The organism is Paenibacillus sp. FSL K6-0276 (assembly GCF_037977235.1).
In the GTDB taxonomy this organism is placed as follows: Bacteria; Bacillota; Bacilli; order Paenibacillales; family Paenibacillaceae; genus Paenibacillus_AQ.
This window is the reverse complement of record NZ_CP150276.1, coordinates 2,247,964-2,305,634: the sequence shown is the minus strand read 5'-3', so window position 1 is coordinate 2,305,634 and position 57,671 is coordinate 2,247,964. Positions and strand designations below refer to the sequence as shown.

Below are 57,671 nucleotides of genomic sequence, written 5' to 3'. Positions count from 1 at the left end.
ATTGATTCAACGTTGGCTCATGACCAACTGTGCTTTGCGGTCCATCAATAGCGATATATTCCTTACCTGGATTTGCAGTCATGAAGATTTGCAGGTTACCACTTTGTTGAGGCGTTCCGTCGAGCAGCATTGTTGCATATTTACCTGATTTCACTTTTTCTTCAAAGGCAGTACCATCATCTGCAAAACTGTCATCACTGATATCACCATTTCTGTAGACTTCATTTAATGTTTTCAACCAAGCCAAATAGTCCTCATCCAGATTACGGTTGTAGAACTCGCCATTTTCAGTTTCCATCGGTACTCCGATGAAGTCCTGTAGTACATCTCCCAAAGAACCAGTACCTTTACCAATGGAGTTAAAACCAAAAGGAATCATTTCTGGGAACTCCTTTTTAATTTGTTGCATAGCACTCTTGAATTCTTCTGGAGTACCAATGGTTGGTTTTCCAATCGCTTCGTAAACATCCTTACGGATGACAAATGCCGTTTTAGCAGGAATGTTACCGCTATCATAATCGTTTTGAGTATTTGAATAGTTAGGATAGCCATAAGTCTTACCGTCTGCTAATTGGAACCAGTTCATCGTATCTTTTGCAGCCACTTTATTGAAATAAGGATCATATTTATCGGCTAGATCGTTCAGTGGCAGCGCCCATGTAGAGGCTTTTTGTACCACAGGAGAGTTAGAATCAAGTACTGTCAACAAGTCCGGCATTTCACCACCGGCAAAAATCGTATTCAGCTTAGTGTCATCGCCTTTAATGAATTTAATGTTGATATTTAGATCCTCTTTAATTTTTTTAGTAACGAGATCTTTACCGAAATCAGTATTCCACCAGTCTGCATTCACGTACCAAGTGAGATCCGTAGTTTCCTCTTTTTTATCCAGCTTCCATGCCGGTGTTTCCGGATCTATCGTATAACGGCCTTCAATGGAACTTAATTCTTTACTGGAGCTATCAGAATTTCCTTTTGATCCACAACCCGTAAATACTAATACAACAGCCATAAGTGCAGTACAAAGTTTGAGTCCTTTTTTCCCAAATGCTTTATTCATCTTTTATTTCCCCCTAAAAAGTTTTGTAAGTACTGGAAGTGTAGATCTGATTGGGTAGCTACACTTCCGAATAACTGTTACGTATACTAGCGTTTTCTACAAGAAACCACCTATTTTCCTATTCTTTAACCGCCCCCATCATCATTCCTGAAATAAAGTACCTCTGTAATATTGGATACATCACAACAATCGGCAGAGTTGTAATGACAATTGTTGCTAGTTGAACCCCTTTAGTTGTAGTTTCGATAATGGCAGATCCACCGACATTTTGCATGGCTTGCGTTTGCGACTGAACGATAATTTCATAGAGCTTCATCTGCAACGGATAGAGTGCTTGATCGGTAATGTATAATTTAGTGGTCATAAAGTCATTCCATTGCCCAACCCCGTTAAACAACGCGATCGTAGCCATAGCCGGCATGGAAAGAGGGATAAAAATCTTCAGGAATATACGCCAGTCACCTGCACCATCGATTTTGGCTGACTCTTCAAGTGAATCCGGCACGTTTCTGAAGAAGTTCATTAGAATAACTACGTCATAATAACTGAACAAGGCCGGGATAATATAAACCCAAAAGCTGTTCAATAGACCGAGTGACTTAATCAATAAATACGTTGGAATCATACCACCCGAGAAGAACATGGTGATCACACCCATGGCAACGTACAGCTTGCGGCCACGTATGTATTTTTTACTCAAGCCATAACCGATCATCGCGCAAAAGAATACGTGGGTAATGACACCGATGAACGTTTTGGCAATGGAGACTAGGAAGGCTAGTCCAATCGTCTCATCATTAAATACAGCACGATAATTCTCTAAGGAGAAGTCCTTAGACCAAAAAATGAATCCGCCTTCCGCGAGCGCCTTGCCTGAACTTAAGGAGGATATGACCACATTCCATAATGGAACAACGATAATTACAGTACAAATACAGAGTAAGATAATATTTATGGTGTTAAAGATTCGACTGTCGAGATCTTCTTTAGCTACCGTACGATTCACAGAAATGCCTCCTTCTACAGAACTGATTGATTATCATTTAATTTATTGGATACTTTGTTGGCACTAATCAGTAGGATCACAGAAACAATGGAGACACCTAAACCAACAGCAGTAGCATAAGAGAAGTCACCTTGCGTCATACCCATACGATACACATAAGAATTAATTACTTCTGCTTTGACACGATTCTGAGAATTCATCAAGACCAAGGTTTGATCCAGATTCGATCCTAATAAACCACTTACAGTCAGAATCAAATTCAAGCTGATAATAGGCTTCATGTTAGGTAGGGTAATATTCCAAATTTGTCTCATACGACTTGCCCCATCTATTTTGGCAGCTTCATAATAAGTAGGATCAATTTTGGACATGATGGCTAAGTATAAAATCGTTCCCCAACCTGCCTCTTTCCAAATATCAGATAACGTTGCAATCCACCAATACTTGTTCGCATCAAGCAAGATATTTACCGGTTTCGAAATTATTCCCAAATTGAGCAGAATTTCATTAAACATACCGGAGGAAGAGAACCAAGCAATCAACATCCCACCTAGCACGATCCAGGACAAAAAGTGTGGTAAATAAGAGATTGTCTGTACTATTTTCTTAAAGCGTCCACCGCTTAATTCATAAATCATGACAGATAGAATAATTGGAATGACAAAACCTATAGCTAATTTCAGAAAGCTGATCCCCAAGGTATTGACTACAGCATCCCAAAAATATTTGTCAGATAAAATAATCCTGAAATTATCAAGCCCAACCCATGGTGCAGAATCGAGCGTGTCAATTACGGTGTAACTCTTAAAAGCAATCGTTAATCCGTAAATAGGTATGAAACAAAAGATAATCATAAAAATGATTCCCGGGATGATCATGGATTGGATCTCCCATTGTCTCTTATAATCAATCACAAATTCTTTGAACCTCTGTCCCATAGGTTTCTTACTGTTCATTGGATTCTTCCCGTTCACTGGCACTACGGCTAATTTATCCATGTTTTTCTTCTCCCCTCCAAATCATGATGCCCAAAACAATAAAAACGTTTTTATTTCTTTTTAAAAAAAACCTCCTAAAAGCAATAAAATTATAGAAAATGATCGGATACTATCTTGTTGCCCTTCTTAAAAGCGTTAGTACCGATCAATCTTCACTTGAGTAGAACCACGTACAATTAGTTCGCCTGGCAATTTCATCATTTCGCCCTGTTCCTTCTTCTGAATCATGCGAACCAGGTGATTTATGGATAGAATACCTTGTCTGGCAATTTGATTTCTTACCGTCGTTAATGGCGGTGAGAAATACTGCGCGATATCAATATCGTCAAACCCCATAACACTTATATCTAACGGGACTTCATATCCATGCGATTTCAAAGCTTGAATACATCCAATGGCGCTCAAATCATTCCCTGCTAAAAAAGCATCGGGCATTTTATCAGGACTCAAGTGAAATAAGGACTTTATAGCGTTATAGGTGCTCTCTTCCTCAAAATACCCTTGTATAATATACTCTTCTTTCGTCGGAAGCTGATATTGACGCAAGGCGGCCAAGTATCCTTCTTTCCGCTGAACACTGTCATACATCTCATCTACACCAGATATGTAAGCAATTTTCTTGTGTCCCAGACTGATTAAATATTTAGTTGCTTCGTAACCAGATTCAAACGAATTAAAGATCACGCTGCCCATCGTATCATTCTTAAGTGGTCGATCCAGAAACACAGCCTTGATCTTGTCTTTCACCATTGCAGCAATTTCTTCTTCATCAATTCTCATCTCTTCGTAGATAATGACACCATCCACACGTCGGCCTAAAATATTGCTCATAATTACTTGTTTATCCTTTGTAACAAATACATTTAGCCCATAACCTAACCGATCACATTCACGAGACATGGACTCCACCAGCTTATAGAAGTAAGGACCCGATACACTCGTTGTGAAAAAACCCAGCATTTTAGTTTTTCCGTTCCTTAGGAGCTTGCCATTTAGGTTTGGAACATAATTTAATTGCTTCGCAATCTTAAGAACATGTGATTTCGTCTCCGGATTTAATACATCTACGTCATTTAGCGCGTTGGAAACCGTAGAAATGGAGACTCCAGCCTCTCTGGCAACGTCTTTGATGGTTACCTTTTCCATAATGATTCAATCTTCCTTTACGAATAAAAACGTTTTTATAAATATAAATTAACATAAAAACGTTTTCATTACAATAGTTTTATTAATTTTATTTTATCTGTGGTAATAACGCATCATTCATAATAGACTCTGAACACCATGTCTTGCTCATAATTCCCAAATCCACGTCCAAATAACGTTAATCCACCTCTTCTACGTCCGCTATCCTCTGCGCTTAAACGTAATGTCCACTGGTCCTGCTCTACAAGTACATCATCCAGCGTCACCTTTGATAATTGCTGCCCATCCATAAATGTTCCACCTGCATTAATCCGCAGAACCTTCAGCAAACCGTATTGGTTAACATCTGAATTCCACCAAGCGGGGGTTAATCGTCCTCTAGTCAGGCCGAAATCTCCGGGACTTGTCCATTTTCCTAAATTCTGTCCATTCATGGAAAAAGCAATATCCGACGGCCATTTTTCATTTACATGTGGAGCCTCAGAACCAATCTCCATGGAAATTTCTATCTCCTGCACCACCTGATCCTTAAACAGATAATTAGGGACCTTATACTCAATATACCCTTTGGCAAACCATAGAATACCGGCATTCACTCGTTCTGGGTCCAGGAAATAACGCGGATCGTCATAATATCCGATTAATTTGTCAGTAGTTGCAATTCCGCATGTAGGTGACGCTTGAACATCGGTATACTGTCCTACAGGAACCGAAACCTCAACAACCTTTCTGGCAATTCCCCGAGAACCTGATAATTTAATCTGCAGGTAATTCGCAGACAGTGAACAGTACTTATAAGTCCCTCCATCCACACGTCTCATTTTAGAGCTGATCAGACCTGCTTTTTGCAGCTTGGCAACATGGGTACTAACTATCGCACTACTGAGATAGAGCTCAGCTGCCAGCTCTTTAATATGCATCTCTTTTCGATCCAGTAGTTCGATAATCCTCAGCCGGACTTCGCTTGCCAGTGCTTCGTACACCCGAAGCGATTCAGTATTTGTGGTTAAGTACATTTTATTGTCTCCTATGCCTTTGAATTAGTTTTTTAACGAATCCTAAATTATTCGATTGCTTATAATGTCTTAATATAAGTATTATTTAACCATAGAAAGCGAATTATCAGTTAGCAATAACATTAATTCTACTTAAGGGAGATATGTATCCATGACGATTAAATCCACAATGATTATTGACAAGGATTTCAAGCTATCAGAAGTAGACCCCCGGATCTACGGCTCATTCATCGAGCATCTAGGCAGAGCAGTGTACGGTGGTATTTATGATCCTGGTCACCCTACTGCAGACCACAATGGTTTTCGGGGAGATGCCATTGAAGCTATCCGAGCACTTAATGTTCCTATCATTCGTTATCCTGGAGGTAATTTTGTATCCGGTTACAACTGGGAAGACGGCGTTGGGCCCAAGCACGAACGTAAGCAATCCCTTGAATTAGCTTGGTGGACAACAGAAACGAATCAAGTGGGTACTAATGAATTTGCAGATTGGGCTAAGCTCGTTGGATCTGAAGTCATGATGGCGGTGAACCTCGGTACACGCGGCATCGACGCGGCTAGAAACCTAGTAGAGTACTGCAACCACCCTTCTGGCTCCTACTTCAGTGATCTGCGAATCTCACATGGATATAAAGAGCCTCATGCCTTTAAGACCTGGTGTCTTGGTAATGAAATGGACGGTCCATGGCAGATTGGCGCTAAAACAGCGGTCGAATATGGCCGACTAGCGAACGAAACGGCGAAAGCTATGCGCTGGGTGGATCCAACACTTGAGCTTGTGGCATGCGGCAGTTCAGGCAGCGGCATGGACACTTTTGCAGAGTGGGAAGCTACCGTGCTAGATCTTTCTTATGAGAATGTAGACTACCTCTCACTCCATACTTACTACAATAATAACGAAGATGACACCCCTAATTTCCTAGCCCGCTCACTGGATATGGATCACTTCATCAACAGCGTAGCTGCTACCTGTGATTATATTCAAGCTAAGAAAAAGAGCAAGAAGAAAATTAATCTTTCACTGGATGAATGGAATGTTTGGAAATCGCAAGGAAGCAGTCGTGCCGAAAAGCGTTGGCAGATCGCTCCGCCAGAGTTCGAAGATGTCTACACCCTTGAAGATGCACTGGTCGTGGGCTGCTGTCTCATTACATTACTAAAACATGCGGACCGTGTAAAGATGGCCTGCATCGCACAGCTTATTAATGTTATTGCCCCTATTATGACCGAAAACGGCGGCCCGCTATGGCTTCAGACCACTTACTATCCATATCTGCATGCATCTCTTTATGGCCGAGGAACCGTACTTCACCCGCTGATCTCTAGCCCTAAATACGATTCCAAAGATTTCAGTGATGTGCCTTACTTGGAAGCGATTAGTGTATACAACGAGGAGCAGAATGAAGTAACTGTCTTTGCTGTGAATCGTCATTTGTCCGAAGGACTTGAGCTAGACGTGGACCTACGCAGTTTCAGGTCGGTGAGCATCATTGAGCATATAGTACTGGGACATGAGAATATCAAAGCAGCCAACACCAAGTCCAATCCACATACAGTGATGCCAAACCATCAAGGCAACGCTGCTGTTGAAGATGGGCATGTGAAAGCCCTTCTTGCGAAAGCATCCTGGAATGTGATCCGTCTGCGGGTGAACGGCTAGACAACCGTCACATTGCATCACAGAAACACCCCACACGAGTCTTTTAATGTGCAAAAGATTCATGTGGGGCGTTCCTAAATAGATTATTCTTTGTGCAAATCATCATCTTTTAATAATCTGTTAGCTGCTACACCAGCTACTATGCCTGTTACCCCGAAAACACCAGTTACTGTTCCTAACCCTATTACAATAGAAGCACCTATTTTAACTCCTTTAGATGTTTCACTTTTAATGATGACATCCTCGGTATACCCATTTTCCTGATTTATTCTTTCAATTCCCTTACAGTTTACAATCGTCACCGGCTTGATTTGAATCATTTTATTGAATAAACCAAAATAATGGGCATATTCCTTAATAATTTTCCCGCTCTCCCGCTGGGTAACACAGTTCTGGAAATTACAATCCTCTATATAAACTTTAGGACCTGGGATTTTCTCATAATAAGTCCCTTGAACCAAGAAGCCATCTTGGATCTGAACACCGTTAAACAAACATTTAACTATTCGATTATCAGGGGAATCCTTCCCACCAGTGAAAGTAAAACATGACGTTGGAAGTAATCCTTGCTCATCGTGAACTAAGTTGAAAAACTCACAGTATTCAACTGTTATCCCGCCTCCGTTAAGAATACTATTAGAACATCCGATAAATTGGCAATTGCTTAGTGTATACAAAGATCCTACGACGATTCTTTCACAAGCTTCGAATATACTGTTCTCAATCAGCGTTTTCTCATGTCCATATCCTAAATTAACAACATCTTCACAATCTTTAAAGATACTTTCATGGATTTCAGCACAATTCTCAATGCAACGCTTCAGATTGTTAAAACTGCAGTTTCTGTAAATCCCCCCACTAATGTTAAATATCGTGATTCCAAGGTCTTCCCATCCGCTTTTCTCCGCTACATTTACGACACACTCCTGAATTAGAAAGGAACCTCTTAATTCAATAATGTTCGCCGAGTAAAACGATTTATTATTTTCGACTTGCTCATCTGAGATTTTAGTGAAGTAGAAACTGCATTCCGTAATCTCACCTTCTATCTTGTTCCATGAGCCCTTCATAAAATCAATGCCAGGATTCATTAAACGACATTGATTCATCAGGATCGATGAATCAACTTCTCCTTCAATGAAATAACTGCAATCTTGCAGCTCGCATTGAAAGAGGGAAATCGCATTATTCCCCTTACCTTGAATAAAGGGTCTTTTATCGATTCTTTTGCAAATAATTGTACTCTGGCTAAACTTTAGGTTAGCCCCTTTCGCCAAAGTGATTTCATCAGAGGCTTCCGTTTCATTATAATAAATTACACAATTCTCAAATTCCAAGTTACCTTTACAATTAACATAGGCACTGATATGTACAATTTTGTTCTGCAAACAGCGGGTTTCACCTTGAGGAATGTGCAGGATGCTTGAAATATGTAATTCTTCCATTTCAGATTTTTCATTTGATTTATTTTCATACTCATTCTCTAAATCATCTTCAAATTCAATATAAAAAGATTCCTCAAGTTCGAACTGCTCAAAGTCTGCATACTTATCAATCAATCCTTGTGCTCCTCGTAGGTTATAGGTTGATTGAATCTTGCTGTTGATTTCCTTTATCGTCCTAGTTCCAAAATCAAATTCCTCTATAAAACTGTCCATACGATCCATATAATCAAAATTAAAATCATTTAGGAATCCATACTCTATACAACAGAAAAGCAGTTTCTTTTTAGTCCCTATATGAGTGACTGTTTCAAGTGCTTGTCTGGTATTCAATTGCTGAGCTTCCGTATCCATTATCTGCAGTAGCACATGGGCATATCTTCTCTGTTCCTCCGAGGTTTCTCCAAAAAAGGGCAGCATATCAAAGAACAATCCACCCATAATCATCCGTTCTTTTTCCGACAAATCCCGAATATCTGTCTCTTTACTGATGCCTAGAATACAATAGTTCTCCAACTGCTTGATTCTAAGCGTTAACGAAATGTCATTTTTAGATAATCTTTCAATTTTCTCAAAGCTCTCTGCAACCCAATCAGAAATCTTACGATCACGTGCCGACAACCGAACTAGAATCTCCACCAGAATCTGTTGAGCTTGCGCCAAACTGCTTATTTGTTGAGCCATTCTTTTCTCGTTTTTCCGGGACAATGTTGCCATGTCAAACACTCTAGTAAACCATTTTTCCTGTTTAATGGATTCAAATTGTTCTTGTGTCGCAGCTGTTAGTCGATTTGAAGCCTCATTTAAATCCTCGAAACTGCACTCATTAGTATCATAATAGGAATAATCAATATTAAGCTCCTCTGTCATAACCATCTCTTAGCTCTTCCCCTTCATCAAGTCATCGAATACATCGAAATTACGCTCTGTTACCGCCGATTTTACTCTAATTTTAAGTGCAGAAGACTGAATTTTTTCATTGTCACTTTTTAGCTTTCTAAGACAGCTTTCCAGATTTAAGGTCATGCCATAAACGTAACCGGAAGCATCCAATATTTCTTCATAAGCGCCTTTACCAAAAATCTCATCAAGAACATTAGTTGTCACTTTACTCAGATAGATTCCTACAGCCATCCCAGCAACAAACCCCAGTATACCCGCCGGAAGAAATATCGTAACTGCCGCCATCGCTGATCCAAGCAGTGCCCCTTTCAGAGTCTCTTCTCCAACCGCTTGAAAAGCTTCAGCTTCAGTGATTTCCCCATTTCTATATTTCAAGTAATTCGTAATTCCTGATAGCGTCAGGCTTATAGCCGCACCGATAACAGCACCTTGAACCGCTTTTTTGGAAATCTCCTGTACGGTCACCTGCGCTGAAGCCTGACCTTTTAACATTTTATCCTGAAGTCTTTGTGTGGATTGCTTGATTCTCTCTGGATTATTAAGCTCGCTGACACTTAGTTGTTCTTTGGCCTGCTTTAACGTATTGGCAAAATCCATATCCCCATTCTGGATCGCTTTCATCATATTTCGGTCTATGGCCTTCTTTAGTACTTCGTCCGTACCTCCAATTCCAGCTACTGTATCGTTAGGATTCAGCGTTCCATCCTTAAGTGCTTTCAGTACATCACTAACATTGGTTCCTAATCCTTTACTAGATTGAGCAGCCTTAACGCTCGTTCTGCATACTTCCTGACCATTGAACCGATTGATGGTGACTCCGTCAATTCCTGCTGCATTTGTAACTTCCTCACCCAAAAGCTTGGACTTCTCTGCCAAACTGTTAAGCTGTACTTGCTTCCAGCGTAGCCAGTCCACCTCTTGTCCTGTTCCGTTAAGTTTTTTAATCAAAGTGTCTCTTTGGCCATTGCTGGCATTCTCTATGTAACTTCTTGCGTTTCTAGCATTTTCAAAAGCACCAGATTTGCAATAAGCATCCACTTTTAATTGCCGGAATACTTGAACATCCCGCATATATTGCTGTGTACCCTCATAACCCAATTGGCTGCCTGAAATTTTGTTTATTCCTTTGGCAACCGTGTCCAACGTCTGAGATGAAATCAAGTGATATTGGGCTGCAACAGTAGAGAAGTTTGCGGCTTCAGTAAGCAATTCCGGGTGTTCTCTGAGTTATTTTTGATAAAACGGACAAATATCCTCTGATGAATGAATCTCTTTACATCTTTTACAATAGTTAAGCAATCTACATTCTCCTCAACTTATCATTAATGGTCGCATCGCACAGCCATCAACTGGATTGTATTATCCATGCTATCACCATGTAGTTCCTTTCACCTATATTTTACCACAATGGTTAGACATATTTTGTAACTTATAGAAAAATGATTATCATCCACGTATCCTCATGCGCACAGCAAAAAGCGCCCTGATTCCTAACGAACCGAGGCGCTTTTTTTAAATGTCAGAAATCTTATTTCAGTTTAATGAATTCTAAAAATCGTTACAGATTGCTTCGGAAACTCATACATAAAACTACTGCCCACCGTCGTAAAGCTTGTTTGTTTAGGGGAGACAAGTTCCTTATTCTCAAAGTTGTTTTCATCCTCAAGTTGGTGTCCCGACATTTCATACACTTCGACCGACAAGCCCTCTTTTGCCAACCCTTCTAATACGATCTCACCAGAAACGCTGTTATCTTGTACATATACTGTCTTAAGAATGATATCCCCTGTGGAATCCTCCACACTCGCTGTGTAAACAACACAAAGGCCGATATCGTATGAGAATCCATACAACATCGGCCTTTATCACACGGGTTCATTAATACATACTCATTTATTTGGCAGTCATTTGCCCAGCTAAGAACTCGACAAAATCAGTTGATTTATTCTTTCCGTCGCCTTCTCCAAACACCCCGATTATCATCTTCCGAGAATGAATAGGAAGGTCTGTAGCAAACTTCGTATCTGTGATATCTACGCCAGTGATCCATTCTTCACCATTCTCCGTATTTTTTATACGTTTCAAACGAATATCATCTAAAGGAAGTCCCGCTGATTTAACAAACGGCTCCAGATTCTTAAGTCCCTGCTGCTGTCCGATCCAATCAAAAGTAGCATCATCCAAAATAAGAATGTCCGGACGCTCCGCTGCCAGCATCGCCATCGCGCGCTGTAGATAAGTCATGTCTAAGGTTCCTCCACCCGTCCCACCTGTTGAGGGAAGGTACACGACATCCGTATTAACCCGCTTCCAAGTTGGATAGCGATTGATAATCTCTTGTTTAAGCTCTTCATTCTTACCTGACGGATCCTGGGATTCATAATTGCCTAAGAACATGATATGTACATCCACTGGCGGGAGTGAAGCTTCATATTTTTTGGCTTGATATTGATTATAGAGAGCGTTACCTCCAAAGATTAGCACCAACAGCACGATTATAGATATAAAAGTATGGACTTTGTACAACCTAAAAAAATTCTCCGATTTACGCGCTATGCCGGAAAATGCTCCCCATTTCTCCAACCGTTTGTCCTCTGCCTCCTGAATTTCCTGCTGATCCAAGCCGTCTAGGATTGTTTTGTAAGCAAGAAATTCTTCTTCATAGGCTGTAGCCTCACCTTCCGAGGAATTAGATCGACGGCGTTTCAAGTGCAAATCAAACTTTTTATTCAGTTCCTCCCGGGTAATGTCTACAGGCAAGTCCAAACGTTCATAGGCCTCTTTTAACTTCTCATTCAAATTGATGTCTCCTTCCTGATGATTAACTTGATATCTGATCGTGAAAAAAACAACATATGAACTCAATTAAACTATATCATGGAGTGCTAGACGCTAACAAGTAAGCGTTTATCATAGGGCTTAGAGGTATTCTCCATCTTTCTAGTCCAAACCATGCAACTGTTTAAATTGCTCAGGACTCATTCCAGTCAACCGCTTAAACACTAAACAAAAGTAGCTGGCATTTTCGAAACCCACTAACTGAGCAATTTCATACATTTTTTTATCTCGTTCATTAAACATTAGTTGTTTACTCAAGTTTATACGTTGCTTATTGATATAGGTTACAGGTCGATCATGAATTGTTTTTTGAAAAAGCCTACATAAATACTGTGGCGACACCGCAATAACCTCCGCAAGTTCTTTTAATGGGAGGGCCCTATGTAGATTACTTTCGATATGACACAGCACCGGTTTAATTCGCTCCAATTCAAGAGCCTCATTTAGAGGAGAGACTAGGTTGCTTTTTAAATCCAGAAGCAGCGCGTATAATCGTTTGGATCGTTCCAGGTTAGTTTCCAGTTCATTGCTATCTGACTTGTTGAGCATTTCCTTTAAAGGATTCAGCCACTTATCCTCTTTCAATCTTGCAGGTCCTGATTCACGGATTCCTGCGTAGAGCAGCATTTGGCTGGCCTCTCTACCATTGAATGAAACCCATGACAGCTTCCACTTACTGCTGATTGGCGCATACGAATGTATAATATTCGGGAACAAAAAGAAGACATCCCCTGAGCCGACAATATATCGCTTCTCATTTATAACAAGTTCACCTTTGCCTTCGTGAATCTGATGCATTTGATAATCCGGAAATCCGGTAGGACGTATTGTTTCTGCCTGATGCTCCCAAAATCCAATCGTTGTAGCATAAAGCGGCAGCATGATCGTATCTTCCGTTTGGCAAAAGATTATTTTGCTCTCCATTTGATCACTCGTTTCATATTTTGTTATATAGGATGAAAAATCTTTTATATATCTTAACATTACTCCAATTTATAATATGAATATAATAACATCACTATTATAAAGGAGATCTACTCATGCGAGCAAAATTTGTCTATCATCCTCCTGCAAACGGCTATCCGGAATGGAATAATAATCCTGAGATCTTTGAACAGAATCGATTGGATGCTCACGCCTCCATGATCTCTTACAGCAATTTATCGCAAGCCCTAAATGGAGATAAAGAATCCTCGCCCAATTACAAGACACTTAACGGTAATTGGAAGTTCTCCTTCTCCGAAACTCCAGATCTACGGGTCGTGGATTTCTATAAAGCTGATTTCGATTGCAGCACCTGGGCTACGATTCCTGTACCTTCTCACTGGCAATTCCATGGCTATGATTATCCGCAATATACTAATGTACGATACCCTTGGGCGGAATCCGAACCCGATCTCAAACCACCCTTTGCTCCTACAAAATATAATCCAGTAGGCTCTTACATAAGAACCTTTACTGTACCTGAGTCTTGGAACGGACAGCCTGTGTACCTTAGCTTTCAGGGTGTTGAATCCGCTTTCTATGTATGGGTTAATGGAGAACGGGTCGGTTACTGTGAAGACACTTTTACACCTTCGGAATTCGATATTACCCCTTATTTAATTGCTGGTGACAATAAACTAGCTGTCGAGGTCTATCGTTGGTGCGATGCCAGTTGGCTGGAAGATCAAGATTTCTGGCGCCTTAGCGGTATTTTCCGGGAAGTCTATCTCTACACAGCGCCTTCCGTTCATATCGCTGATTTCTTCGCCCGAACAGAGTTGGATGAAGATTTCGTACATGCGGATTTAACAGTAGACATCAAAGTGGAGAATTACTTTAATCAGAAGCTAAACCCTTATACACTCCAAATGCAGCTTTACAATAAAGAGAATCAGCCTGTCTGGGAGACACCTATATCTACGGCTACTTCCTTTGATCAAGAGGACGTTCAGCATTTCAATCTTTCTGCGCATGTTGAACAACCCTATAAATGGAGCGCTGAGACACCTTATCTTTATACTTTGGTCCTCTCCATAAATGACGACAAAGGCGTTACGCAGGAGACAGTCAGCTGTAAGGTCGGATTCCGCTCATTTGAGATCAAAGATGGACTTATGAAGATCAACGGCAAAAGAATCGTGCTTAAAGGCGTTAACCGGCACGAGTTCTCATGCGACACAGGACGTGCGCTATCTAAAGCCGACATGATCCGAGATATTAAACTAATGAAATCACACAATATCAATGCTGTTCGGACCTCCCATTACCCGAATCAATCTGTCTGGTACGAGCTTTGCGATAAATACGGACTTTATGTAATCGATGAAACCAATCTGGAGACACACGGCACTTGGCAGTATGGACAACAAGGATTGCATGAGGGGAATATACCTGGAAGCAAACCGGAATGGCGGGCCAATGTGATCGACCGTTGCAATTCCATGATGCAAAGAGACAAAAACCATCCTTCTGTTATCATCTGGTCACTCGGGAATGAGTCTTACGGTGGCGATAATTTCATCGCCATGCATGACTATCTCAGAGAAGTCGACCCAACACGACCCGTTCATTATGAAGGTATCTTTCACTGCAGAGAGTCAGAAGCAGCGAGTGATATAGAGTCGACCATGTATGCTAAACCGCACGAGGTTGAAAAATATGCGCTGAGTCATCCACAGAAGCCTTATATCATCTGCGAATACAGTCATGCTATGGGTAATTCCTGCGGTGGACTACACCTATATACCGATATGTTTGACAAGTACGATATTTTTCAAGGTGCATTTATTTGGGATTGGGTGGATCAGGCTATTCGAACCAAAACGTCCGAGGGTGTTGAATATCTAGCTTACGGCGGTGACTTTGGTGAGTCGCCACATGATGGAAACTTTAGCGGAGACGGATTACTTTTTGCCGACCGCTCGGTTACTCCAAAGCTATTTGAGGTCAAAAAATGCTATCAAAATATTAAAGTAACCGCCTTAAATATCCGTGAAGGCCTCTTTCAGATTCGCAATAACTTTTTATTTACAGACATAGAAAAGTACGAACTTAAATGGGAGGTTACTTTAGACGGAGTAACAGCACAAGAAGGCTTGCTACAAATCTCTGCTGCACCCGGGACGAGTGTAGAATGTACTGTTCCATACGAATTAAATTCACTTAGCGGTGGTAAAGAAGCCGTCCTGAATTTATCCTTTATTCAGCGTTCCGCGACTTCATGGGCAGATACTAACCACGAAATCGCTTGGGAACAATTCATTCTCTCACCTAGAATCGTGACAAACACTCTTAAGGCAACCGAAGGAACACTGCATGTACAGGAACATGAGGACGCATTGACTGTACAGGGTGGTAACTTCACTATGTGCTTTAATACAACAACCGGAGATCTAAGGTCTTACTGTGCTTCCGGTAAAGAACGTCTACTTGAGCCCGTAACACCTAACTTCTGGAGAGCAGTTACGGACAACGATCTTGGCAATGGATTGCCAAATCGCTGTGCAGTATGGAAGCAAGCTTCTAATGACCGGAGTCTGATTAGCATGACACATAGATCCGAAGGAAATCTCTGTTTCGTTTCCACAACCTACCTTCTGCCTACGAATCCGGATTCTACACTTCTGGTTCATTATGAGATTCGCCCTGACGGGTCTTTAGAAATCACGCAGGAACTGAATCCAGGTGGTAGCGATTTGCCGGAAATTCCTGAGTTTGGAATGATGTTCGTCCTTGATGGAAGTCTAGATACCCTATCATGGTACGGCCGCGGACCACATGAGAATTATTGGGACAGACAAACCGGAGCACCGCTTGGACGCTATACTGGCAAAGTCAGTGACCAGTTCATCCCTTATCTCAGACCGCAGGAGTGCGGCAATAAAACTGATGTCAGATTTGCTTCTATTACGGACGGCAACGATGGATCAGGACTCAATTTTGAAAGTTCACTCCCTATGGAGATTAATGCCCTGCCATGGAAGCCTGAGGAACTGGAAGCGAGTGATCATGTATATAAATTGCCTGCCTCAGATAAAAGCGTACTGAGAGTCAACTACAAGCAGATGGGTGTTGGCGGTGATGATAGTTGGGGCGCACGGACACATGAAGAGTTCACGCTGTTAGCTAATCGTCCCTATTCCTTCCGTTTCACCTTATCTTCGCTCTAATGTTGGATAGCAAATAAAATATAATATTTTCAAAAAAGGCCGTCCTGTTTGGTAGAAACCAATCAGAGACGGCCTTTCTTCCTATGATTTCGAGTTGGATTAGGATAAACAGAGCTTTCTCAGCATTTCCATCCTTCTCCTATCTCTTTTTCTGCATGCCAGATAGCAAGGTTGTACAAATCGAATAGCCTTATTGTGTTTTGTCCATTGAGTAAAATAAGACTTTAATTTATGATAGTTTTCGTCGAGAATGATTATCATTATTGGTGATCGCTACATATTTTAGGGAGGCAATATTATATGAATAAGGTAAGACAACCCTTCGCCGTGTTATGTGTACTCTTTCTGATGACCACATTACTACTCGCGTGCGGAAACTCAGAAGAACAATCAGCCAAGAACAAAGCGTCTAACACAGCCGGAAATAATACTTCTGCTACCGCTGCACCTTCTCCAGAAACATCCGACAAGGGGACTAATGAAGCTGCTGCGACTACTCGCTCCTATACGGATTACATAGGCCATACCGTAGAAATTCCCGTTAACCCTAAGCGCGTGATTTATTCAGGAGAAACCTATGGCGATCTGCTCGCACTTGGTGTGCAAGCGGTAGGATATCCACTTTCCATGGGTGAGGGTCAGGTTTTTGAAGATCAGCTTCAAGGCGTCGAAGATGTAGGGTTCCCTATCAATCTGGAAAAGACGCTGGAACTTCAGCCTGATTTGATTATCTATGCAGGAACAGATGAAGCTGATTTCGAGCAGCTGTCCAAAATCGCACCAACGATAATATTCGATACCTTTGCCCCGCTAAAGGAACGGATGCTTGATATTGGCGGAATTCTTGGGAAAACGACCGAAGCAGAGGCATGGCTCGCCAAATATAAAACGAGTGAAGATGCCATGTGGGAACAGTTGAAGTCAGCAGGCATTAAAGAAGGAGAAACGGCTTCGGTCTTCACTTATTATCCTGGAGACAGACTGTTTGTAATGGCGACAACCGGACTTTCGCAAGTCCTTTATGGGGAGAAAGGCTTCAAGCCAACCCCAGCTATTCAGAAGGTACTTGATGAAGGTATGGGATTCCAGGAAGTATCCATGGAAGTGCTTAAAGAATATGCCGGAGATCGGATTTTCATCCTGACTCCTGTGGCCGATGAAGCCAAGCAATCCACAGCTACTCTATTAAAGAGCCCGATCTGGAAAGGTCTTCCTGCCGTCAAGAACGGATATGTCTATACACAAGACATTATGAAGACCTCAAGTGATGCAACAACAAGAGAATGGCTGCTCGGTGAAATCCCTCAGCTTTTGAATATGAAGTAATCTTCACTTTAATGAGGCGTTTGGCACTTAGCTGATAGAAAACTGCAAGAAGCATGTCAACAGCTGTTGATATGCTTCTTTATTTTATATACAATGAATTAATTGATAATCATTCTCACCAAATGAACGGAGGCTTCCTCTTGCTGCAAACATTACCCGTCGCTGCCCCGCTCCGCTCGTTGCTGTTTCAGCTGACTGATGCGGAACTAAATGTTCAACCGGCATGCTCTTGCTCTGAGACTCATACAACTCACTTTTATAGTCTTCTAATATTCACTGGCGGTAGCGGACAGCTGATCCTTAGCGATCAAACAATAACACTGACTACAGATACTTGTTATTTGCTAACTCCCGGAACTTCCTATAGCACGGACAATCAGGAGATGACACTATATTATTATCTCATCACTTTTACAGCAATTAATACAGCCGAGTTTCCCGAATATTGTTCTGAGGAACTCCTTCCGGGCAGGCAGGAACTAATTGTCCACCCGTTCACTAGGGTAATCCGCCTTGCGGAAGAACTACTTATGAACAAAAATAATGCCGATGATGTGCAGTTTTTTAAGCGGCAATTGAAATTCCAAGAATTACTGCTCTTGCTCTTTGAGCATAATTATCCATCCGAACAGTTGCCAAGTCCCGCGGATTCCGTGGAAAAGACCATCCAATATATGCAAGAAAACTATACGGAAAGCATCACCGTGAAGCAACTGGCTGAGCTCGCGGGTGTAACACTCTGGCAGTATACTCCGATCTTTCAAAAGCTTACCGGCCAAAGACCACTCGATTACCTGACCGAATTGCGCATTAATCATTCGAAGCGATTCCTGCTGGAGTCCACTGAACCGCTACGGGAGATTGCTCGGCTGGTTGGCTTCTCCGATGAATATTATTTCAGTCGCCGCTTTCGCCAAAAGACCGGAATCACACCCGGACAATATGCACATCAACAAGGTCGGAAGCGTAGCGTCAATGATTGGACTGGCCATGAGGTAGACATTCCAGAGCGGCCAAGACGCATTGTCTACCATGGAGAGACGCTTGGCGACCTTCTAGCATTAGGCGTAAAGCCCGTCGGAGGAGACGAATCCTTCGCGCGGAACAGTGTCTACAAACATCGGCTTAAGAAGCTCGCTAACGTTGGCTTTCCTCTGGACCCGCAGCTTACCGCTTCGTTAAGCCCCGACCTGATTATTATAGCTAACGCGGATGAAAGGGCCTACAGAGTAGTCTCGGGCATCGCCCCGACCCTTACCTTCGATTCATTCGCACCGCTTGAACACCGTATGCGGACACTAGGAAGCTGGTTGGGTAAACAGCACGAAGCCGAGGCATGGCTGGATTCATTCACATCAAAAAACGCTGCCATGTGGCAGCATCTTTACACGGATACTCTTCAACGCGGAGAAACAGCCTCTGCTTTGATTTATGACCATGGAAATCATCTATTTGCTATGGGAATGTCTGGATTGTCCACTGCTCTTTATGCCCCTTGCGGCCTACAAGCCACTGAAGAGATCCAAGCCATTCTCGATGAAGGATTAGGGTTCGCAGAGGTTGATCCAGCACGACTGCATGCCTATACTGGAGACCATATCTTCATGCTCATCCCGGAACGCAAGGACTCTCGAAAAGCTATGGAACAGCTCCTTCAGAGTTCCATTTGGAGTCGTCTACCCGCAGTACGTCAGGACCAAGTCTATCTGCTCGACGGAAGCAAATGGAACTCCGGAGATGCGCTAACTCGTGAGAAGCTGCTTACGCTGCTGCCTAAACTGCTCGGAGGAAATAGCGTTAGTGGCGGAAGCTGAACTTAGGATTTTTTTGACTTTTTAAAACTTCATAGGGTATACTTTATCTACGCTTAATTTCCAACTTTTACAGTTGAAAAGCGGGGGAACCAGTTAATTGGGGCGAATCATTGAGCATTAGAATGTAGGGTACCATCTTACCCGAGTCCGTCAGCTAACCTCGTCAGCAGTGGATGGGTCTGCTTTTTCATGTTATTTACATAACCAGAGACCCTTGCTAAGGGTCTCTTTTTGTGTTTTTTTTGACCCTGCTGGCAGTAGATTGGCCTTTGACACCTAAGGCTCCCTCGTTTCTCACACAATGAGACAAAGGAGAGATGTATGTGCAAAAGGTAAAGTACTTCACGGATATTAACAAAATTGCTATGTTGTCTGAGCCGGAAAAAGAGCATCTAAAAGAAATTACGGACAAATTTGTTTTTCGTGTGAATGACTATTATTTGTCTTTGATCAACTGGGACGATCCAGATGATCCGATTCGCAAGCTCGTTATCCCTAACGAAGGTGAACTGCTGGAATATGGGCGCTGGGATGCTTCCGATGAGGACACGAATTATGTTGTACCGGGTTGTCAGCACAAGTATAGAACAACAGCACTACTGATTGTATCCGAGGTCTGTGGAGCCTATTGCCGCTACTGTTTCCGTAAGCGTCTGTTCCGAAATGACGTGAAAGAGGCCATGTCTGATGTCTCTCCGGGCTTGGAGTATATTGCAAACCACCCTGAGATTAACAACGTACTTCTTACGGGCGGTGACAGTTTAATTCTCTCCACACCTAAGCTAAGATCCATTATTGAAAGTCTAAGAAGCATTGAACATGTCAAGATTATTAGATTAGGTTCCAAAATTCCCGTGTTCAACCCGATGCGGATCTCTGAAGACGAAGAACTGTTGGAATTGATTCGTACTTTCTCTACTGAAGACAAGCGAATCTATGTTATGGCGCATATCAATCATCCTCGTGAAATCACACCTGAAGCCAAAAAAGCATTTAAAGCACTTCATAACGCTGGAGCAATCGTCGTTAATCAGACACCCGTCCTCAAAGGCATTAACGATGATCCCGTGATATTAGGCGAACTACTAGACCGACTTTCATAGGCAGGCGTTACACCCTACTACTTCTTCGTGAACCGGCCAGTTGCCGGAAACCGAGAATTTGTATTACCTCTTGAGCAAGTTTATCAAATTGTTGAAGAAGCCAAGGCCAGAACCTCAGGACTCGGCAAAAGAGTACGCTTATCTATGAGCCATACCTCCGGAAAGATAGAAATTCTCGCGATTGATAATGGGAAAGCCTATCTCAAATACCATCAATCCAGAGATCAGGAATACGGAAAATTTATGATTCTAGATTGTCCCAAGGATGCGGAATGGTTCGATGACCTGCCTGGTAATCAGGAATATTGGATCCCACCTGTGAAAAAGAACGACGCTATTATTTCTGTTAATAAGTTATCATGCCAGCCTGCGGATCTGATCTATAAATAAATCAATCGGCTCTTTTAATAAAAATCCTGACCATAATATTCATTAGAGCCAAATGAAATATAAGTCCCACCACAAAGTATGCAATTACACTAAAACCACTATCCGCCTCTATAACAAAAAATAATTCAGCAGGCCAATACGTAGGAATCCACGCACCTATAAGTTGCCATGGTCCTGGAACAAAATAAGCTACGATTGGCCCTGCTATAAACAAGCCGCCTATCTTGGATAATGCTAATCCTTCTACCTTAATGCGTAGAAATGACAATTTGATAGTTCACCCGCCGTCCAACGTCAATGCTGTTCAAAAAAGCAACCAAGTTATAAATATAACGCCGCGACCATTCCGGGTGGAAGGAGGCATCGGGCTCATCCAAAAGCAGCAGTAGCGTATCGATTTCATTACTTTCGATTGCAATCTCTATCGCTGTATGAAGATTAGCGAAGCCATTGATAAACTCCAGTTCCCCGGCGCTTAAATTTTTAAATTGTACTCGAAACATAAAGTAGGCACCATGAAGCCTTTTACGCTCTTTATCAATACATTTTAACCACTCATATACGTCCGAGTTGAAGCCTTCATTAACAGCCGCATTTATTTTTTTGGTTGAAATGAATTGCTGATCCTCCAGCTGGTTCAAAGCCGCAATAAAACGCCGAATAGCGGTTAGATCAAAGTAAGCCCAGTCCGGGTCACCATTTCCGGTTCTAACGCGCTCAAAGCAACTTATAACATCATACAAATAATTAACTCTTGCTTCATAGTGATCAGAGCTGAATTCCATATTTTCAATTTCAGCGGCACAGCTCACTAGCACTTCATCGGTAAGCAGTTTTTTGCACAAATTCATCCATATATCAATAACAAGCATTTCTAAATATCTGATTACAAATAATTTCCTGACAGTCCATTCCTCTCCTGTTTTCAGGAAATTGAAATAATATGCTTTTGACTTGTCCTGATACAAATTAAGATCAAAGGCCGCAAGCTTTTCATCACTGAAAATAAAGGGTTCAAATAGATTATCTTGCAATTCGAGCAAGCAGACCGGATCCAATGCCGCAAAATCCGGTTCTAAAGCCTGACTTTCCCTGCTCATAAAGCTATATAAATTAGAATAGGAAGGATCGTTTAAATACCCTCTCTTAAATCCTACATAATGATCATGCCCGTCCATAACGGCATTACCCGTGAACCAGTCCCTCTGCTTTTCGTTTATCATATATAGACTATGGAAAACTGAATCCAGTGTTAACCTTTGTCCCTCTCTCATTACCTCCTGCAGTTGAATGTATTCATGATAACGAACTTGCTGCTCAGCAAAATTATACCTAATGCTAAAACTATATTCATTACTTATTCCTTGTGGGAGATTGTCCAGGTTTGAAATCAAATCTGGCCCAAAACCTTCGATCACAAAAATATCGTTTTCAATATGGTAAAGTGCGAACCACTCCATATTCAATCTCTGATCCCTGTATGTTGGATTTCTGAACAAGTTTATTTTCCTCGTTTTCGTGGAACCAAGCAGATCCATCAGCGTCGTTTTGCCTGTACCGTAACGTCCGCCGCCAATGAAGATCCCCGCTACATAAGTCATTAATTAAGAGGATAACCCCAGAATGATTATCGTAAATCATTTTTTAAATGAAAGCGTTGACATTGAGTCATTTTTTCTTTATTATTAGTTTCGAGAGCAGGGATGTGAAAGGTGATGAACATGTCAAAAGAGTCTTACAACAAGGTAACGGTAAAATCGCTAGCGGAAAAACTCGATTTGTCAGTAGCTACGATTGATCGGGCATTGAACCAGAGGGGGAATGTGAAAAAGGCTACCTATGACAGAATTATGCAGGCAGTCGAGGAGCTGAACTATTCACCTAACAAATCAGCAAGCTATCTATCTCGAAACCAAATGATTTCTATTGCAGTTATTTTTCAAACCTATCCTATTTATTTCTGGGAACAAATTGAGATTGGCGTAAATAACGCTCTTCAAGAGCTGTCCCATTTCGGTCTTCAAGTGGATATCATCCGTACAATGAATTCCAGCATTGAGGAACAAATCGAAACGATCAATGAAGTTGTCGATAGCGGAAAATACGACGGTATTGCCATCTCATCCGATGGTTCTTTCGAGATCGCAGAACTTATTGACAGAGCGGTAAATAGAGGCATCGCCACCTGCACATTCAATACTGACTCTCCTATTAGTAAACGCTTATTTTACGTTGGCTGCGATTATCGCGACGCCGGTAAATTGGCCGCTGAATTATTGTGCAAATTTATCGGACGTAAAGGCAAAATAGCCTTCATCCTGGAGACGGAGAACATGTTCCAGTTTCAGCAAAAGGTGCTTGGATTCCGCGAAGTTATCGCACAATATGGTAACGTTCAAATGGTCGGCCCTTTAAAACTGGATCGGAATAATATTGAGCTCTCTCTGGAGAACTTAATGAAAGACCAGCTTTCTGATGTAGATGGCATTTATCTAGCCACAGGCCAGCTTGCGACTATGGCTCAGTACATTGAAAAATCGGGGCTGGATGTATCCTTAATTGGTCATGACATGACTCCCGAGGTACATGATTATTTGCAGAAAGATGTTATTACGGCGACGATTTGCCAAGATCCGCATAATCAAGGATATACCGCCGTTAAAATGTTGTTTGATTATTTGACTCGTCCAACTGGCTTTATTCCATCCTTAAACTTAAGCAAGCTTGAAGTCGCTCTTCGTGAAAACGCTAATTTTTTTCTATAATTTTTCTATATTATTTTTTTACACCAAAATGATTAACGTACATCATTTCTAAATCATTCCAGTCATATTCAAACTCATTTTAACCCATATTAACTATCAAAGGGGTCGTAAAAATGAAGAAAAAAACATCCATTATTCTAATTGCTATGATGGTCGTAAGTCTCATGCTTACCGCATGTGGAGGCACTCAAAACAGCACCAAGAGCAACACAGGTAAAAATGAAGCAAAAAAACAAGTCACATTCTGGTATTATTTTGGCGGAAATGAAGAAACTGCGCTTAAAGAAGCCATTCAAAAATACAACAGCTCGCAGGATCAATATGAAGTCCTCGGACAATACGTGCCATTTGGTGATATGAAGAAAAGATTATCCGTCGGTCTCATGAGTGAAGAGCTGCCGGATATTGTAACCATCGATAATCCTGACCACGCTTCTTTCGCCGCTGCTGGAATATTCGAAGATATTACAGAACGCATGAATGAATGGGGTCAAAGTGATCAATACTTGGAAGGCCCTCTGGAATCCGCTAAATATAATGGTAAACTCTACGGTCTTCCATTCACAAGCAACACGCTTGCCCTCTTCTACAATACCGATATGTTTAAAGAAGCTGGAATCACTGAACCGCCAACAACCTGGAACGAGCTTCGTGAAACAGCTAAGAAGTTAACTACTTCTGATCGTTATGGCCTCGGTTTTGCGGCTGTTAAATCAGAAGAAGGTGCTTTTGACTTCCTCCCTTGGCTTTTGTCAACCGGCGCAAACTATGACAGTGTGGATTCTCCTGAAGCTGCTCGCGCATTCTCTTTCTTAACTGATCTTATTAAAGACGGATCCGTCAGCAAAGAAGTTATCAACCTTGCTAATGGCGATACCTTGAAGCAGTTCTCCTCCGGAAAGCTGGCTATGATGGTGAACGGACCTTGGAACATTGCCGGCGTGAAAACCGATGCCCCTGACATGAACTTCGCTATTGCCAAGCTGCCGAGCGACAAACAGGAAGCTTCCGTTCTCGGCGGTGAGAATATTGCGATTATTAAAGGAAATAACGTAGATGGTGCCTGGGATTTCTTGAGATGGATGTCTGAAGCAGATCAACTCGAATCCTTCCTCGTACAAACAGGTTACTTCTCACCTCGTAAAGATGTTGCTGAGAAGTCGGATCACTGGAAAAGCGATGAGTATTTAAGCGTCTTCCTGGAGCAAATGCAATCTGCACAGCCTCGCGGTCCACATCCTAAATGGCCTGAAATTTCCTCCGTCATTCAAGAGGCATATCAAAAATCGTTCAGTTTGGCGATGGACCCAGCCGACGCTGCTGCTGAAGCCGGACAAAAAATCAAACAAATTATTGAGAAATAATGCAATAAAGCAACAAAGACTCCATTCTTCCTTCTCCATCGGCCCTTATTCGGGTGATGGAGAAGGACAATCCCTTAGAAGGGGGCAGGACTTGTGGAATTAAATAAAAGAAATCTGCTGATCAGTCTAGCCTATGTCGTTCCAGCGCTTATTTTTATGCTTGTATTGATCGGTTATCCGCTTTTCTACAATATCAAAATCAGCTTTCAGCATTTGGATTTGACTACGTTAAACGATCCTAATATCGCATTTGCAGGTCTCGATAACTACCGTAAAGTAATTAATCTTGACTCTTTTCAAATCGCCTTTAAGAATACTTTCTTCTTTACATTCTGGAGTATTTTTCTTCAATTTACGATTGGATTCGCACTTGCACTGTTCTTCAATATGAAATTCCGTCTAGCAGGGATTCTGAGAGGCTTAACACTTGTGTCTTATCTCGTTCCAATCGTAATTACATCATTACTATTTAAATTCATGTTCAATCAAAGCGTTGGGATCATTAACTATGCTCTACTCTCCATAGGTATAGTGGATCAGCCGATAGAATGGCTGACTCATACAGGCCTTGCTATGTGGAGTGTCATTATCACAAACGTTTGGGTCGGAGCGCCGTTTAACATGATGCTGCTCTCAACGGGTCTATCTTCAATTCCAGACGATATTTATGAAGCGGCGTCCATTGATGGGGCTAATAGATTCAAGCAATTCATTTATATGACCCTTCCTATGCTTCGTCCGGTTATTATGGTCGTTATTATGATGGGCTTTATATTTACATTTAAAGTATTTGACTTGATCTTCGTTATGACTGCCGGCGGTCCGGTAAATGCGACTGAAGTACTCTCGACCTTGGCCTATAAGCTGTCCTTTGATCAATTCAATTTTTCTCAAGGCGCAGCGGCTTCCAATATCCTATTTGTCATTCTGTTTATAGTCAGTCTGATTTACTTGCGCATGGTTCGCAGCGATGAGGTGATGTAAGATGCGAAGATCAAAAGAGATTGTATTAAGCATTGTTGGAATCATTATTGTAGGTGCGCTCCTGTTCCCTATTTATTGGATGATCGCCAGTTCATTTAAAGTACAAGGCGAAATTTTTCAGGTTCCGCCAACTCTCATTCCAAATGAATGGTATGTGGAAGGCTACACCTCGCAACTTAGCGGCGCTCTTGGAAGAAGCTTTATTAACAGTTTAATTGTAGCGCTCAGCTCAATGGCAATCGTCGTTGCGCTGGCTATCCCTGCATCCTACGGATTGGCAAGATATCCGGTTCCCGGTAAGAAGTGGATGATATTATTCTTCCTTGTCACGCAAATGTTGCCGGTAACCGTAGTTCTCACACCGCTGTTTATTTTATTCAAGAATCTTGCATTACTCAACAGCTTGGCAGCACCAATTCTTGCTACTGCAACGCTAGGTATTCCTTTCTCAGTACTTATCCTGCGTACCTATTTCTTGAACGCACCTAAAGAACTGGAGGACGCAGCGATGATTGACGGTTGCAATCGGTTCACCGCGTTCCTGAGAATCATGCTCCCTATTTCTTATCCGGGAGTCATTGTATCGGCCACGTTTTCCTTCTTATTCGCATGGGGCGATTTGATTTACAGCATGACCTTTATTAGTAACTCCGATATGTGGCCATTAACGGCGGGCGTATACAATTCCATGGGCAAATACGGAATTCAGTGGAACAATCTATTGTCCTTTGCTACCATCACCGTCCTCCCTGTTCTAGCCATATTCATCTTATTGCAGCGCTATATCATTAGCGGACTTACTAGTGGAGCAGTTAAATAAATATATATATAGGTGGGGAAATCATGAAGCATTATCAAACTAGCAGACTTAATGAAGCCATTGATGTTAGCATTCCGTTTCATCAATCGGATACACTCAATTTTATGGGAGACCATGTCACTAACTTTGATCCGCAAACCAACAGCGGCACGATGAAGTGGCTTCGTTCCACTCGCAAGCCTAGACTTGCGTTCAATCAATATGACTTCTTTATCGAGGAATCCAATTACTGGGAATTTCCAGTAGAATACCCGGAATCGCCGGAAATGCCTTTTGACATTTCCTTTGTCACACCAAGAACAGCTCGTATACGGATACAAACCCGAAAAAAAGTAGCTAAAGAGCAGCCATCTCTGATGATTTCTGGAGAAATTAATGACGATAAGTCCTGGGAATCTGCTAAGCAAAGTGATCAAGGCTATGTTTGGGAGAGCCAATTCGGGAAGGTTGAGCTTAGACTTAACCCTTTCCACCTAACTTTTAAAGACGCGAACGGAAAAGTGTTGACGCAAACCTGGCATCATAAGGATACTTTTAGCTTGCAAAACATGTATCCTGTCCCATTCTCATTTGCCCGTTCGATTGAAGATATGTCTCATAAAATAGCAGCTACCTTTACACTTTCGCCAGGCGAGAAAATCTATGGTACTGGTGAATCCTTTACCGGCTTAAATAAACGTGGTCAGCGCATCGACCTATGGACCCGAGATTCACTTAGCGTTCAGACTGGCGATATGTATAAACCTATACCTTTCCTTTTAAGCAATAAACAATACGGTATGTTCATTCATTCCTCTGCTCCGATGACACTCGATATCGGAAAAGAATACGATGCGGCCAATACAATTTATATGGATGATGATAATCTGGATTTATTTTTCTTCTTCGGCGACCCGAAAGAGGTGCTGACCGAGTATACCGCTTTAACAGGCAGAAGTCCGCTTCCGCCCCTATGGTCATTTGGTCTATGGATGAGTCGGATTACGTATGACTCGGAAGCTCAGACGAGAGATGTAGCTCAGAAGCTTCAGGATAACCAAATCCCGTGCGATGTCATTCACCTGGATACAGGCTGGTTTGAAGAGGATTGGCGCTGTGATTATGAATTTTCTCATACCCGATTTGATAATGCGCAGCAAATGATTGATGACCTGCGCAAGCAAGGATTTCGAATCAGTCTATGGCAAATTCCGTATTTCACTCCAAATAACCGCTATTTCCAGGAGCTGATTGATAAAGGGCTTGTCGTAACTGATCCTGATGGAAATCTGCCTACAGCGGATGCGATTCTGGACTTCAGCAACCCGGAAACCGTAGCCTGGTATCAGGAGAAAATTGCTAAGCTGCTTGAAATGGGCGTTGCCGCCATTAAAGCTGACTTTGGTGAAGGTGCGCCTATCTTCGGTCGATTCCATTCCGGTCAAAGCGGCCGATTGGAGCATAATTTATACCCGCTCCGCTACAACAAAGCTTTAGCCGATGTAACCGAGCACGTCAACGGCGAACATATCATTTGGGCTCGCAGTGCTTGGGCAGGTAGCCAGCGCTACCCGATCCATTGGGGCGGCGATACGGAGAACACAGATTCAGCGATGCTCGCTTGCTTAAGAGCGGCTCTGTCAATCGGTCTGAGCGGCTTCACATACTGGAGTCATGATATCGGTGGCTTTGTGAAGGAAAGCCCCGAGGCGCTTTACCGCCGCTGGATGCCCTTTGGTATGCTGACATCCCACAGTCGTTGTCACGGTGCCCCTCCGAAGGAGCCGTGGGCTTACAGTGACTCCTTCATGGATGACTTCCGCGCCGCTGCGGAAATGAAGTATAAGCTTATGCCTTACATTTATTCGCAAGCGTATTTAAGCTCGCAAGCAGGCCATCCGCTGCTCAGAGCGATGTTCTTGGAATTCCCGGATGATCCGACCTGCTGGATGATCGAAGATCAATACTTCTTTGGCTCCGATATTCTCGTCGCACCACTGTTTGAAGAAACGGATAATCGCATCGTATATTTGCCAGAAGGACAATGGGTGGATTATCAGACTGGAGCCGTATATAAGGGGCAGCAATGGATAACGATCGAGGCCGGCCAAATTCCAATCATTATGCTCGTTCGTGCCGGAGCTTCAATCCCTCATGTAGAGCTGGCACTCACGACGGATCACATCGATTGGGACCAAGTTAGTATGATCGCTTATACGGCAGACGGAAATACAGAGGGCAAAGGCAAGTTCTATCACCCTCTTCGTGAAGAATGGGTTGAAGTGAATTAAATTTTTGTGGAACTAATCCAATCAAGATTACCTAGTCTAGAAACACTAAAGAAGTAGGGCATGCATGATCCCCTACTTCTTTATTTGTTACTTATACTTACTCGAGCTTAACTCGCTACACTTGCTACTCCATATTTACTACTCTTTCGTAGTTTGACACGAATAAAGCAATATCTGATATGATTAAATCACGTTTACAATTTGGAAGTTTATTACGTTTATTACGTTGTTTAAGTAATGTTATAAAGGAGTACAGCTATAACATGGTAAATGAGTAAAGCATTATTGGAAAATAAAAACGTCTTATGACGTCATGTGGTAACTGCTTTGACTTAGCATTTTGACATGTGCAACCGCAGCGGGCATTATATCTTCAAACGTCAAGCGATCCTGAATATAAAAAGAAATGAAACCATGCATGCCTAAAAACATACTGAGCGGAAAAGATGGGTTGCTCTCAAGCGGATGACACTCTTGCTTCAAAAACTGGCGTACGATAAAGTCGAACATATAGAAGCATTTAGCTTGTTCGCTACGGCAGTAAGAGAGTATTTCCTCATCCCGAAGTATGAACATGATCTCGTATTGGTACGGATGGTCCAGACCAAATTTGATAAACTCCAACATCAGTTTTTCTACCGTTGTTAAACCCTCAGAGGGAGCATCTTTGGTAACCTGCTGACAAAGCTGAGATAAAAGATCGAAGTCCTGCACCACAATTGCATAGAACAATTCCGCTTTTTCCTTGAAATGATAATATTGAGAACCGTGGCTATAACCCAAATGCTGCCCGATACCTAATGGAAATTCCGCGATATCCTTTCTATTGGCACCGAGTGGCCCTTCTCAAGCTTGGCGATCACGATACTCCGAAGGACTCATGCCAGTCGCATTCTTAAAAATACGGCTGAAATAGTGTTGGTCGGGATACCCAACTATTGTGGCAATTCGGCCGACTTCACTTTGCGGATTTTCGCGGATTAGCCGTTTCGCTTCTTCGATCCGCAGTTTAATCATATATTTGAGCGGTGTTCCGTTGTATTTTTTCTTGAACATTTTGGACAAATACGATGAAGTAAAATGAAACTTCGCAGCCAGTTCCTCGAGGTTAATGTCTTGTGTGTAGTTTAGTTCCAAATAGTTGGCGACTTGCTCCACCAGTTTAAGCGTATCTTGATCCTCTTCCCCGATCGAAACCATATTCTCTACGAGTTCCCATACCTCGATGTAGAACGAGGGAAGCTCCCGACAAACGGTCAGTTTGGCGAACAACTCGATCTCTCGCGAGAACAATTCAGCTTCGGATAGTGCCCCCGTCTGCAAATGAACGGACCGGATCAGATGCATGGTTACCTTCTCTAACATCCGCTGCGTGTATCCCGCCTTTTCCCATTGATCAAAAGCTTGGAAAACCTCAATCTTGAGCGAATTCGTCTGACCGGCTTGAATAAATGCGCTCACTTTGTTCCTAAGCACTTGATCTAACAGATGAGTTGCAGATTGGATCTCTTGCTCGCGTGGAGCAAACAGTAGGCTTGATCTGCACGGCACCAATTCACGTTCCATCAGGTTTCTGACGGTCTGTGCTTGCTCCCAAATCTTTGCCCGAGTCACGAATAAATCGAGATGACCAATATGGATGGGCAGCCCACTGGTTCGATCAGCAAAGGAAGCTTGAATCTGCTTAGCCATGGCATGGAGATCTTCCTCTCGCTTCTGGTCGGCGGATACAAGCAGAAATTTCTGGTTAGGTGCTTTCTCATCGACCGCAACCCAATATTCGTCTGGGCCGACAACATGCCTCACTACCAATTCTAGGGATACATCTTTCCAAAGCTCACGGAAATACTTGTATTGGTCCGGGGGAATAATGGACGCGCATAAGTTCCCGATGCAGATCAAAAATATCGCAAACGGTTGATTCGGGTTCGCCGTCGACGAATGGATTTCCTCCTGCCCTCCGTTAATTGAGGACGTCAACAATTCCCTCCTCATTCGATGGTTCCGCGTTAGTAAGCTTTTGCTGATATCCTTCAAACACTCGTTCAGGGCTTCGGCACTTACCGGCTTAAGCAGGTAATCGCGTACCCCCAACTTCATTGCGGTCTGGGCGTAATCGAATTCGTTATAACCGCTGATGATGACGAAATGAGTCTCCGGGAGAGATTCCTTGATTTGTCGAACCAATTCCAGACCACTCATCTTCGGCATCTTGATATCGGTGAAGACGACATCTGGCTTCTGCTCCAAAATAACCTTTACCGCCTCCATGCCGTCCGAAGCTGACCCGACGACCTCATACTCTTCTGATCGCTCGATTTTTTGCGCGATATTCCTCCGGATTTTGGGTTCGTCTTCTACGACCACGACCCGATGTTTGGTAGTGTTCATATTGGCTTATCTCCTCGTTCATGATGGACGCTTAGTGTGACGAGCGCGCCTCCTTCCGGATGATTGGAGACGTTCATCGCGAAGCGGTTTCCGAACAATAATTTTAACCGGGTGTAAATGTTCATCAGTCCCATTCCATTGATGCGCAATGCTGGAATTTTGACCGTGGAATCCATCGTCTCGAACTGTTTTCGAAGCTGAGCAAGACTCTCTTCCTCGAACCCATGTCCATTGTCTCGAATGCTCAGCTCCCAGCGATCCTCTTTTACGGTGCCGGTAATCGAGATAACCCAGGGGGGATCGACGTGAATTCCGTATTTAATCGCGTTCTCCACGATTGGCTGGACGATCAGCTTAGGAACTTCAACATGACTGAGCGCTGCTGGTACTTCAATCGAGAACCGAATATTATCCTCGTAACGCAGCTGCATGAGATTTAAATAATTTCTCGCATGTTCAAGCTCTTCGGACAACGGAACAGGGGCTGCATCGCTCGACGAAATGTAGCGCAGCATTTGGGCCAGCCTCTCGCAACATCCCACGATCGAGGTCTGCCCTTGGTCTTCGGCTAGAATACTAATGTTTGTGATCGTATTGTAGAGAAAGTGCGGATTCATCTGCGCCTGCAGTGCAAACTTATGGGCTTCCAGTTCGTGCTCGCGTGACGCGACCGTCTCCTCCAGCGATTCCTGCAATCGCAGCCTCATTTCGTTGAACGCCATATTCAAATGCTCCAATTCGTTTAGACGGGCAGGTACTTTAGCCTGAGGCTTCGGAGGGAGCGTGTTTAGACTCAACAGCTTAATAGATTTGTGCACTTGTTTGATAGGAATCGTCAGCGATCTTGACACCAAATAGGATATCGCAAGTGTGACGAATAGAGTCAGGATTCCCAGCACGAGAATCGCATTGCGAAAATTGTTGACGGGAGCCAGCAGCCTGCTTTTCGATTCCGCGGCGATGACCGTCCACCCCGACAAGTCGGATGCGCTGTAGGCGATAATATTACTATTTTTCCCATTCGAGTTGATAACCTTAGCCGAAGTATCGCTGTTAATACGTTCTTTCACTAACTTCCACCAGGTTTGGGCATTGGCCGCCTTAGCGACCGAGTCGATCGGATAGACCAACCGCCCTTGTTCGTCGAGGACGTATATTTCAATGTCCTTATTCTTCTTTAAATCCGGATGGGCCTGCGCGTTATCGATAATTCGAGTAAACACTCCGTAATCCTGCTGCACCTCCAGAATGCTGTCCACTTTCTCGCTCCAATTGGGCGCAAAAGCCCTACTCAGGGAGATAACGAACTCATCTCCTCTGTTCCAAGAATCCGGATGTGGGAGAGAGATGTCTTTTTTTCCGTTCTGGAGAAGCGTGTCTCCGACCCACGAGGTCGTGGCGATCCTTTTCGCAGGAAGCACCGAGAATCGGAAATCATCGCCGATGCTCGCAAATTCGCCAGTTATGCGAAACATATTGATTTGTCTGAAGGGTTTGTCGTAACCGATAATGGGATAGATAATATTGTTGAACCGGCGCTGTTTGTCGATGGACGACTTGTTGATTTGAAACATTGAGGAGTAAAAAAGCTCATGAAGCGGCTCAGAGAATAGAACTTTGGTAGAGATGGAGTTCATGTTTCTGATCTGGGTATCGAATTCGATAGAGATGTGTCCTGACAATTGAAAGAGCGATTCGGACGCCTTTTTCTGCAGTATACCGGAGATGTAGAAGTAGAAAGAAACAACTATGACTATGACGACGACGATGATCAACATCGAATAATTGTAGAACAGCTTCGCTTGAATGCTTTTTGTTCTCATCCTATGAAAACCCTTTCTCCCAAAGTACTCACATTATAGCGCTCGATTTCGAGAGTTACAAATATTAGTTTTTAAAAATCAGGTATTTCAAAAATATCCACATGAAAACGCTTAAAACATCCATGTCACTTCCTTTATTTATGTTTTATGATGGATTCAAGGTAGGCCACCCCAAAGACAGAAATTAACAAGGAGGCGTCATTTGTAATGATAAACGTAAAGAAGAACAAATGGACCAGCGGCATCATCGCATCGGTCGCATTGGTAAGCTTGTTGGCTGGTTGCGGATCTAATGGTGCGAACTCGAACGCCTCACCCTCAACTTCAACAAATGCGCCCGCAACGGAGAGCGAGTCGACCAGCACCCCGATTAAACAAGATGGAGTGACGATCACGGTCGCGACTTCTGCGAACTGGACCAAGGATATTGATAAAGAGCTCGCCAAAGAATTTGAAGCGGCATCCGGCAACAAGATCGAATTCCAAGTGTCCCCGGACGACCAATACGTGAACGTTCTGAAAGCGAAATTCCAAACAGGCGAAGGGCCAGACGTTTACTTAACCGCGAGCGGCGTAGCGATGGAACAATTTATGCCGGACCAGCATGCACTAGATCTTAGCGGCGAGCCGTGGGTTTCGCGTTATGCGGATTGGGCGAAAGCCGGCACAACCTATAATGGTAAAGTCATTGGGTTTAACACTTGGTCCGTAGACGGATGGGGCGTGCTGTACAACGTTGCCTTGTTCGAGCAAGCTGGAGTTGCAGTGCCGAAGTCTTACGACGAATTCGTCAAAGTCTGTGAAGCTTTGCTTGCTAAAGGTATTACACCGATTTACGAACCGGGAAAAGCGGAGTGGCACCAAGAAGTCCTGTTGAACACCATGGGCTCCTTGCTCTTGAAAAAAACGCCCGACATTTATGATCAATTTAACACGAACCAAGCAAAAATGGCCGATCAAAAGGAACTCGAGATCGCTCTGACGCAACTCAAAGAAATAGGAGACAAAGGATTCTTCGGAAAAGACTTTCTGTCCCAAACTTGGGAGAACTCAGTCGATGCCATGGGCTCTGGCAAATACGCTATGATGCTGACATATTCGACGTTCCAGAACGAAGTGCTGGCCAAATATCCGGACTCCAAAGCTGATACTTGGCAGATGTTCCCTCTTCCGCTCGCGGACAACAAAACTTGGGCCATCAGTTCTGGCGGTGTCGTGCGCTCCATCAACAAGGACTCGAAAGTCATTGACGCAGCCAAACAATACTTTGCATTCTTAGCTCAACCGGACATCCTGAAGAAGTATTATGCCGCCCGTCCGGATCTCGGACCGATCTCCTTTACGGGCGTGGAAGGCAAAACTACTAATGCTTATACCTCTGTCATCGCGAACTCGACTGACGGCACGGGGCTGGACTTCGAAGGTGGCGTTAAGTTCTGGAACCAATCCGTCATCGGTAAATTGGTTCAGGACCTCTACCTCGGAGGCAAAACGCCGAAGCAAGTGCTTGAAGCCATCGATTCAGATCGCGCGAAAATGTTCCAATAAACAGCAAGTAAGTGGAGCTCGGCGGGTAGACGAAATGATCTTCCGTCGGGCTTCATTTCTATTCCAACAGAACTTTAGGAGAAAGCCTTATGCAAAATCATAAACTCTATAGCCGGCTTTTCTTGCTTCCGGCCTTTGTACTCTATACGGTTTTGTTCATCCTTCCGGTAATCGGAGGACTGTATTATTCGTTCACGAACTGGTCGGTCACTAAACCAATGATTTCTTTTATCGGCTTTGATAATTACAGGGAAATCTTCTTCTCATCAGGTTCTTATCTGAAAAGCATTTATCATACGCTCTCTTTTACAATGTACACCGTAATTTTCAAGGTGATTATTGGCTTAGGGTTGGCTCTTCTGCTGAATGAAGGATTAAAAACAAAAAAAACATTAAGAACATTGTTTTTCCTGCCGTATACGTTGTCGCCGCTCATTATTGGTATACTGTTCGTCTCTATTTTGGGACCGGACGGACCACTGAATATAATTCTAAGATTTATTGGACTAGAACAGCTAACGCATAGCTGGCTAACCGAGAAAAACGTCGCGCTCGGGTCCACGATGGGAGTTGAGGTGTGGCGAATGGTCGGATGGAATATGGTTATTCTTCTCGCCGGACTCCAGACGATTCCGAAATCCTACTATGAAGCATCTTCCTTGGACGGCGCAAGCAGCTGGAGACAGTTTCTGAGCATCACCATCCCCTTCCTCATGCCAACGCTAATGATCGCGACGATCCTGAATATCATACACGGTCTTCGCGTATTCGAAATCGTCTATGCCTTGACCAACGGAGGCCCTGGCGATCTGACAGAAGTAATCAATACACAGGTCTACAGGGAGTTTTCCGTGGGAAGATACGGCATGTCCAATGCGCTTAGCATGGTCGCCTTCGTGTTTACGCTCATCATCGCGTATCTGATCAAGCTTGTGTCTTCGAGCGAGGAGGCTTCTTCATGAGACAAAAACCGATTTTGCTAATCCTTAAAGAGTCTTTCACTTGGATCCTCGGATTATCGATTCTGTTCCCTTTGTATTTGATCATCGCGAATTCACTGAAGACGACGCAAGAAGCGACTTCCATCGACTTTCGCTGGCCACACAAACTGCAATGGGCGAATTACAGCGAGGCGTTCGCAGGAGGCAATCTGATTCGTTCCTTCTTCAACAGTATGCTGATGTCCTCCGTATCCGCGGCAATCAGCATTCTCGTCACTGCGATGGCTGCTTTTGTTCTCGTGCGCAACAGGGACAAATGGAACAAAGTGATCTATAACTACTTCTTCATCGGATTGGTCGCGCCGCTTAACTATGTCACGACCATCAAGGCCTTACAGATGCTTCACCTGCAAAATACTTTTCCCGGTATTATTCTCGTCTTCGCGACCCTGGGAATTCCGTTCGCAGTCTTTCTTTTTTACGGTTTTATCAGTAGCGTGCCCCGGGAATTGGACGAAGCGGCGATCATCGACGGCTGCGGACTGGGCCGTCTCTTCTTCAGTGTCGTTTTCCCTTTGCTTACTCCGGTTGCGATTACAGGGTTTATTCTGAATTTTCTCGGAGCGTGGAACGACTTCGTCACTCCGCTCTATCTCCTGAATCGCCAGAACAAACTAGGCATGATTAACTCGATATACGAATACTTTGGCATGCATTTCAATCAATGGAACATGATCTTCACCATTATCGTTCTTACTATGTTGCCAGTCTTGGTACTCTATCTGCTTGGCCAAAAATATATTATTTCCGGCATGGTCTCGGGATCGCTGAAAGGATAAGGAGTGAACGTCATGATTAAACACGATTCCGAACGCCGATTATGGGTGCTTGAGGGGGAACGTTCCGCGTACGTGTTGGGACTAAGCCCTTCGGGCACGGTCGTGCAGACTTATTTCGGGGAGAAGCTCCCCTTCTTGTCAGACTACCCGGATCCGGAGCTTGTCTCCGAATATCCATATACGCTCGGCAGCGAATTGTATCAAGAATCGTATATGGGCTGGGGGAAAGCCCTCTTCAACGAGCCCTGTTTGAAGGCGACGTTCGAAGATGGCGTCAGGGACGTCAAGCTAACATTCGTCGATGACGAGCGATCGGATTGTCTACTATCGCTCCGACTGAAGGATGCCTACTATCCGCTTGAAGTCGTTCTCCATTATCGAATTTTCCCGAAATACGATCTGATCGAAATGCGTAGTGAGATTCTGAATTCTGGCAATGAAAGCATAGTCCTAGAGCAAACGCTCTCGGGCTCCCTCTATGTGCCACGTGACGAAGAATACCGGCTAACATACCTAGCAGGTAAATGGGCCGGGGAGACACAGCTTAACCGGATTCGTCTCCCCGACGGTAAGCTAGTGTTAGAAAGCAGACGGGGAACGACAAGCCACTATTACAATCCTTTCTTCCTGTTAGACCCAGGTGGAATTGCACAAGAAGACTGTGGAGACGTCTATTTTGGGGCGCTCGCTTTCAGCGGAAACTGGAAAATAGCAATCGAAAAAGACAGGCTGGGCATGACCAAGATCAGCGCAGGTGTCAACGACTTCGACTTCGAATGGAATTTGAAGCCTGGGGAAATATTTGCAACTCCCGGTTTCGTCATCGGATTCACTAGCGGAGGTTTCGGCTCCGCTAGCCGTAATCTCCACCGTTATCAACGGGAAGTCGTTCTTCCGGCTGAGCATCGTTCAAAGCCTCGGAAGGTGCTCTATAACTCTTGGGAAGCCACTTCGTTCGAAGTAAACGAGGAGCAACAGATCAAACTGGCAGAAATCGCAGCTTCCACTGGCGTCGAGCTGTTCGTCATGGATGATGGGTGGTTCGGCGCACGAAATTCCGACCGAGCCGGCCTTGGCGATTGGATCGTTAACCACGATAAGTTCCCGAACGGCCTTCAGGGACTGATTAAGAACGTAAATGAATTGGGTATGGACTTCGGATTATGGATCGAACCGGAAATGGTTAATCCCGACAGTGATCTGTACAGAGCGCACCCAGACTGGGTTTACCACTTCCCGACCCGGGACGGCACACTTATTCGTAATCAGTTTATTCTCAATCTAGCCAGAGCGGATGTTCGAAATTATCTTTTCGATTGCATTGATCGTCTGTTGACAGAGAATAATATTTGCTTCGTTAAATGGGACATGAACCGTAATTTCAGCGAGCCGGGTTACCCGTCGGCGCCGCGAGAAGAGCAGAAAGAAATTTGGTTCAGGCATACCGAAGGCGTGTACGAAATCGCCCGAAAGCTCAAGCAGGCGCACCCTAAAGTTGTTCTCCAATCTTGCTCCGGCGGCGGCGGACGGGTCGACTTAGGCATTCTACGTTACTTCGACCAAGTCTGGACGAGCGACAATACAGACGCCTTCGACCGGCTGAAAATTCAAGAAGGCTTCTCCTTCGCGTATACCGCTAAAATCATGGAATCATGGGTCACCGATGAAGTGAACTGGATCAGCGGCCGCAAGCTTTCCTTGACCTACCGTTTCCATAGCGCAATGATGGGTAATCTCGGTATCGGCGACGATTTGCGGAAATGGAACGCGGAAGAACTAGTAGAGGCGCGGAAACTCATTCAACTCTACAAAGAAATCCGGTACATCGTACAAGACGGAGAGCAATATCGACTGAAATCGCCAAGCGAGGGTCAGCTGACAGCAGTCATGTACGTAGACGAGGCCCAAGAAGAAGCTGTTGTTTTCACCTTCTTGCACTCGCTAAACTTCATGAATGAACTTCCGAGACTGCGGCTGAAGGGATTGCGAGAGGATAGCTTGTACCAGATTGACGGCATGGAAAGACGGAGTAGCGGACAAGCGCTGATGAGCGTGGGTTTAAAGCTTCATTTGAAAGGCGATTATCAAAGCAAGGTTATTCGGATACAGAAGGTTCGCTAAAATAAAGAGGCCCATGTGATCGCTCGCATGGGCCTCTTTATTTTTAGTTAAATACCTTGAATCCGTCCAACACCATCCAGTACCCGGATTTCTTGAGGCGTAAGTTACGATAGGTTTGACGATGCTAATGCCTGTGAATCATTACTTTATTATCTCACGCGATACTGATCAAACAACGTTGGTATAATCTCCGTTGATGCACCCGGCATTTGAGGAAGTATGTAGTGCCCATTGACTACAGTAGCCGGCTCCACAAAAATATGACGGATCCAAGGAATGTATTCCAGCATGATCGCACCTGGTGTTGATGCAACCAAATGCTGATGAATTTGCCCCATATCACCAACATGCGGACAAATCGGAATATCGTATGAAGCAGCTAAACCTGCTACCTGTTTCCATTCCGTAATCCCACCAACACGCGTTACGTCTACTTGGCAATATTCGAGTGCCCCTTGATGGATGTAATCCCGGAAAGCGTATTTCGTATAGACATGTTCACCTAATGCAATAGGTACATTCAATGCATCGGCCAGCTTCTTATGTCCCATAATATCATCTGGATTTAAAGGTTCCTCTAGCCAGAACAAATCAAACTCCTCTAACTTCTTCCCCCATGTCATCGCTGTATTGATATTCCACTGTTGGTTCACATCGATCATGAAGATGGTTTGATCTCCTATCGCCTTACGAACAGCTTTACACCGATCATAATCCTCATGAGAATCTGCTTTACCTACTTTAATTTTAACTCCAGTAAAGCCCTGCTCTACAATTTCAGTAACGTCCTTGATCAAACGTTCTTTGGACCAGTTCAACCAGCCACCGTTCGTATTATAAGCTTTTATTTGTTTGGATTTATGTCCACCAAGATACTGCCACAGCGGTTTGTTGGAAGCCTTCGACATAATATCCCAAAGTGCAATATCTACTGCGGCCAAGGCCATATGAGTAACTCCCGCTCTACCAATCCAATGCATTTTACCAAAACGTAGCTCATCCCAAATCTCTTTAACCATAAACGGATCTTTGCCAATTAATAAAGGAGCGTAATAACGATCAATCGTATCAACGATCATATCATCACCATGTGCACATGTTCCTGTATACCCATACCCAACGAAACCTTCATCTGTAAAAACCCGAACGCCCGCAAGTCCCCAATGTGTAGCAACATTAATAGCATCCGTAATTGGTGGTGTAATCGGTACGTGTAAAACGAAACTTTCTACTTTTGTAATTTTCATATTTTTCATCCCCTAGTTATAAATGAAATAATATATCCTTCATGATCAATAGCAGAAAATTTTTAATTCATATGGAAAACCTCTTCCATGCTCGCCCACCATTCACTCTCTAATGCAGACTTCACTTTATACTGACAAGGATCTGTCAATCTCCACCACTCTTGTGTATGTGGATCTGCAGCAATCTTGGCCATATCAGCCGTATAGTCATCCCCTGTATATTCAAAATAACTGAACAAAAAGCCATCCCTATAGAAAATGGAGTAGTTCTTAATGTTGCACTTCCTTAATCTATCCAACACCTCGGGCCATACGGATGCGTGTAACGATTTGTATTCTTCAAGTTTCTCATCCTTTACATGAATAACGCTTCCATATCGAATCATTGCATTCCGTCCTTTCCAATAACTCATTAGTAGCCTAAAGCTGCTCCTCCATCAACAGGGAGTGCTATACCCGTAACAAATCCAGATAAATCACTCGCTAAATACAACACTGCTCTTGCAATCTCTTCCGTTGAGGCACATCTTCCCAATGGATGCATATCGATTAAATCTTGTACTGTAGTTGCCGGATTGGGCTGTTGTCCGATCCACTCTTCTAATAACGGCGTCATTACACCTGCTGGACATATGCAATTGACACGTACTCCATCGTTTGCATAATCCAATGCTAATGCTTTAGTCATGGCTATAATTGCGCCTTTTGAAGCAGAATACACCGGATTTTGCTTTTGGCCTAACAAGCCGCTTAATGAAGCCATGTTCACAATGCAACCAAGGTTTTCTCTAATTGAAGGAATACAAAATTTAATCATCAAATAGACACTCTTCAAATTGATATCTAAGGTGCGAGTCCATTCTGATTCAGAGATGTCTTCCAAGTATTTTGGTAATACCACAGCAGCATTATTGAAAAGAATATCAATTTTCCCAAACTTATTTAGAACCAGTTCTACTAATTGTTTGACTTCAATCTCCGATGAAACATCCGTTTTCACAGCATAAGCAACAGAATCCCCACAATGAACTGAATGAATTTCCTCGACTACCCTTCTTGCTTCAGCATCATTCCAGTCCGCAATGATAACTTTGGCACCCTCACTAGCAAATAATTTGGCAGTCGCTTCTCCAATCCCGGATCCACCGCCTGTAACAATAACGACTTTCCCTTGTAATTGCATAGGCTACACTCCAGTTTCAATAGAATGTGATATCTCCAATTGATAAAAACGAATCGCATTATTCCCAAAAACATCGTCTAATTCTTGTTCTGTAAGCGCTTTAGGTAGATTGTTTAACAAAATGCTTACTGCTTGATCATAGCTTGCTGCAAGTAGACAAACTGGCCAATCACTGCCGAACATGACTCGATTCAGTCCAAACGCTTTTGTGGCATGCATGACATAAAAGTTAAAATCAGATTCTACCCAGTCCGATATATTTCCTTCGGTAACCATGCCTGAAAGTTTGCAATACACCTGCGGATATTGGGCTACCTCCATAACCCACTCTTGCCAAGGTGAGATTACTTGCTGAGAAATTTGTGGCTTACCTATATGGTCAATGACCGCATTTAAATTTGGCACAAGCTCGAGCAATTTTAATACAGCTGGGAATTGTGCAGCATGGATCAATAAATCAACGGGGAATCCCAATGTCTCTAACCATTTTAAATGATGAAAAACTAGAGGACGTTGCAAATATTCCGCAGCATCGATACTTTGAAGCATTAAACGAACGCCGATAAAATATGGATTTTTACGCAAACGTTCAAATGTTTCCACGAAATTGTCCTGTTCAAAATCCAACCACCCCACTACACCAGCAATTGAATCATGGGTCTGACATAGACTTAGAAGAAATTCAGTTTCCTCAACAGTCGCTGCAGCTTGAACAACAATTGTTTTCGTTAGTCCATGTCGTATTAATGATTCTGTAAGGTCATTTGGCATAAAATCCCGATACAATGTAGGAACTTCTGGTGTAAGCCATCCGTAATCGTTTCGACTTAATTGCCAATAATGCTGATGTGCATCAATTCTCATGCTTTCACCTCACAAAATTGAGAGTACATTCTCAGTTTTCCTTAACAAGCCGATTCGTCAACTTACCTAGCTTCTCAATCTCAATTGTGACAATGTCACCATCCTTCAAGTAAATCTGCTTATCTACTGGATAACCGAGGACGACGCCTTCAGGTGTTCCGGTCAGAATAATGTCTCCAGGTACAAGTGTCATATGTTGTGAAATATAGCTCACGATCTCGTCACATTGGAAGATCATATCCGACGTATTGGAATGCTGACGGACTTCACCGTTGACTGTACATTTAATATCTAGATCATTCGGGTTTCTGATTTCATCCGCTGAAACTAGATAAGGTCCAAGTGGAGAAAATTTATCACATGACTTGCCTAACAGCCATTGCTGCGTCCTAAGTTGTAAGTCTCGTGCGGACAAATCATTCACATTACAATATCCAAAAACGTGACTAAGCGCGTCCTCTTTCGCAACGTACTTAGCTGTTTTGCCGATAACGATGACAAGTTCCGCTTCGTAATCTACTTTCTTCGTCACTCTTGGAAGAGGAATATCGTCGCCATGTCCCGTCAACGTGTTATTGAATTTATTGAACAAAATCGGGTACTCCGGGATCGCTGCGTTCGTTTCTTCCGCATGCTTACGATAGTTAAGACCGACGCAGATGATCTTATTTGGATGAGTCACGCATGGACCGAGCGTCAACTTCGCTTCATCTAATAGATATGAACAGTCCTCTCCAGCCATATCCAGTGCTTGAGCTGTGAAATGATCCAGTCTCGCAACCGCTACCTGACCACCATCAATCACTTCGTGAACGGTCGTCGGTACGGAACCCCCATGCTGTGTAGGTAAATCTATTAAAGCGCTTGCAACATCCAGTATCCCCTTCTCTGTTACGACCCCTAGTTGGTAATCACCATTGTTAACGAATGTTAATAACTTCATTTTAAATTCCCCTTTCTTTTATCGTTTACTGCTGTTTAGGCATTTTTCCCGAAAGTAGCGCCTCCATCAATATAGAGAGGAGAACCCATCATAAATTTCGATTCATCCGAGGCGAGAAATAATGCTGCTTGGGCAACATCCTCAGGTAAGCCTAGCTCTTCACTTAGCTGACGTTTCTTAAGTGCCGCAATCGCAGTTTCCGGATTATCGTAAGAGGTTTTTAAGTAATTTTCAACGAATGGTGTTAGGATTGTACCTGGTAAAAGGGCATTTACACGAATATTGTATGCTGCGTAATCTACTTGCATGGATTTCGTCAGGGCCAATACTGCTCCTTTGGTAGCTGAATAAGAAGCTCTTCTGGCTAGCCCGATTTCTGCGATGCAAGAAGACATATTAATGATGTTGCCAGATTTGCGTTTCATCATATGCGGAAGCACATGTTTGGAAGGCAAGTATACACCCCGAATATTGACCTGAATAACCCGGTCCCATGCATCGGGTTCAACTTCATGCAAAGCGCCTACCCCGCTAATTCCCGCATTGTTAAAAAGCACATCAATATGACCATATTTTTCAATGATTTGATCTACCATCTGCTGTACAGAGTCAGCATTGGTCACATCCGCATGGATGAAATGACCTATTCCTCCATCTGCTTGAATATCCTTCAAAGTCTCTATCCCTTTAGCTTCATCCAGATCGTTCACAATTACAGTTGCACCTTCACGACCAAACAGCAATGCCGTGCTTCTCCCGATCCCTGAACCTGAGCCCGTAATTAAGATGACTTTATTGGCTAATCTCATTAATGATTGCCTCCTTGGTATAGGGATAAACGACTCGCCAATTGACGAATTTCAGCCTCCGCAACATCCTTCTTCTTCTCCCAGATATGTTGCTGCATGGTACAGCTCACTGCTGCGATAGCCTCACCTGATTTTGATAGGATCGGGGCTGAAACACAGCTGAACCCAACGATAACTTCCTGCTCATCGAAGGCGATCCCTGCATCGCGAATGTTTCGCAGTTGCTTAACCAGATCCACCTTCGTTTTCAATGAATACTCTGTAGCGCTCATTAATTCTTGAATCGGATACAATGAATCTAGATCCTTATCATCAACGAACGACAGCAGCAATTTCCCGAGAGCAGTCACATGAGCAGGGAACTTCATACCGGGACCGGATGCTAGCCTGACCATAGTCGGTGCTTCCTCCTTAGCCAGATACAACACTTCATTACCTTCAAGTCTGGCCAACTGAATCGTCTCCTGAAGACGATCTCTTGTGACGTTCGCTTCTCGGTGAAACGATGAGATTAAGTCCTGACCTTGTGAGTAAGAATCCCCCCACCTCCCCGTCGCGGAGCCGATGGCATATGTATCGTTAGTATCTCTATTTACCCAATCAAGCGCTTCCATAGTCTGCAACATGGAGTACATAGAGCTCCTATGGATACCAAGCTGATTGGATAGATCAATTAATCGATGCTTATAGGGTTCATCTGATACAAGGCGTAGAATCCCGTCTGCTTTCTCCAAAGCAGGTACCCAATATTTTTTGTCTATGTGATCACCTCCATTGAACATTATACAAAACCAAGTTTTCTATACAAACTAATTTTAATTTTAATAGTTATATTTGGCAATCTTTTTTCGCAAAAAAAAAGACGATAGCTCCAAGACGAAATGCCTAGGTTTACTATCGTCTTTATTCTCATACTGTTTGAAACTACGATACTTGAAATTTGTTTTCTCAGTTCATTCTTGTATTTTCTCGACCCATTATCGCCGAATACCAACCGTTACAATTTCGCATGGACCGATCTCTAAGGCCAAACCACCTTTCACTTCGCTAGAGAGTGAGGGGCTATCCTCTTCCAGAATCGTCGTTTTATAGAAATACTGTTGCGGAATCTTCGAATTGAAGGTCAGGTTGGTGTTCTGCTGACTCATGTTATACCAGCGCAGCAGCAAGTCTCCCGTCTGCTCGTTCATTTTTAGTGAAGAAAATGCGAGTTCCTTACTCTCCCATTCGAAAGGAGTATACACCGGAGCAACCACTCCTTCATGTACATCTGTCTGACATACGATCCAAGGAATCTGGAATTGGTAAGCTTCAGCATAAGCACCAGAAGTTATACCCTCACCTGTGTGTGGGATGAGCTCCATATGAACAACGTGCTCGCCGAGACACTGCGCTTCTGGTGTTGGGAACAAACCCCAGTCTCCAAGTTCGCCCACACTACGGAGCAGTGTAATCGCAATGGTGTTACGACCATCTCTCAGCACTTCATATTCATTTAATCCAAAGTTAGCGACGGTTAGACCCGCTTTCCCATTACTGATATCTACAAAGGCCTGCTGATGTTGCGTGTTACTCGGATTGTTCCATTCTGTGGCTGGCTCAATATTCCGCTCAGCAACCTCAAACATCGAATCCACACGATGCGTGCCGGCGTTCAAATCTGTCGGGAACAACGCACGAATCCGGTGATCTTTAGCCTTATTGTCTATCGTCGTTTCGATATGCAACCCTTTCCCGCCCCGCTCCAAGCTAATTACGGTACGAAGTTTCAGAATGACGGTGTCACTACTGCGCTGTGCTTTGCGCTCCGGATAGTACACCAGTGCACGCTGCTCCTCGTCCAGCTTATCATCTGCCGAGGCTGGAATCTCCCAGTCATGCTTAATTTCCACAGATGCTCGATAAGGCGTATCTTCCAGAACGGAAATGTTCGCCTGAAATCCTTTGGTCGTCAAAGCTTGTTCGGCCTCAGGCTGTTTGTACATGTATTCATTACCGATGTCACCTGTGTTTTCATACACGCCAAGATCCCGGTAAGTCATGCCACTGGCTTTGTCACTCAGCGTAAATGAACCATCATCATTAATTACTACCTTGATCGCCTCATTCTCCAGCACCCGATCTCCTTGAAGCAAAGATTCAGGAGCTGTTGATAATTCAGCGTCTGCACGGCGAACCCAAGCATATGCACGAAGACCCAGCGCCGGAACTTGTGCGGCTTCAAAGGTAAGTCTTACTCGGCGACACATATATGGCTGGCGGAACTTGTCATCCGGCAAATCATAGCCAAACTGAAGACCCAAATCCTCCATCTGGCATGCAATGCTATTCCCTTGATCGTCTACTAGTACACGACCGTTCAAGTCAATTTCTTTCATACGGCTGGATGTTTCTTCCAGTGTGAAACCATCTCGTAAATATAGACGTGCCGCATCAAGTTCTACGCTCACTGTACCCGTGCGACTCCACCCTGTCATATTCATGGCAACTAGCGGAAGCACTTCTTCACCATATGCTGCAAAACCGGACGTATCCACAGCATCTGCGATCACACGCATACTATCATTAACAATGGTTTCTGCTACATGGCGGCTTTTGTCAAAGCGGGTTACCATTTCACGGTGTACCTCATCCACGCTGCAGCCACAAATGCTGTCATGAGGATGATTCTGCATTAGCGTCTTCCAGGCATAGGTGAATAGATGATGGGGATAATCTTTGCCCAGTAATTGCGCGAACGATGCAAGCGGCTCTGCTAATTTCTCAAGCATAACTTGCCCTTGCTGATTCATCTGTTTCAAATAGACACGAGCAGACGCGGTATTCACTAACGTCCCCCATCCGTCAGTGTGCTGGCTCCGCAGCTCGCCCTTTACGGTCGACAGGTTGTTGCGATCCATTACGTCCTCTACAGCCTTAAGATAATCAGGGAAGTTCGAATGGATAAACTCCATATCTGGATACAGCCGCTTCGCAGTTTCGATAGCCTCTGGCAAATCCAGTTGAGCCGGTTGATGATCGCAACCGTTCATAAATAGCAGCTCAGCTGTAGATGCAAATTTCCGCGCATCAGCTAACTTTTTCTCCCAGAACACTTTAGCTTCAGCTTCATTTACAGGCACTTCGTTTCCGTTTGAATACCAGTTAGCAAATAGAATACCGAGTACTTTCGATCCATCAGGACCTTCCCAAATCAGTTCAGAGAAAGAAGACTCATAACCACCGTCTGATACCGTATTATTGAATCCAGTCGGCTTCACACCTCTTCCGAAAAAGGCATTATTAATGCCAGATTGCTTCATTAATTGTGGAGTCTGACCAACAAGACCAAAGGTATCCGGAAAATAACCGATCTTGGAAGGTTCTCCGTAGCGTTTCGAATCCTGATGACCAATCTGCATATTACGTACATTTGCCTCTCCACTGGTAAGGAAAGCATCTTGCAGGATATACCAAGGTCCTATCAAAAGGCGACCTTCCGTAATATATTTCTGTAGACGCTCTTGATTTTCGGGACGAACTTGGAGGTAATCTTCCAGAATAATTGTCTGTCCGTCAAGATAGAAACTCTTAAATTCACCATCCTCATCCAATCGGTCCAGCAATTCATCGACCAGTTTAATAAGACGCACGTGATGCTTTTCATATGGAAGATACCATTCCCGGTCCCAGTGAGTATGGGAAATGATATGGGCAGTCTGAGGTTTAATAGATTTATCTGAATTTTCCAAAGTGAAGACCTCCTTATATGCAATACGTTCTCTCTACAAAGATGTTTAATGTAGTAGATGTGGATAAGTTACATGGATCTCGACTTCCTGCGGGCGATAAACGCCAAGCAGATCTCCTTTAATATCCGTAGCGAAGAGAACAGAACGTTCTTGTTCCAACACGAACGAGTAGGTCCGGCCAGTGGCTGAATCTTTCACCTCGATCTTAACATCCAGAGCATATTCCGACACGAAGGTGAAGAGACCACCCGTAGCAAAGCTCAATTTGCGTCCATAAATGCCCGCTAATTCACCACCGTTAATCCACTCAAAGTCAGACTCCACACGAGCAACATTCATCGCGTAGCGGTACAGTGCAGCTGTAGTATCACTGCGGTCGTTCAATTCTACTGGCAGTGGACTCCATATGAGTCGACCTTTACCCAGCGGAATGTTCACGACACTATCTATGGTAGAACTTCCGATTCCGACAGATTCGTGAATCATCGTTTCCTTCACCAGCTCGGCAATCCGGCGGTGACCGAAAGAGACGGGTAGTACTTGGCCTTGAAGGTTAAGTACTTCTTCGCGGCGCACATTACGCAATTCACGTTTGCCAAGAATATCACTCAAGCGCTCCGACCGGTGCCAGTAGGCATCAATACCGAGCGGGCCAGTGGCAAGCAGTACCGCACCTGTCTTTTCAACGATGTGTAACAACCTTTCCATCGCTGCATCATCGAAGTTATGCGCGCTTGGCAGCATAATAAGCTTCACAGGATTGTTCTCCAAATCATCTAGGTGATATTCGGAAGCCCCCCTGAAAGGCATCTTAAGCTCATACGACAGAATACGGGTAAGCTCGGTTGTAGCAGCAAAAGCCAACTTCCGGTTAGAGAAGTCGTTCGAATAAGGAAACACCACAGCAATCTCTTCCAGCTCACGATCACCAAATATATCACGAATGCCTTTTATAAACTTCCCGAAATCATAAGATACGTCCGCCTCTGGTTTTTCGGTTCCATCCGCTCTCAGTGCTCCGATATGGGACTCATTCGCATTATCCATATAGAAATTCGTATTCCAGATCCAGTGTATGGCCCCTGCACCAGCAGTTCCAAACGCATAAGCATACTTGCGTTCGAGCAGATTCCGCAGTTCATACTCCGAACGTTTAGCTCGACCATCAGGAGTTTCTACATACATGACGCCAGTCTCCTGAATTAGGTTTGGCTTATTAGGTGTCTTGGCAAAGATGCCATCCCACACCAGATAGTCGTTGAACCACCAGGAATGCACAGTGGTGTAATCTACCGCCTCCTCATAGAAGAACGGCGAAGGTCGCTGCGCACCTAGCCCTTCATCCTGACCAACTGTAACCATCTGATCTGGACATTTCTCCTTAATGGTGTCGTATAACTGCTTCACCCAGCGGTTATGCATATCCATGGAGAACAAGCAATAATCAAGCCAACGTGTACCCCTCTTGCCACTGTGCATATCTTGTACATCGAAGTTAACCTCTTTCGCTTCTGGCAGCCCTGCCGATGCAAAGTTCGGAAGCTGTGCGGGTGTCATATTCCAACGTTCCTGTAACACTTCGATCACACCATGTCTATGCTGAAGCCATTCTCTGAAAGCTTCTTGCTCAAAGCGATCATGACATGAACTCGGGCCATCCGAGAAAATACGTACCGGATCAAACATCGACGGTTCATTAATAAGATCCCAGTCTACATTTGAAGACTCTTTATGACGAGAAACAATAGAACGAATGAACCGCTTCTGAGCTTCTACACTTTGTGGGTCCAGATAAGGATTTACCCCTCCCCACGTTTCCGGTGTGAAGGAGAAGAACGTAAAGGTTACCTGAAGATCATGCTTCTTCGCCGTCATGATAAAGGCATCAATCGCCCGCAGTACCTCTTCTGAGATATGACCGTCGTCTTGCATCACATTACGATAAGCCGTCCAGATCCCTGTGCGGATCCAGTTAATCCCTGCCTTCCGCATCTGACCCATATCGCGATCCCATACCCCAACGTTCGGCAGAAATAGAAATTTACGGGCCACATCACTCGTCATATAAGTCATACCCACAACAGGTAGCGGACGCCCATCTTTTATGAAATAATCTCTTCCGCTCGTAACCGGTTCACCCGCTGCCAGCAGCTCAGGAGCATGCCCCCAGAACCCTTGACGTAGAATTCGGATTTCACCATCACTGGCTTCCGCTTCGCAGACAACTTGGAACAGACCACTCCTAATTTCCAGAGGAATAGGCACACGAACAATGTTAAGTTCAGCATTAGCCTTCATCTCCAATTGCTGAGACCAGTGCATGGACGGATCTGATTCATGCTCTACATGAATTGTAAATTTCCATATATCTTCAATTCTCACAGAAGGTTTTGCCCGGTCAAGCTGCTGGATCTGAAGTGTCAGAGAAGCACGTTCTCCTGACTCATATGACGCGTAGTTCGGCTTAACCCACATTTCCGTTACACCCTTACTACAGAAACGAACCCACTCAGATATCGCGGACAGCCCTTTTTCCTTCCATATAGAAGCCGTTGCAGCCGTATTTACGAACAGCCAGCGTGAGCCTGCAAATAAACCAATCGTATTCTCCCAAAGAACTACTGGAGCAGAAGTTTCCCGACCCTCATGCGTAATTCCCTTCAAAAGAGGGTAAATCCGTGTGCTCATTGGACCTGCCGATCCCATTTGATGTGGTAAATCACTCGTCTTCGTCGTATGTGGCACAAGATTCCATGTCTCTGCACTCTCTAGAAAAAGAGATTCTTGCCCCTTAAGCAGAGGAATGACATCCGATGCAAGCAATGATTGGTTGCGCGAACATTCAACAGGTAGTGTCTCATGAATATACAGCTCTTGATGATAAGAAGTCTGCTCCGCTTCCACACGCCATTGCCCATCTTCCCAGCGAACGGGTTGTTTGAAGGGCGCACCCCCAATGCTGATCAGACCGCCACCTCTTTGTAAATATTCAAGAATGTCTATCCATGTTGATTTCGGAAAATAGGGTGCATGCAGGTTGATGAAACAGCCGCCTTCGGTTTCCCTAAGCACTGCTGCAAGCTGATTCCCGTTCACAATCGTACCAAACTCACGCATGGATATAATCGCATCGCTAGGGATCGGACTAGAAATTGGAAAATCAGAATCATAGAATATGATTACGGGTCTGCTCATAGAAGTCCATCCTTCATCATTTTATACACAAGCTGAGAGAACAGACTATTAGACCAGGCAAACCATTTTCTAGTGAATATATTCGGGTCATCGACATGAAATCCTTCATGCATAAAGCCAGTATCCGCATCTGTTGCCTCTAGCATCGCAAGCATCTCCAGCTTCTCTTCCTTCGTGGAAGCCGTCAAACCTTGCATGGATAATGCCATATGCCAAATGTAGTCTTTCGGGGTATGCGGACTGCCAATGCCTTTCGCTGCTGTTCCTTCAAAATAAAAGGGATTCTCCTTGCTCAGAGCAAAGCGTCTCGTATTCTGGTAAATCTCATCATCTGCCGTGACATAGCCGAGATAAGGAATCGACATGAGTCCTGGTGTTCCCGCATCATCCATCAAGCAGTAATTGCCGTAACCGTCGGTCTCGTAGGCGTAGATTGGACCGAATTTCGGATGACGGTAAATGCCATACAGCTTGATTCCGTGATCAATGTCAGCTTCTAATGCCTTAAGCTCTCTCAGAAATTCAAGATCACGGAATACCCATTCTGCAAATTCCTGCATATGACGTAATGCAACAACAGCGAACATATTCCCCGGGATGTTGTAATGGAAATCGCAAGCATCATCGCTCGAACGGAATCCGGACCAGACCATCCCCGTATAATTCACAGGCATACCAAGGCCGTTGTTGCGCAGCGTATCTTCAGGAATTCCATTATTACGCGTAAAGCGGTAAGGAGATAATTCAGCATGGCGCTGTTCCGTTCTGAACAGGTTGAATATTTTAACCATTGCTGCCTTAAATCCAGCGTCGAATATATCAGTCTTCCCCGTTTCTTTCCAATAGGCATAGGCCAGACGCATGGAAAAACAGAGGGAATCGATCTCAAATTTACGCTCCCACACCCATGGGGACATCTCCGTAATATCGCTAGTGCTCCAATGCCAATCATTCGCTGTTTCATTAAACGCATTGGCGTACGGGTCAATGTGAATATACTCAATATGACGTTTGATTAACCCGCCAATGATACGTTGAAGATCCGGATCGTTCATAGCAAATGGCACATAGTGCATAACCTGTTCCACAGAATCTCTCAACCAAGAAGCTGGGATATCTCCAGTAATTATGAATGTTGTTCCATCATCCATGAGCTTAGTCGTTGTCTCAAGCGTATTCGGAAAGCAGTTCTTGAAGAGCTGCAACAGTTTAGGTCGATGAGCTAATTTCTCCTCTGCTTCATTCAACACTTCTTGAATCGCTTGTGGAAGCGGCAGCTTCGGCATAGAGATGGTTGGAAGTCTGAATTGTTCCATATTCTCACTCCTCTTGATAAAAATGAGTATAGATAGAGAGACGGGCAGCATAGCTGCCCGTCTCCACTAATCCTATTTGTGTTACCTTTAGATTAATCGTAGGCGTTTTGTTACTTTCATTGCATTATTTCTTTGTCTTATTCCACTCATCAAGTTGCTTTTGAATTTCTGCAATTACTTTATCTAGTCCTGCTTCTTTAAATTTCTTTGTTGCTTTTGGCAGATACGATTTAGGATCAACAGAACCTGTATATAGAGCTGGCATAAATTCTTTAGTTACGTTGTTGATAGCCGCTACTTCTGTTTTTACAGGTGTAGGATCAAAAGCAAATCCGAATGTAGGGGCTTCTTTTGCAGAATCATTAAACTTCTTAAAAGCATCCCATTTATCAGCAGGGTCATCTGAGTGCAGATAAGTCAGATACATATTTCCAAGCGTGAACCCAGGCATTGCATAACTATCTTGCATTGCAGGCAGATCTTCAATGACATTGTCGGAAATTTTCTTATAATGTGTTCCTTCGATGCCATAGTTGAGCAAATTGCGTAAATATTTATCTGTATTCAAGAGATTCAAGAACATCATTGCGCGCTCAGGATCACCTGATGTTACTGAAATAGCGTGCATCGAACCTGCTGCTGACTGTGTATACACATAAGGCTCATGCATAGGCGAAGTTACAATTTCATAACCTGCTGAACGAGACCAACCTTTTTCTGCATAAGGCTGTGTGATTTCACGATCTGCAAACCATTTACCTGTTTTAATATTATCAATACCATCAAGTGTCGCGACATCTGGGCGTAAGTAACCTGCTGTGTAAAATCTACGCATCGTATCTAACGATGTTGCAAGTTCAGGTGTCTCAAGAATATTAATAACCTTGCCATCTTTGGAATCCATATAGACCCCAATAGGTAGTTCATCACCAAGAACATAGTCAAATGGCATGAATGGTTTAAAGCCTTTAGGAACAGCTAGCGGTGTAATATCAGCAGGCTCGTTCTCTTTAATGGTTTTAAGTAGCGGCTCTAGATCATCCAATGTACGAATATTGGAAATATCCATTTTGTATTTATCAACATATTTCTTATTGAAGCGCCATACCCATTGCTGTCCAAGCTCTTTATTTACAGGAACGCCATAGATTTCACCTTTAATCTTAGTTCCTTCTAAGAAACGTGGGTCCAAAGCTTCCTTCGTTTCTTTTCCATACTTATCTAGCAGGTCATTCAGTCCCAAGAAAGTTCCGTTAGCTGCGTTACGACGGAAATCATTCGTCCAAGAAGATGTAAAGGCAATGTCATAAGGCTCACCAGAGGCGGTAATGACTTGCATCTTCTTATCGTAATCACCCCAATCGAACATCGTAATGTTCAACGTCGCATTAATTTTTTCTTTTGTATATTTATTAACTTCTTTTAATACAAGATCCAAATCCTTCTGAGGTCCACCAATTAAATACATCTTCAGCTCATATGGCTTTAATCCCGATGAATTCCCCGCTGCCGCTGAACTATCTGTCTCTTTGGCTGCATTTGTATTATTATTCGAACCACATCCAGCAAGAAGGCCAGATAAAAGCATTGTTCCTACAAGAGCGAGCGTTAAACTTTTTTTCACTTTCATTTCTATTTTCCCCCTTTAGATTAGTAAATCTTTATTTATATCGTTCCTGTACAAGCGATACGAATAAATACATCTTAGTAGCGTTACTCTTTTAAAGAGCCAACGGTTAAACCTTTTACGAAATACTTTTGGAAGAACGGATAAGCTAGTGCTATAGGCAAGGTAGCCAGCACAACCATCGCCATACGAACAGTCTCTGTCGGCAATGTGGCAGCAATCTCAAAGCTTGATCCCATTTGCATACTATTTTGTATGACAAACTCCATATTATTCTGAATTCGCATTAGCATGGCTTGGAGCGGCACAAGACTCGCATCATCAATATACAGGAGCGCATTAAACCAATCATTCCAATAGCCAAGCGTACAGAACAATCCGATGGTTGCAATCCCCGGCAAAGAAATCGGAAGTACAATTTGCAGGAATGTCCGAAACTCCCCTGAACCATCAATTTTCGCAGCCTCAATGAGTGCATCAGGCACTGAAGTTTGGAAGAAGGTCCGCATCACTAGAATGAAAAAGGCATTCATCGCTATTGGCAATATTAAAGCCCATATCGTGTTGTACAAATGTAAAAACTGCGTGGCCACAATATAGTTCGGAACCATTCCGCCTGAGAATAACATCGTGAAGAAGGCGAAGAAGCTAAAAAAGTTACGATAGCGAAATGATCTTCGAGAAAGAACATAGGCGTAAGTTGTAATTAGAAATAAGCTAATGAGCGTACCTAATACAGTAACAAGTAACGTAACTCCAAAAGAACGAAATAACTGGTCACCTGTGTTAAAAATAAACTGATACGCTGCCAAACTAAATTTTTCTGGGATTAAGCTAAATCCATTTAAAGCGAGTACTTTCTCATCTGTAAAAGAAATGGCTATGACAAACAAGAACGGAAACACACAGGTAAAAGCGAAAATTCCAATCACAATATTGAGTACCACATTCCAAAAAGGAGTAATGGCGTTGTTGTCGACTTCTTTTTGCTTACGTTTGAATACTTGCATAACGTCAATGACTCCTTTCTAGAATATCGCGTTTTCTTTACTGATCTTTTTCACAATAGAATTCGTTACAAGCACCATAATAAATCCAACGATGGATTGATATAAACCGGCTGCTGTACTCATCCCTAGATTTCCTGTCGTACTCATGCTTCGATAAATATAAGTATCAATAACATTCGTTACGGAGTATAGAACACCGGAATCCCGAGGAATTTGATAGAATAAACCGAAGTCAGATCTAAAAATACCACCAATCGCTAGAATAGTTAGCGTTACCATTAAAGGTTTAAGCAAAGGAAGTGTAATAAACTTAATTTGCTGCCATTTGCTGGCCCCATCAATCATAGCCGCTTCATAGTAGGACTTGTCGATACCCGCTATAGCTGCTAAGTAAACAACACTCGAATAACCAATTGATTTCCAAATCCCCATGAAAATTAGGATATAAGGCCAAAAGCGAGTATCCCCATACCAGGAAACAGGATCGCCTCCGAAGTACACAATCACTTGATTCAAGATCCCTTTATCTACACTTAGGAAGCTGAATGTAAAGAAACTAATAATAACCCAAGAAAGGAAGTAAGGCATAAACATCGCCGTTTGATAAACTTTGGCCATCCGTTTGTTCACAAGTTCGTTCAAGGTGATCGCAATACCCACCGCAAGAACTAAACCTAGAGAGATCAACGCCACGTTATACAGTATCGTATTTCTTGTAATAATATAGGCGTCCTCCGTCGAGAACAAGAAGTTGAAATTTTCAAGGCCAACCCACTTACTATTTAAAACGCTTGCAAAGAATCCGTCCCGATGAATCTTGAAATCCTTAAATGCAATAATGGTTCCGAACATCGGTAAGTAACAAAAGATTAGGAACCATATTGTCCCTGGTAATACCATAAACCACAGAACTTTATCCTTATTTAAGCTTTTGAAAAAAGCAGACATCATTCCACATCCCCCTTCTCTATCCCCAAACAATCCCCATATACCCTTTCGCTCTTATTTCCTTGCCCCTTTAACTATCTTTAATTCTGCGCTATAAAAGCGGTTTCATAAAGTTGAAAAACTCCAGAATGATATGTAATAATTAAAGATTCCAAGAAGAAACGACATTCGTAAAACTTATATTTGAACAAAAAAAAGGAAATATTCTCGTGACCAACGTTCGTGACCCCCCCACTTGAACGTGATACCCGGGAACATTTCCTTTATTCTACGATTTTTCTTTTTTGTACATATTTCGGAGTTCTGTTGGAGATATACCGACTGACTTTTTGAACTGACGATAGAAGTAAGCTGGGTCTGGATACCCTACTTCAGCTGCAATCTCGTTGGTTAATAAAGTAGTTTGAAGCAGCAGTTGTCTTGCTTTTTCGATTCGAAATTGGTTAACATAATCAGAAAAACTTCGTCCCATTTCCTTCTGAAATAGCTGTCCCAAGTAATTAGGATGCATATTCATTCGCTGACTGAGCGTTTTCAGTGATAGCTCTTCTCTATAGTGTTTGCTTACTTGATCAACCATATATCTCATATTCGGGCTCAGTTCATCACTTACTAACGATAATTGGTCCAGCGTTTCTTTCACACTTTCCTGCACATGGTGAAGCAACTGCTCAATGGTGTGGATGCGTAGCAAGGGATTAAACACGGCACTAAAATTAGAGTTTTTCTCCATTTTCTTAGCGATCAGCATTAATTCAATCGCTACGTTGTAATTATCCATGCGGGTAATCACGCCACAACCGAACAGCTGTTTAAACGTGTCTGCGATAAACTGGTTCGTCGCCTCACGCTCTCCAGATAATAATAATTTAGTAAATGCTTCATAATCAATTTCGAGCTTTTCCTCGTGTAAAACCATCTTCGATAGTTGATCCACATCTATAATCGGGTAGCCCGGCAGCATAAGATGATCCACATATAAACTCTTCGCTTTTTTATAACTTTGAGGTACTTCTTGAAAAGTATGTTCCTTACTGCCTATCGTTATCCAGACAGATTTTCCTAATTCATGCCTAATCTCATGTTGTACTTGTTCCAGCACACAATAAATCTCTTCTTTGTTCTCATCTTTAGCCGACTCAGCAATAATAAGAACAAGATCACCTTCCATATCTATAAATACAATAACCGTTCCGCGCTCTGCTACGGACTGCACAGCGATACGATAACATTCTTCCATAAGTTGATTAGGGTGCAGTTTATGTTGACTCTCATCCTCTTCATGTTCCGTAATAAGCCGAATCGCAGCCACAGTAAAAAATGAACAGTCTAGCGAAATATTCAACACTTTTGAACGATGCAGTAGTTCCTGTCGATCAATGTTTCCAGTTACCCAGCGGTTCAGAATATTGTTACGTAATACTTGCTGATCCTCCTTAGCATGAAATTGTTCAACATCCTCTTGATTGAGGACTTCAACAATTTGTTCAATGGTTGATTCCAATTCTTTTATATTAATGGGTTTAAGAATATAATTCTCAATGCCTAGACTCATTCCAGCTTTTAAATACTCAAATTGCTCATATCCGCTTAAGATAATAAATCTCATTTTTGAATCAAAACTCTTGATTTGTTGAATCAGTTCAAGTCCCGTAAGTTTTGGCATCATAATATCAGTAATTAAGATGTCTATGGCTTCGTTATGGTTATGCAGAAATTCTAAAGCTTCTTCTCCATTACCCACTTGCCCTGCGATTCTTAGTCCATAATCTTCCCATTCGATCACTGAACGTAATCCTTCAAGAATAAGAGGTTCATCATCCACAATAAGTATGTTGTGCATTATTTAGTACTCTCCCTTACCACTGGTATATTCATGATGACTGTTGTTCCTTCACCTATCTCACTAGCAATCGTTAATCCATATTCAGTTCCATAATAAAGCTTAATTCGCTCATTCACATTACATAGTCCAAGCGAGGAAGGCGGTGCATCCATTCGCATACTGACTTGAAGCGTTTTCTGTAGCTCCACTAGCTTGCTGGGAATAATACCATTTCCGTTATCACATATAGT

General features: G+C 43.2%; 43 protein-coding genes, 2 pseudogenes and 1 riboswitch (2 of these 46 only partly in view). Of the genes and pseudogenes, 14 read left to right on the top strand and 31 right to left on the bottom strand.

Annotated elements, in window-relative coordinates:
- The 5 genes from MHH52_RS10430 to MHH52_RS10410 all read right to left on the bottom strand — a co-directional run.
- Nucleotides 1-1,060, bottom strand: partial view of a sugar ABC transporter substrate-binding protein gene (locus MHH52_RS10430; protein WP_340008418.1) — the 5' portion only. Its footprint begins 578 nt before the window's first position; the window shows 1,060 of its 1,638 coding nt (coding positions 1-1,060); the start codon lies at nt 1,058-1,060; the stop codon falls past the left edge of the window.
- 118 nt (nt 1,061-1,178) lie between these two features.
- A complete protein-coding gene (locus tag MHH52_RS10425; RefSeq protein WP_340008416.1) occupies nt 1,179-2,066 on the bottom strand; it encodes a carbohydrate ABC transporter permease in 888 nt (295 codons plus the stop codon).
- Nucleotides 2,067-2,080: 14 nt separating this feature from the next.
- The gene (locus MHH52_RS10420) at nt 2,081-3,064 is read right to left on the bottom strand and encodes an ABC transporter permease subunit (RefSeq protein ID WP_340008414.1); all 984 of its coding nucleotides are present in this window, start codon (nt 3,062-3,064) and stop codon (nt 2,081-2,083) included.
- A gap of 135 nt (nt 3,065-3,199) precedes the next feature.
- Nucleotides 3,200-4,210 (bottom strand): LacI family DNA-binding transcriptional regulator, encoded by a 1,011-nt coding sequence (locus MHH52_RS10415; RefSeq protein ID WP_340008412.1) that lies wholly within the window; start codon nt 4,208-4,210, stop codon nt 3,200-3,202.
- A 113-nt stretch (nt 4,211-4,323) separates the two neighbouring features.
- Nucleotides 4,324-5,226, bottom strand: a complete 903-nt coding sequence (locus tag MHH52_RS10410; RefSeq protein ID WP_340008410.1) for an ArsR family transcriptional regulator — start codon at nt 5,224-5,226, stop codon at nt 4,324-4,326.
- A gap of 151 nt (nt 5,227-5,377) precedes the next feature.
- On the opposite strand from MHH52_RS10410, the gene MHH52_RS10405 reads away from it, so the two are divergent.
- Nucleotides 5,378-6,886: an alpha-N-arabinofuranosidase gene (locus MHH52_RS10405; protein ID WP_340008408.1), complete on the top strand. Its 1,509-nt coding sequence runs from the start codon at nt 5,378-5,380 to the stop codon at nt 6,884-6,886.
- An 83-nt stretch (nt 6,887-6,969) separates the two neighbouring features.
- Here the strand turns inward: MHH52_RS10405 and MHH52_RS10400 are convergent, their stop codons facing one another.
- The 5 genes from MHH52_RS10400 to MHH52_RS10380 form a co-directional block, all read right to left on the bottom strand.
- Nucleotides 6,970-9,204: a hypothetical protein gene (locus MHH52_RS10400; RefSeq protein WP_340008407.1), complete on the bottom strand. Its 2,235-nt coding sequence runs from the start codon at nt 9,202-9,204 to the stop codon at nt 6,970-6,972.
- 3 nt (nt 9,205-9,207) lie between these two features.
- The gene (locus MHH52_RS10395; protein WP_340008406.1) at nt 9,208-10,440 is read right to left on the bottom strand and encodes a hypothetical protein; all 1,233 of its coding nucleotides are present in this window, start codon (nt 10,438-10,440) and stop codon (nt 9,208-9,210) included.
- Nucleotides 10,441-10,769: 329 nt separating this feature from the next.
- The gene (locus MHH52_RS10390) at nt 10,770-11,087 is read right to left on the bottom strand and encodes an alpha-L-arabinofuranosidase C-terminal domain-containing protein (RefSeq protein WP_340008404.1); all 318 of its coding nucleotides are present in this window, start codon (nt 11,085-11,087) and stop codon (nt 10,770-10,772) included.
- A 37-nt stretch (nt 11,088-11,124) separates the two neighbouring features.
- Nucleotides 11,125-12,030 carry a hypothetical protein gene (locus MHH52_RS10385; RefSeq protein ID WP_340008402.1) on the bottom strand — a complete coding sequence of 302 codons (906 nt, stop codon included), beginning with the start codon at nt 12,028-12,030 and terminating at the stop codon, nt 11,125-11,127.
- Between the two features lie 141 nt (nt 12,031-12,171).
- Nucleotides 12,172-12,993 (bottom strand): AraC family transcriptional regulator, encoded by an 822-nt coding sequence (locus MHH52_RS10380; protein WP_340008401.1) that lies wholly within the window; start codon nt 12,991-12,993, stop codon nt 12,172-12,174.
- Between the two features lie 116 nt (nt 12,994-13,109).
- On the opposite strand from MHH52_RS10380, the gene MHH52_RS10375 reads away from it, so the two are divergent.
- The 4 genes and pseudogenes from MHH52_RS10375 to MHH52_RS10360 all read left to right on the top strand — a co-directional run bounded on the left by MHH52_RS10375 (nt 13,110) and on the right by MHH52_RS10360 (nt 20,856).
- Complete coding sequence (locus MHH52_RS10375) at nt 13,110-16,223, top strand: glycoside hydrolase family 2 TIM barrel-domain containing protein (RefSeq protein WP_340008400.1); 3,114 nt, start codon at nt 13,110-13,112, stop codon at nt 16,221-16,223.
- Between the two features lie 300 nt (nt 16,224-16,523).
- Complete coding sequence (locus MHH52_RS10370) at nt 16,524-17,549, top strand: ABC transporter substrate-binding protein (protein WP_340008398.1); 1,026 nt, start codon at nt 16,524-16,526, stop codon at nt 17,547-17,549.
- A 53-nt stretch (nt 17,550-17,602) separates the two neighbouring features.
- Nucleotides 17,603-19,363 (top strand): AraC family transcriptional regulator, encoded by a 1,761-nt coding sequence (locus MHH52_RS10365; protein WP_340008396.1) that lies wholly within the window; start codon nt 17,603-17,605, stop codon nt 19,361-19,363.
- Nucleotides 19,364-19,403: 40 nt separating this feature from the next.
- Nucleotides 19,404-19,545: riboswitch (cyclic di-AMP (ydaO/yuaA leader) on the top strand.
- 141 nt (nt 19,546-19,686) lie between these two features.
- Nucleotides 19,687-20,856, top strand: a pseudogene (locus tag MHH52_RS10360) (KamA family radical SAM protein).
- Between the two features lies 1 nt (nt 20,857).
- On the opposite strand, the gene MHH52_RS10355 reads toward MHH52_RS10360, so the two are convergent.
- Together MHH52_RS10355 and MHH52_RS10350 are read right to left on the bottom strand one after the other, a co-directional pair.
- Nucleotides 20,858-21,124 (bottom strand): hypothetical protein, encoded by a 267-nt coding sequence (locus MHH52_RS10355; protein WP_340008395.1) that lies wholly within the window; start codon nt 21,122-21,124, stop codon nt 20,858-20,860.
- Complete coding sequence (locus tag MHH52_RS10350; RefSeq protein WP_340008393.1) at nt 21,105-22,457, bottom strand: hypothetical protein; 1,353 nt, start codon at nt 22,455-22,457, stop codon at nt 21,105-21,107. Before MHH52_RS10350 ends, MHH52_RS10355 begins: the two co-directional genes overlap by 20 nt.
- A 114-nt stretch (nt 22,458-22,571) precedes the next feature.
- Here MHH52_RS10350 and MHH52_RS10345 point away from each other — a divergent pair, with 114 nt between their 5' ends.
- The 5 genes from MHH52_RS10345 (at nt 22,572) to MHH52_RS10325 (ending at nt 29,059) form a co-directional block, all read left to right on the top strand.
- Entirely contained in the window at nt 22,572-23,621 is a 1,050-nt protein-coding gene (locus tag MHH52_RS10345; protein WP_340008392.1) for a LacI family DNA-binding transcriptional regulator, read from the top strand.
- A 113-nt stretch (nt 23,622-23,734) separates the two neighbouring features.
- Nucleotides 23,735-24,985, top strand: coding sequence for an ABC transporter substrate-binding protein (locus MHH52_RS10340; RefSeq protein ID WP_340008391.1), 1,251 nt, complete (start codon nt 23,735-23,737; stop codon nt 24,983-24,985).
- A 93-nt stretch (nt 24,986-25,078) separates the two neighbouring features.
- Nucleotides 25,079-25,969 carry a sugar ABC transporter permease gene (locus MHH52_RS10335; protein WP_313638861.1) on the top strand — a complete coding sequence of 297 codons (891 nt, stop codon included), beginning with the start codon at nt 25,079-25,081 and terminating at the stop codon, nt 25,967-25,969.
- A gap of 1 nt (nt 25,970) precedes the next feature.
- Nucleotides 25,971-26,789, top strand: a complete 819-nt coding sequence (locus MHH52_RS10330) for a carbohydrate ABC transporter permease (protein ID WP_340008389.1) — start codon at nt 25,971-25,973, stop codon at nt 26,787-26,789.
- Nucleotides 26,790-26,812: 23 nt separating this feature from the next.
- The gene (locus tag MHH52_RS10325; protein WP_313638859.1) at nt 26,813-29,059 is read left to right on the top strand and encodes a TIM-barrel domain-containing protein; all 2,247 of its coding nucleotides are present in this window, start codon (nt 26,813-26,815) and stop codon (nt 29,057-29,059) included.
- Between the two features lie 303 nt (nt 29,060-29,362).
- Here MHH52_RS10325 and MHH52_RS10320 read toward each other — a convergent pair.
- The 4 genes and pseudogenes from MHH52_RS10320 to MHH52_RS10305 all read right to left on the bottom strand — a co-directional run.
- Nucleotides 29,363-29,882, bottom strand: a pseudogene (locus tag MHH52_RS10320) (TetR/AcrR family transcriptional regulator); the annotation flags it as partial.
- Nucleotides 29,883-29,905: 23 nt separating this feature from the next.
- The gene (locus tag MHH52_RS10315) at nt 29,906-31,450 is read right to left on the bottom strand and encodes a response regulator (RefSeq protein WP_340008388.1); all 1,545 of its coding nucleotides are present in this window, start codon (nt 31,448-31,450) and stop codon (nt 29,906-29,908) included.
- On the bottom strand, nt 31,447-33,273 hold the full coding sequence (locus MHH52_RS10310; protein ID WP_340008386.1) for a histidine kinase: 1,827 nt from the start codon (nt 33,271-33,273) through the stop codon (nt 31,447-31,449). The genes MHH52_RS10315 and MHH52_RS10310 overlap by 4 nt, the downstream gene beginning before the upstream one ends.
- 134 nt (nt 33,274-33,407) lie before the next feature.
- Nucleotides 33,408-33,746 (bottom strand): hypothetical protein, encoded by a 339-nt coding sequence (locus tag MHH52_RS10305; RefSeq protein WP_340009884.1) that lies wholly within the window; start codon nt 33,744-33,746, stop codon nt 33,408-33,410.
- Here MHH52_RS10305 and MHH52_RS10300 point away from each other — a divergent pair.
- From MHH52_RS10300 to MHH52_RS10285, 4 genes are all read left to right on the top strand, one after another.
- Complete coding sequence (locus MHH52_RS10300; protein ID WP_340009589.1) at nt 33,658-34,821, top strand: extracellular solute-binding protein; 1,164 nt, start codon at nt 33,658-33,660, stop codon at nt 34,819-34,821. The two genes, MHH52_RS10305 and MHH52_RS10300, sit on opposite strands and share 89 nt — an antisense overlap.
- 89 nt (nt 34,822-34,910) lie before the next feature.
- On the top strand, nt 34,911-35,783 hold the full coding sequence (locus MHH52_RS10295) for a sugar ABC transporter permease (RefSeq protein ID WP_340008384.1): 873 nt from the start codon (nt 34,911-34,913) through the stop codon (nt 35,781-35,783).
- Nucleotides 35,780-36,601 carry a carbohydrate ABC transporter permease gene (locus MHH52_RS10290; RefSeq protein ID WP_340008382.1) on the top strand — a complete coding sequence of 274 codons (822 nt, stop codon included), beginning with the start codon at nt 35,780-35,782 and terminating at the stop codon, nt 36,599-36,601. The genes MHH52_RS10295 and MHH52_RS10290 overlap by 4 nt, the downstream gene beginning before the upstream one ends.
- A gap of 12 nt (nt 36,602-36,613) precedes the next feature.
- The gene (locus MHH52_RS10285; protein ID WP_340008380.1) at nt 36,614-38,722 is read left to right on the top strand and encodes an alpha-galactosidase; all 2,109 of its coding nucleotides are present in this window, start codon (nt 36,614-36,616) and stop codon (nt 38,720-38,722) included.
- Between the two features lie 149 nt (nt 38,723-38,871).
- Here MHH52_RS10285 and MHH52_RS10280 read toward each other — a convergent pair whose 3' ends face one another.
- The 15 genes from MHH52_RS10280 to MHH52_RS10210 all read right to left on the bottom strand — a co-directional run.
- On the bottom strand, nt 38,872-39,969 hold the full coding sequence (locus MHH52_RS10280; protein ID WP_340008378.1) for a mandelate racemase/muconate lactonizing enzyme family protein: 1,098 nt from the start codon (nt 39,967-39,969) through the stop codon (nt 38,872-38,874).
- Between the two features lie 62 nt (nt 39,970-40,031).
- Nucleotides 40,032-40,382, bottom strand: coding sequence for an L-rhamnose mutarotase (locus MHH52_RS10275; protein ID WP_340008376.1), 351 nt, complete (start codon nt 40,380-40,382; stop codon nt 40,032-40,034).
- Nucleotides 40,382-41,152: an SDR family oxidoreductase gene (locus MHH52_RS10270; protein WP_340008374.1), complete on the bottom strand. Its 771-nt coding sequence runs from the start codon at nt 41,150-41,152 to the stop codon at nt 40,382-40,384. Before MHH52_RS10270 ends, MHH52_RS10275 begins: the two co-directional genes overlap by 1 nt.
- A gap of 3 nt (nt 41,153-41,155) precedes the next feature.
- Nucleotides 41,156-42,016, bottom strand: coding sequence for an amidohydrolase family protein (locus tag MHH52_RS10265; protein WP_340008372.1), 861 nt, complete (start codon nt 42,014-42,016; stop codon nt 41,156-41,158).
- 31 nt (nt 42,017-42,047) lie between these two features.
- Complete coding sequence (locus tag MHH52_RS10260; RefSeq protein WP_340008370.1) at nt 42,048-42,959, bottom strand: fumarylacetoacetate hydrolase family protein; 912 nt, start codon at nt 42,957-42,959, stop codon at nt 42,048-42,050.
- 35 nt (nt 42,960-42,994) lie between these two features.
- Nucleotides 42,995-43,768, bottom strand: coding sequence for a glucose 1-dehydrogenase (locus tag MHH52_RS10255; RefSeq protein ID WP_340008368.1), 774 nt, complete (start codon nt 43,766-43,768; stop codon nt 42,995-42,997).
- On the bottom strand, nt 43,768-44,550 hold the full coding sequence (locus tag MHH52_RS10250; protein ID WP_340008366.1) for an IclR family transcriptional regulator: 783 nt from the start codon (nt 44,548-44,550) through the stop codon (nt 43,768-43,770). The genes MHH52_RS10255 and MHH52_RS10250 overlap by 1 nt, the downstream gene beginning before the upstream one ends.
- A gap of 195 nt (nt 44,551-44,745) precedes the next feature.
- Nucleotides 44,746-47,499 (bottom strand): alpha-mannosidase, encoded by a 2,754-nt coding sequence (locus tag MHH52_RS10245; protein WP_340008364.1) that lies wholly within the window; start codon nt 47,497-47,499, stop codon nt 44,746-44,748.
- Nucleotides 47,500-47,544: 45 nt separating this feature from the next.
- Nucleotides 47,545-50,694, bottom strand: a complete 3,150-nt coding sequence (locus MHH52_RS10240; protein WP_340008362.1) for a beta-galactosidase — start codon at nt 50,692-50,694, stop codon at nt 47,545-47,547.
- The gene (locus MHH52_RS10235) at nt 50,691-52,010 is read right to left on the bottom strand and encodes a glycoside hydrolase family 125 protein (protein ID WP_340008360.1); all 1,320 of its coding nucleotides are present in this window, start codon (nt 52,008-52,010) and stop codon (nt 50,691-50,693) included. Before MHH52_RS10235 ends, MHH52_RS10240 begins: the two co-directional genes overlap by 4 nt.
- 124 nt (nt 52,011-52,134) lie before the next feature.
- Nucleotides 52,135-53,640: an ABC transporter substrate-binding protein gene (locus MHH52_RS10230; RefSeq protein WP_340008358.1), complete on the bottom strand. Its 1,506-nt coding sequence runs from the start codon at nt 53,638-53,640 to the stop codon at nt 52,135-52,137.
- Between the two features lie 83 nt (nt 53,641-53,723).
- Entirely contained in the window at nt 53,724-54,647 is a 924-nt protein-coding gene (locus MHH52_RS10225) for a carbohydrate ABC transporter permease (protein ID WP_313638841.1), read from the bottom strand.
- A gap of 18 nt (nt 54,648-54,665) precedes the next feature.
- Nucleotides 54,666-55,595, bottom strand: coding sequence for an ABC transporter permease subunit (locus MHH52_RS10220; protein WP_340009587.1), 930 nt, complete (start codon nt 55,593-55,595; stop codon nt 54,666-54,668).
- Nucleotides 55,596-55,863: 268 nt separating this feature from the next.
- Nucleotides 55,864-57,438 (bottom strand): response regulator transcription factor, encoded by a 1,575-nt coding sequence (locus MHH52_RS10215; protein WP_340008356.1) that lies wholly within the window; start codon nt 57,436-57,438, stop codon nt 55,864-55,866.
- Nucleotides 57,438-57,671, bottom strand: the 3' end of a protein-coding gene (locus MHH52_RS10210) for a sensor histidine kinase (RefSeq protein ID WP_340008355.1). 1,581 nt of this gene lie beyond the right edge of the window; the window shows 234 of its 1,815 coding nt (coding positions 1,582-1,815); its start codon lies off the right edge, out of view; the stop codon is at nt 57,438-57,440. The genes MHH52_RS10215 and MHH52_RS10210 overlap by 1 nt, the downstream gene beginning before the upstream one ends.

Bases quoted from the DNA above. Each gene is read 5' to 3' on its own strand.
- MHH52_RS10420 (WP_340008414.1), bottom strand. From the start codon at position 3,064: ATGGATAAATTAGCCGTAGTGCCAGTGAACGGGAAGAATCCAATGAAC.
- MHH52_RS10415 (WP_340008412.1), bottom strand. From the start codon at position 4,210: ATGGAAAAGGTAACCATCAAAGACGTTGCCAGAGAGGCTGGAGTCTCC.
- MHH52_RS10410 (WP_340008410.1), bottom strand. From the start codon at position 5,226: ATGTACTTAACCACAAATACTGAATCGCTTCGGGTGTACGAAGCACTG.
- MHH52_RS10405 (WP_340008408.1), top strand. From the start codon at position 5,378: ATGACGATTAAATCCACAATGATTATTGACAAGGATTTCAAGCTATCA.
- MHH52_RS10400 (WP_340008407.1), bottom strand. From the start codon at position 9,204: ATGGTTATGACAGAGGAGCTTAATATTGATTATTCCTATTATGATACT.
- MHH52_RS10390 (WP_340008404.1), bottom strand. From the start codon at position 11,087: ATGTTGTATGGATTCTCATACGATATCGGCCTTTGTGTTGTTTACACA.
- MHH52_RS10380 (WP_340008401.1), bottom strand. From the start codon at position 12,993: ATGGAGAGCAAAATAATCTTTTGCCAAACGGAAGATACGATCATGCTG.
- MHH52_RS10375 (WP_340008400.1), top strand. From the start codon at position 13,110: ATGCGAGCAAAATTTGTCTATCATCCTCCTGCAAACGGCTATCCGGAA.
- MHH52_RS10370 (WP_340008398.1), top strand. From the start codon at position 16,524: ATGAATAAGGTAAGACAACCCTTCGCCGTGTTATGTGTACTCTTTCTG.
- MHH52_RS10365 (WP_340008396.1), top strand. From the start codon at position 17,603: ATGTCAACAGCTGTTGATATGCTTCTTTATTTTATATACAATGAATTA.
- MHH52_RS10350 (WP_340008393.1), bottom strand. From the start codon at position 22,457: ATGACTTATGTAGCGGGGATCTTCATTGGCGGCGGACGTTACGGTACA.
- MHH52_RS10345 (WP_340008392.1), top strand. From the start codon at position 22,572: ATGAACATGTCAAAAGAGTCTTACAACAAGGTAACGGTAAAATCGCTA.
- MHH52_RS10340 (WP_340008391.1), top strand. From the start codon at position 23,735: ATGAAGAAAAAAACATCCATTATTCTAATTGCTATGATGGTCGTAAGT.
- MHH52_RS10330 (WP_340008389.1), top strand. From the start codon at position 25,971: ATGCGAAGATCAAAAGAGATTGTATTAAGCATTGTTGGAATCATTATT.
- MHH52_RS10325 (WP_313638859.1), top strand. From the start codon at position 26,813: ATGAAGCATTATCAAACTAGCAGACTTAATGAAGCCATTGATGTTAGC.
- MHH52_RS10315 (WP_340008388.1), bottom strand. From the start codon at position 31,450: ATGAACACTACCAAACATCGGGTCGTGGTCGTAGAAGACGAACCCAAA.
- MHH52_RS10310 (WP_340008386.1), bottom strand. From the start codon at position 33,273: ATGAGAACAAAAAGCATTCAAGCGAAGCTGTTCTACAATTATTCGATG.
- MHH52_RS10295 (WP_340008384.1), top strand. From the start codon at position 34,911: ATGCAAAATCATAAACTCTATAGCCGGCTTTTCTTGCTTCCGGCCTTT.
- MHH52_RS10290 (WP_340008382.1), top strand. From the start codon at position 35,780: ATGAGACAAAAACCGATTTTGCTAATCCTTAAAGAGTCTTTCACTTGG.
- MHH52_RS10285 (WP_340008380.1), top strand. From the start codon at position 36,614: ATGATTAAACACGATTCCGAACGCCGATTATGGGTGCTTGAGGGGGAA.
- MHH52_RS10280 (WP_340008378.1), bottom strand. From the start codon at position 39,969: ATGAAAATTACAAAAGTAGAAAGTTTCGTTTTACACGTACCGATTACA.
- MHH52_RS10275 (WP_340008376.1), bottom strand. From the start codon at position 40,382: ATGAGTTATTGGAAAGGACGGAATGCAATGATTCGATATGGAAGCGTT.
- MHH52_RS10270 (WP_340008374.1), bottom strand. From the start codon at position 41,152: ATGCAATTACAAGGGAAAGTCGTTATTGTTACAGGCGGTGGATCCGGG.
- MHH52_RS10265 (WP_340008372.1), bottom strand. From the start codon at position 42,016: ATGAGAATTGATGCACATCAGCATTATTGGCAATTAAGTCGAAACGAT.
- MHH52_RS10260 (WP_340008370.1), bottom strand. From the start codon at position 42,959: ATGAAGTTATTAACATTCGTTAACAATGGTGATTACCAACTAGGGGTC.
- MHH52_RS10255 (WP_340008368.1), bottom strand. From the start codon at position 43,768: ATGAGATTAGCCAATAAAGTCATCTTAATTACGGGCTCAGGTTCAGGG.
- MHH52_RS10250 (WP_340008366.1), bottom strand. From the start codon at position 44,550: ATGTTCAATGGAGGTGATCACATAGACAAAAAATATTGGGTACCTGCT.
- MHH52_RS10240 (WP_340008362.1), bottom strand. From the start codon at position 50,694: ATGAGCAGACCCGTAATCATATTCTATGATTCTGATTTTCCAATTTCT.
- MHH52_RS10235 (WP_340008360.1), bottom strand. From the start codon at position 52,010: ATGGAACAATTCAGACTTCCAACCATCTCTATGCCGAAGCTGCCGCTT.
- MHH52_RS10230 (WP_340008358.1), bottom strand. From the start codon at position 53,640: ATGAAAGTGAAAAAAAGTTTAACGCTCGCTCTTGTAGGAACAATGCTT.
- MHH52_RS10225 (WP_313638841.1), bottom strand. From the start codon at position 54,647: ATGCAAGTATTCAAACGTAAGCAAAAAGAAGTCGACAACAACGCCATT.
- MHH52_RS10220 (WP_340009587.1), bottom strand. From the start codon at position 55,595: ATGTCTGCTTTTTTCAAAAGCTTAAATAAGGATAAAGTTCTGTGGTTT.
- MHH52_RS10215 (WP_340008356.1), bottom strand. From the start codon at position 57,438: ATGCACAACATACTTATTGTGGATGATGAACCTCTTATTCTTGAAGGA.